This is a genomic window from Halorubrum sp. Atlit-28R (genome assembly GCF_003665955.1).
GTDB classification, from domain to species: Archaea; Halobacteriota; Halobacteria; order Halobacteriales; family Haloferacaceae; genus Halorubrum; species Halorubrum tropicale.
In genome coordinates this window covers 496270-549931 of record NZ_QPLS01000001.1, presented here as the reverse complement: position 1 = coordinate 549931, position 53662 = coordinate 496270, and the positions used below count along the sequence as shown (strand labels likewise).

Sequence of the window (53662 nt, the reverse complement as noted above, 5' to 3'; positions counted from 1 at the left end):
ACGCGGCCACCGACATCGACGTCGAGAAGTGGGGTTACTCGTCGGGGACGACGTGGATGGTGACGGCCTGACGGCCGGCCGCGCGGATCAGGGGTCGTACGAGACCAGCGACGCCGCGTCGTCGGCGACGGCGACTGCGGCGGCGTCGAAGGAGTCGGCGTACCGGACGACGAGCGTGAGCAGCCGCTCCGGCTCGGTCAGCGCGTAGCCGTCGGTCCGGTCGAGGAGGCCGGCGCGCTCCAAGTCGGCCGCCGCCGCGCTTATCGCCGGCCGCGAGACGCCGAGGGCGCTCGCGAGGTCGGCGCCCGTCGCGTCGGGGTCGCGCAACAGCGCGAGGATCATCCCCCGCGGCGTCTCGCGGCGGAGGTAGCCGAGCGCCCGCTTGTCCGTCTCGTCGAACCGGCCGGCGGGGAAGAACCGCCGGTAGTCGTCGTCTTTCACCGACTCTATCGCGCCAGCCTCCTCCAGCTTCCGGAGGTGGTACTGCGCCTCGCCGGTGCCGAGTCTGAGGTCGTCGCGGAGCTTCGAGAAGTGCGCGCCGGGGGTCGTCGGCACGTAGCCGCGGATCGCTTCCCGCGTCTCGTTCCCGTCGCCCCCCTCGTCGTCGGCGCTCGCGGTCCCGACGAACGGCGCGGCCGCTCCGACCGCGGCGAACCGTCGGAGCGTCTCGCGCTTCTGCCCGTCGAACCCCTCTGTCACAGTCCCAGTAGCCTACGCCGCGACAAAAGCACTTCGCTCGTGACAGGACCCCGGCGGAAAACGCGGTCTTCGGCGGCGGTTCGCGGCGATCTACTCCTCTTTCTCGACCTCGGCGGGCGCCTCCTCGTCGTCCATCTCCTGGATGACCTCGTCGGCGGACCGGATGTTCGCGCCGGCGTCGCCCGCCTTCACGGCCTCCGCCTCCTTCTCTAACTCCTCGACGTTCATCTCCGCGGACTCCTCGATCTGGCCGAGGATCTCGTCGATGTCGTCGAGCCCGAGCATCTTCCGGGTGTCGGCGTCGAACTCCTTGCCGTCGAGCCCCTCCATCTGCTGAACGTCGGAGCCGGAGAGGGCCTTGCCGTAGCGGCCGACGAGGCTGGTGAGCTCCTGCGGGAGGACGAACGTGGTGGACTCGCCTTTCCCGATCTCTTCGAGCGTCTCCATGCCGCGCTCGATGATGGCGCGCTCGCCCATCGACTCGGCCGAGCGGGCGCGGAGGACGGTCGAGATGGCGTCCCCCTGCGCCTCCAGGATCTGGCTCTGCTTCTCCCCCTGCGCGCGGATGATGTTCGACTGCTTGTCACCCTCCGCCTGCTCGACGGCGGAGCGGCGTTCCCCCTGCGCTTCGAGGATCATCGCGCGCCGGCGGCGCTCGGCGGAGGTCTGCTGCTCCATCGCCTGCTGGACGTCCTTCGAGGGGTTGACCTCGCGGACCTCGACGCTCTCGACGCGGATCCCCCACTCGTCGGTGGGCTCGTCGAGTTCCTTGCGGATCTTCGCGTTGATCTCCTGGCGCTTGTTCAGCGTGTCGTCGAGCTCCATGTCGCCGAGGACGGCCCGCAGGGTGGTCTGCGCGAGGTTCGAGACGGCCTTCTTGTAGTCGTCGACCTCGAGGAACGCCTTCTTGGCGTCCATCACCTTGATGTAGACGACCGCGTCGGCGGTCACGGGGGAGTTGTCCCGCGTGATCGCTTCCTGCCGCGGCACGTCCAGCGTCTGGGTGCGCATGTCGAACGGGTACGTCCGCGAGACGAACGGCGGGATGAGGTTGATACCGGGTTCGAGCAGCTTGCGGTACTCGCCGAAGACGGTGAGCGTCTTCTTCTCGTACGCGTCGACGATCTCGAACGACTGCCAGAGCGTGACGACGACGAGCAGCAGCGCCAGCAGACCGACGCCGACGAGCCCGAGACCGAGTCCGGCTTGGAGGGTGATCGGATCCATACCGCCACTTAGACCATCGAACGGTTAATAGTTCGCCCGCCGGCACCCCGATCGCAACGCCGTCCCCCGGTCCGCTCCCGGCGCCCTCGTCGATCCCCTCACTCGTCCGCCTCGAACTCCGCGGCGACATTTCGCAGGGCCGCGCGGAGCTGCCGCTCGTTGAACCGGCGGATCACGGGCGCGCCGACCCTCGTGAGCGCGTTCTCCGGCAGGCCGTACGTCGCGGCGTACGTCAGCTCCGTCCCGCCCTCGACGGGGACGAGCCGGAGGTCGATGGTGCCGGTGAGGCGCCCGCGGAGTTCGAAGCGATGACGCTCGGGCGGATCGTGGACGGTCTGGACGATCTCGCCGTCGATCCCGAGGCCCGCCATCCGATAGGTGTACGCCAGCCGCTTCCCGCCGTTCTCCAGCGGCTCGACGTCCCGCACGTCCGCGAGCCCGGGCGTGATCGCCGCGTGGTTCTCGGGGTCGTCGAGGAACGCGAACACCGCCCCCGGGTCGGCCGCGACGGTGACCGCGTCGCTCGCGGCGAACGGGTCGTCGCTCGCCACGGACGGGCCGCCGCCCGCGTCGCCCCCGTCGGTCATGCGCCGTCGCGATCGGCCGCCGACGCTCGGGTCATCCGTCTGACCGGGGGTCGACGTACGCCTCGACCAGCTTCCGCTCGGCCGCGCGGAGGTGCTGGTGGAACGTCTGTCGGGTGATCCCCATCCGATCGGCGATCTCGGAGCCGTCGACCGGGCGCGGCCACTCGAAGTAGCCGTTCAGCTCGGCGGTCTTCAGCGCGTCGCGCTGCCGGTCGGTGAGCCGCTCGTCGACCGCGGCGGCGAACTCGGCGACGGTGCGGTCGCGGCTCTCGCGCTCGACGCGCGACCGGAGCTCGACGCCCTCGTACTCGTCGCGGAACACGTCGAGGATCGACCGCACGTCGTGCTCTGGCGGCGCCTCGATCGTGAGGGTCGCCTCGTCGCCCGTGGCCGTCGCCTCGGTGACGACGCCGCCGTGAGCGGCCAGCTGGGTGAGCGGCGGCGAGTCGGTGACGGTGACGGCGAAGCTGACGCCGTCGTTCGTCTCCGAGACGGTCCGCATCGACTCGACGAGCGGGAGCGACGCGAGCTCGTCGAGGTCCAGGCCCTCGCCGTCGGCGCGGAAGTACAGCTCGCACTCGTCGTCTTCGAGCCGCGTCGTCCCGAGGTGTACTACCTCCCCGCCGACCGCGTCCGCGATCCGCGCGAGCGCCGCGGTCTCGTCGCGGATCCCGACCACGAGCTCCACCACCCGGTCGGTGGTGAGGATCTCCGTCGTCTCGATGGAGTGGAGCCCGTTCGCGATCATCTTCCCGACCGACTCACACACCCGCCGCTCCCGGCGGGCCAGGACGTCCGCCCCGTTGCCGTAGATCCCCAGCAGGCCGTACTGCCGGTCGCCGTACGTGAGCGGCACGACGAGGAGCCGGCGGCCGCCAGCGGACTTGGGTTCGAGCGGCCCGTCGGCGGCGTCGTCTATCGACCCGCTGTGGAGCTCCTCGGTCTCGATCGCCTCCTGTACCTCCGCCGGCGTCTCGGCGACGTCGTACGACGCGCCCGGCTCGACCGACACGCCGCTCGCCGCGCGGATCTCGAGCCGGCCGGTCGCCGACGAGACCTCGCCGATCCAGCCGCCGGCGTACCCCGGCTCGCCGGCGATGACCTCGCAGACGCGCTCGGAGATGACCCCCGAGTCGCGGTTCTCGACGAGAATGCGGCTGATGTCGCTGAGGAGGCCGTTCACCCGGCCGAGAACCCTGTCGAGCGAGCGCCGCTCGGTCGCCAGCTTCTCGGCGCGCTCCTCGGCGAGCCGCTCCGCCTCCTTCCGGTCGCTGATGTCGTTCTGGAAGCCGACGTAGTGGGCGAGGTCGCCGTCCTCGTCGTAGACGGGCGCGACGGTCAGCTCGTTCCAGAACGGGGTGCCGTCGCGTCGGTAGTTCCGGATCTCGACGGTCACCTCCTCCTCGTTGCCGATCGCCTCCGCGATCTCGTCGACGGTCTCCGGGTCCGTCCCCGGCCCCTGAAGGAACCGCGGGTTGCGACCGAGCGCCTCCTCGACCGGGTAGCCGGTGTGTTCCTCCCAGGCGTCGTTGACGTACACGAGCGGGTAGTCCGGGAGGTCCGGGTCGCTGATGCTGATCCCGATCGGCGCGTCCTCGACGGCCCGCGTCACCTCCGACGCGGTCGGTTCGTGGTCCGACACGTCCTGGCGGGTCTCCGAGGCGGAGACGCCGGAACAGACGGTCGACACGTCGGAGACGAGCCGGTCGATCGACGCCGACCCGTTCTTCTGGAGGAACCTGTCGACCCCGTTCTCGAAGGCGGCCTCCGGCACGCCCTCCTCGTCGGTCGCCGTGAACATCACGACGGGTACGCCGGCGTCGGACTCCTCGATCGCGGTCGCGAGGGCCACGCCGTCGTCGCCGGCCAGCGCGTACTCGCTGACGACGCAGTCGTACTCGCCCGTCGTCGCCTTCGCGACCGCGGACGCCGCGGTGTCCGTGCGCGTCACGTCGAACCCCGCGGCGCCGAGCGCAGTCTCGATTCGATCGCTCCCCTCCTCCGGGTGGACGAGGAGCGCCCGAGCATTCGCCATGAGCAGCAGTTCGCACCCGTACGGGTTAATGCTTACCTGTCTTCCGAGGACCTGAATCGCCGCCGGCTGCGCGGTCGGTGTCCCGAATCGATCGTACATTGGCGGTTTTGCGTCCGAAATAAATCTATTCGATCGCTTACTTGCGAATATTCCTTACATACGATTCAACTGCCGCCTGTCACCGTCGGTCCGCGACTGTCCAGTTAGGCCGTGGGTACTTTGTGGTCGCTGGGCGTGAGATCGACGTATGGTGTCGACCACCGCCGCAGAGTCCCGCGAACGAACTCACGGAGCATGAGCGTGCGCGTCCCCGTCAGAGAACCGCCCACGTCGGTCCCCGGAGACCGGATCGGGCTCCCCCGGGCCGTACTCGACGACCTCGGGATCGGCCGCGGCGACACGGTGACCGTCGCGGGCGCGCACCGCGTCGCCGCCCCGGTCGTCGCGGTCGACGACGGGACGCGGGCGGTGTTCCTCCCCGAGCGGCTCCGCCGGACGGGCGGGGTCGAGCCGGGCGACACCGCGACGGTGGCGGTCTCGGACCTCCCGGTCGCGTCGTCGGTCACGCTGCGGCTCCGCCAGTCGGTCGACGTGGAGCGGAGCGAGGACGCCATCCGCCGGCGGCTCGCCCGGCGCGTGGTCGCCGTCGGCGACGAGGTCGAGGTCACGCGCCTCGGCGGCGCCCTCACCCTCCGGTTCGACGTGCGGGACGTGGCGCCCGCCTCGCCGGCGGTCGTCGACGACGCGACCGAGATAACCGTCGCGGACGACGATGCGGACGCCGCGGTCGTCTCCGAACGCCCCGGGGAGACCGGCCCCGGCGACGGGTTCGTCGCGACGGCGACGTTCGAGCGCCTCCGCGACGCCGTCGCGACCCGGTTCGACGCGGCCGAGGCGTTCGCGTCCGCCGGGCATCCGACCCTCGGGCTGCTCCTCCACGGACCGCGCGGGTCGGGCAAGACGACGCTCGTCGAGGCCGTCGCGGCCGCGACCGACGCGTCGCTCGTCCGCACCTCCGCGGCCCGGCTCCGGGGCGAGCGCGCGAGCGACCAGTCGGACGGGCTCGACCGCGTCGTCGACGCCGTCTCCGCGGGGGAGCCGACCGTGGTCCTCCTCGACGATCTGGAGGCGCTCGGGGCCGACGACGGCGGGGGCTCCGCGCTCGCCGACCGCCTCCGGTCGACCGTCGACGAGCTCCGCGACGGGGACCGGACGGTCGTGATCGGCGCGACGACGGACCCGAGCGCCGTGCCGTCGGCGCTGCGCCGCGGCGGGCGGTTCGACCGCGAGATCGGGGTCGAGCCCCTGACGACCGCCGAGCGGCGCGACGCGCTCGAAGCGCTCTGCGAGGGCGCGCCCCTCGCGATGGACGTCGACTTCGAGGGCGTCGCCGCGCGGCTCAACGGCTACGTGTTCGCCGACCTGGCCGTCCTCGTGGACGCGGCCTTGGAGCGGGCGGTCCGCCGCGACGGTCGGACCGCGATCCGGCTGGCCGACTTCGAGGCCGCGCTCGACGACGTCGAGCCCACCGGGCTCCGCGAGGTCACCGTCGAGTTTCCCGCGGTCGGCTGGAACGAGGTCGGCGGCCTCGACGACGCCAAACGCGAGCTGGTGCGCGCGGTGTACTGGCCCCTGGAGTACGCCGACCGCTTCGCGGAGATGGGGATCGACCCGCCCTCAGGCGTGCTGCTGTACGGGCCGCCCGGCACCGGGAAGACGCTGCTCGCCCGGGCCGCGGCGAGCCTCAGCGACGCGAACTTCATCCCGGTGAACGGGCCCGAGCTGCTCGACAAGTACGTCGGCGCGAGCGAGCAGGCGGTCCGCGACCTCTTCGCCACGGCGCGCGAGAACGCGCCGGCGGTGATCTTCTTCGACGAGGTCGACGCCATCTCGCCGAAGCGCCGCGGCGACGACACCGGCGCCGGCGAGCGCGTGGTGTCGCAGCTGCTGACCGAGCTCGACGGGCTGGAGCCGCTCACCGACGTGGTGGTGATCGCGGCGACGAACCGCCCAGATAACATCGACGAGGCGCTGTTGCGCCCCGGTCGCATCGAGAAGGCGGTCGAGACGCCGCTCCCGGACCGCGAGGCGCGCCGCGAGATCCTCCGGATACACGCGCGAGAGATGCCGGTGGCGTCGGGCGTCGACCTCGACTCCCTCGCCGACCGCACGGCCGGGTACAGCGGCGGCGACCTCGCCGCCTTGGTCCGCGAGGCCGGGCTGCTCGCCATCGAGGACGCCATCGTCGACGACGGGCCGCCGGCCGACCCGACCGTCGGGCGCGACCACTTCGAGCGCGCGCTCCGCGAGACGTCGCCGTCGACGAGCGACGGGCGCGCGGACGCCGAGCGAGTGGGACGCGACTCGCCGGCGGAGTGAGGGGTCGGCGGGCACCGCCTTCGCCGGCCCCCGGACCTCGTCTTACTCCGGCTCCTCGTGGAGGTTCAGGACGAAGTAGACGACCCCGACCATGGCGAGCAGTTCCAGGGCGACCATCGTCCAGAACCGAACGTTCAGTCCGCCGCTCGGCTCCTGTAGCGTCGGGATCAGGAAGATTCCGACGAGCGCGATCACGGCGCACGCGGCCAGCCCGACCACGGATCGGGTATTCGTCACTGGCGGCTGTTCGGTGGGAGTGTCAGTCATGTCGAAAAATGAACGCTGGAAACGGTTGAACCGTGCTGTTCGGTCGCGTCGGGGCGACCTGCCGATCAGTCCGCGGCCTGCGCGTCGGCACCGGCCGACGGCTCGGGAGCCTCGGTGTCGCCGAGGATGGCGCGGCTGCGGAGCAGGACGAAGCCGAAGCCGACCTTCGCCGTCACGTCGAGCACCATGAACGCCAGGGTCTCGACGCCGAGACCGACGACGCCGGCGCCCTCGGTCCCGACGATCCACAGGATCGGGTATGCCGTCCAGAGGACGGCGACGAGGGCGGTCAGCGTGTTGAACGTCGACTGCACCTCTTCGGAGCGCTGCTTCGCCGCGCTACGCAGGCTCGTCAGGAGGTAGTACAGCACGAACAGGAACGCGATCGTGCTGAACAGCCACCAAGTGTAACGCGCGAGCGGCGTGTGCGAGAGCGCGCCGATGAGGCCGGTGACGATCATCAGCGCGTCGACGCCGATGAGCGTCCCGATGGTCACGCGGTCGACCTTCGCGAGCAGCGCGAGGTCGAGCAGCAGCAGCGGCGTCGTGAACAGCCAGTCCGCGTACCGGGCGTAGTAGATCTCGAGCGGCTCCGCCATCCCGGCGACCTCGACCGTCGTCAGCCCGATGCCGAAGAACATCGACAGGTACGCCGCCGATGCGATCCCCGGCACGAGGATCGTGATCGCGTAGTACTCACGGGCCTCCTTGTCCGTCACGCCCCAACCGCGGGCGATGAAGTAGAAGGTCCCGATGAGCATTAGTAGTGTGCCGATTCCCAACCAGAGTGTCTCGGGGCGACCGTCCCCGAGCAGGTCGTATCCCGCCTGTAGCGCTATCGGGTCCATACCCACATCTTGATACAGTATATACTCTATTGAGACCGATGCCAACCCAGTTAGGTATCGCGGGGCGCGGGCGGTGCGTCGCGGGAGCGGATCTGCCCCCGCCATCGTCCCCGAACCCTGACCGCATGGAGACGTTGTCGGCCCGAAAGTAATGACCCTGGGGCCCCACTGGTGTCGTATGGCAGACGAAGAGACCGAGGCGGAAGCGGAATCGACCACGGAAACCACCGCGGAGCGCGAGGCGGAGGCGACCGACGACGTCACCATCGACGTCGAGGCGATCGACGAGTACGAGCAGCGCATCGACGAGCTGTCCACCGCGGTCGAGGAGCGCGACGAGACCATCGAGGAGCTCCGGTCGGTCGTCGAAGAGCAGTCGGAGCAGATCGACAAGCTGGAGAACCAGTTCCTCGACCTGTCCGCGCGCGTGGCCGACGGCCGGAACCTCGGCGTCTGCCCCGAGTGTAACGGGCCGACCGAGAAGAAGGAGCGGCTGTTCCGCGCGGACACGATCGAGTGCACGCGCTGCGGCGAAGTGATCCACACGTACTGAAGCGCCGTTTCGGATCTCCGTCCCGCGCTGCGCCGCGTGACGGTATATAAAAGACCCAATAATGGCGACGAGGCCCTAACCCCGTAACGCCCCTACGTACGTCCATGTCGACGTCGACGGCGAGTCCGGTGCGGCGACTCATCGGTGAACCGGAACGGACGGCTATCGGTGCCTCTCGCGCGGCGTTGCTCCTGCTCGCGGTCGGGTTCGGAGCCCTGTCCGCGGTCGGCACCGACGTGTCGCTCCGGACGCAGATGATCGCGTACCTCGTCGGGATGGTCGCGCTGAACCTCCCGCACGGCGGGTACGAACACTTCTCGAACCTCCGACGGCGGGGGCTCCCGTTCGGCGCCCGGTACGTGGCGCTGTACCTCGGGTTCGTCGCCTCCTTCGTGGCGCTGTTCGTGTTCGCGCCCCTGCCCGCGCTCGCGCTCGCGTTCGGGACGGCCGTCGCGAAGGGCGGGCACGGCGACCTCCGCGTGATGGACGCGCTGGTCGGGACCGAGCACCTCCCGACCAAGCCGCAGCGGGCGCTCGCCGCCCTGATCCGCGGCGGCGCCGTGATGATCGTTCCCGCCGTCTTCTGGACTGAGACGTTCTACGGGTTCACCGGCATCATGCTGGGCGTCTTCGACGGCCAGTTGGCCGGACCGGCCGCCTCGAACCCGGAGACGGTCACCACGGCGCTGGGCGCGGTCTTCGGGCTCGGCGTGGTCACCCACCTCGGCGGCGGGCTGGTGACCAGCCTGCGCGCGACCGGCGGCGTGAGCCGCTCGTGGCTCCTCGACGCCGCGGAGACGCTGCTGCTCGTCGCGTACTTCGCCCTGGTGCCCGTGGTCGTCGCCATCGGGCTCTACTTCCCGCTGTGGTACTCGATGCGGCAGTCGGCGCGGAGCATGGTCGTCGAACGCGAGCAGCCGGACCGGACGGAGGGCGTCTCGCTCGTCGTCGCGTGGGGGGTCCTCGTCGTCGGCGCGCTGGTCACGGCGAGCGTCGCCACAGCCCTGTGGACCGTCGCCCCGAACCCGCTGGCCGGCGGCTCGCTCCTCTCCGGTGCCGTCGCCTTCTACACCATCTTCGTCTGCGTCATCGCGATGCCGCACGTCGTGGTCGGCGAGTGGCTCGACTTCGGGCGCGGCATCTGGTACGTGCCCTGAGCCCGGGCGCCGGTCCCTGTGCGCGGGCCGACCGTGCCCGCGGTCGACGAGATAACAAGCCCTAAAACCCGGCTCGTCGACCGATACGGTATGCCTCTGCGGTTCGCTCGGCGGCTGGGGCTCGCGGACGCGGTCACCGTGGCCAACGCCGCCGTCGGCTTCCTCGCCGTCGTCGCCGCGACGGTCGACGTCGCGCTCGCGGCCCGGCTCGTGCTCCTCGCGGCGGTCGCCGACGGGCTCGACGGGGTCGTCGCCCGTCACCGCGGGTCGACGCCCGCCGGCCCGTACCTCGACTCGCTGGCCGACGTCGCCTCCTTCGGCGTGGCGCCCGCCGCCCTCGTGGCCGCGGTCGTTCGCGACGGGCGGTCGTTCGCCGCCGACCCCGCCCTCGTCGCGGCCGGCGTCGGCGCGGGCGCGCTGTTCGTCGCAGCCGCGGTCGCCCGGCTCGGGCTCTACACAGTCGACGAGGACGGCGCCCGCGAGACGGTCGGCGTCCCGACGACGCTGGCGGCGACCGTGCTCGCGGCCGCCGTCATCGCCGGCTACACCGCCCCGCTCCTCCTCGTCGCGGCGACGGCGGCGTTCGCGCTGCTGATGGGGTCGACGGTGACGTACCCCGACCTCCACGCGCAGGACGCGCTCGTGATGGGCGTGGTCCAGGCCGCCGTGATCCTCACCCCCGCCGGTCACATGGCGACGGACGCGCTCCCGACGTGGATCGGCGAGGGGTTCGCGTTCGCGCTGCTGTTCCTCTCGGCCGGCTACCTCCTGCTCGGCCCGCGCTTCTACTGGGGCGACGGGATCCGCGCGCCGCCGGGGCTCCGGCGGTGAGTCCGGTAGGTCAGTGATCCGGTAGGTCGGTGAGTCCGGTACGGTCGGGCGTCGGACTCGCGTGCGAACGGACGGCGACGCGATAAAGCGGTGGCTCGGGCGTTCGCGGACGGTCGAAAATCGCAGTGAGAAGCGGTCGCCGGGGCCGCCGCGTCGGCCTTACAGGAGGTCGTCGAAGTCCTTGTACCGGGTGATGTCGACGCCGTCGTCGGTGACGACCGCGACGTTGATCCCGTTGCCGGAGGCGAGGTCGCGCTCGACGGCGGACTGGATCGCCTTCGCGGCGATGGTCTCCGCCTCGTCGATCGTGACCTCGTCGTCGTACTCCTGCTCTAAGACACCGAGCGCGTACTGCGACCCGGAGCCGGTGACGGTGTACTCCTCCTCGGTCGTGCCGCCGAGGGCGTCGATGGAGTAGATGTGCGCGCCCTCGTCGTCGACGCCGCCCAGGATCGGCTGGACGACGAAGAACGCCCCGGAGCGGAGGAGGTTACCGGTCAGCGTCGACAGCGCCTCCATCGACATGTCCTTGCCGCGACGGGCCTCGTAGAGGCTCGTCTCGGCGCGGAGCGTCGAGATGAGGTTCTGCGCCGCCGAGACCGAGCCCGCGATGGTCAGGGCGCCGCGCGGGTGGATCTCTTCGACCTTCTGGACGTCCTTCGAGGAGACCATGCCGCCGAGGGAGGCGCGCATGTCGGTCGCCATCACGACGCCGTCGTCCGCCTTGATGCCGACGGTCGTGGTCCCGGTCTTCATCTCGCCTTCGCCCTCCGCCTTCGCGGCGCGGCGGTCGCTGTGTTCGAACTCGCCGAGCTCCGGTCCGAAGACGGGCTGGTCACGGCCCAGGTCGGCGGCCGGCCCGTCGGAGAGGTCGCCAGTCGGTGTTCGCATTACACGCTCGTTGGCCCGGCGCGCTGATAAAGGCAACCCTTCGGGGGCCGCCGACCGGTTCCGACGGGCCTATCCGTCGCCGGGTCGGGACCGCCCGACGGCGGCCTAACGAGCGTCTCGGCGACGACGGCGACGCGGCGAGGGCCCGCGGGGCGCGACGGCGCCGTCGCTCGGCGTCGGGTCGACGTCGCAAAACGGGGGCTACGGCCGGCCGATCACTCCTCGGCGGCGGTCTCGCACGCCTCGGTTGTGGTCTCGACGAGCCGGCCGACGGGGACGTTGACGCCGAGGTGTCGGCGCGCGAAGACGGCCACCGGAAACAGCGAGATTCCGACGGCGACGGTCGCTTGGTGCAGCCCGAAGAGGGCCGCGGTTCGGATGCGGTCGAACATTGAACTTCTGCCCCAGCCCAACCGGGGGATGTATAAATATCTTCCGTGGCCGGCGCCGAGACGATCCGGACGCAGTCTCGCGTTTTTCGGTCGTAAATTAACGATTCTGAAATTTCTCCCGTTTCGCGCGGATCGTCGCGTATCCCAAGCCGGTCCGACCGAAGTTATTCTCGTAACTTATGCGAATCCACGCCGGCTCGTGCGCCTCGCATCGGCGCCCTTCGCGCGGGTCCGTCGCCGCCTCGCCGATCGCGTCGCCCCACCAGCCACGCCGCCCCGCGCCGGACCGAACGGAATTTAACGCCGTGCGCGCTTACCCGGTCGCGTGCAGAACGTCACGGACCGGATCCGGAACCCCTTCGGGATGCGCCCCGACTGCCCCTCGTTCGTCCCCGGCTACGGCGACGCCAACGCCGACTTCCACGTCGTCGGCGACCGCCCCGGCATCCACGGCGGGACCGCCGCCGCGGTCCCGTTCACCGGCGAGCCGTGGTCGCCCGCGTTCCTGTCGACGCTCCAGTCGGCCGGACTGATCGCCGGGCTCGCCGAGGGCGTCGCCCCCGACGGCGTCGCGACAGACGGCGACCCCACCGCGGTCGACCCCGTCTCGACCGACCGGACGTTCCTCTCGTACCTCCACATGTGCGAGAGCGACGGGCCGCCGGACGACGACGCCTACGACGACATGGAGCGGTTCTTCGACGCGGAGCTCCGCGCCATCGCGGCCCACGTGCTGCTCCCGGTCGGCGCGCGCGCGACCGAACACGTCCTTGAGACCTACACCGCCCGGGCCTGGAAGACCGAGGTCGACATGGACGCGCTCCACGGCGAGGAGCTGCTCGGCGCCGGGTGGCTCGTCGTCCCGGTCAAGGACCCGTCGGACTGGGCGGACGGCGACGCCGACCGGCTCGTCGACGCGCTCGGGGAGCTCCGCTCGACCGACTTCCGCCGCGAGAGCGACCTCGGACGGTTCATCGCCGGCAGCGACCCGTACCTCGTCCGCTGACGGAACGAGTGCCCGCCGGGCGTGCGCCCCCGTCGATCACCGGTCGCATGGTCGTGAACTTTCCCCGGCAAAGCGCGTCCCCGTCGGTTCGATTCGGCAGTAATCGCCTCCGTCCGCGGACGATCGTTTTCTACCCGCGTTCGGGAGTGTCATATTTGTCGCTACTGTCTGGATTTTATACTTGTCCCGTAGATCTGTTTCTAGACGCCCGATCGATCGGGCGTTGGCCGCAGGACTGGTACTCCCCGCGGCGACTTGGTCAGTTCCGGCCCTCACCGGCCGGTTTTTCGTCGGCGCACAGCGACTCGACGTACTTCCCGACGTGGTCGTCCAGCCGCCGCTTGAAGCCCGCTTGCCGCGCGAGCCGGTCGAGCTCGCGGGAGACGTACGTCCCGTACTGGACCGCCTTCTTGTCCGCGGCGTGGACCGACGCCGGGACGCGCTCGGCCGCGACCCGACGCAGCGCGACCTTCCGCTCCTCGCCGTCGACGAGCAGATCGTCGGGGAGCGCCAGCGCGGCGGCGACCACCCGGTCGTCGAGCAGCGGCGTCGCGGGCTCGACGCCGGCGGCCCGGAGCGCGAGAACGTCCCGCTCCAGCTGTGCGGGGAGCGTGCGGACGGTCTCGGTCCGCGCCCCGCGGACGGTGTCGGCCTCGACGCGGGGGTCCTCGGCGGGGTCGACGACCTTGCTGTAGCCGCCGAACAGCTCGTCGGCGCCCTGCCCGACCGCGAGCCGGTCGACCCCGTCCGCGGCGGCCGCCTCGGCGGTCAGGAACAGCGGGACCGCGATGGCGACGTCCATCGGGTTCCGGCGGCCGGTCGCGGCCGCGACCGCGCGGACGGCGCGCGTGAGGTCGTCGTGCGTGACCTCGACCACTCGCAGGTCGCGGCCCATGGCCGCCGCGGCGTCGCGCGCGGCGGCGACGTCGTGGCTCCCCTCGAAGCCGGCCACGTAGCAGGAGGCCTCGGGCACGGCGGCCGCGACGAGCCCGGAGTCGACGCCGCCGGAGAAGGCGACCGCGAGGTCGCCGCCGCTCTCGGCGCCGTCCGCGGATCGAGCGGCATCGAGGTCGTCGAGCGCCGCGCTCACCGCGTCGTCGACCGCCGCCAGCGCGGCGTCGCGGTCCGCGGTCGGATCCGCGTCGGGCAGCCGCCAGACGCGCTCCGTCCCGGCCGCCGAGGCGACGCTCCCGGCCGGAACCGGCTCGGGATCGTCGAGGTCGGCCCGGTCGAACGCCCACGCGCCGGGCTCCGTCGGCCGGCGGTCGGACTCAGGATCGAGCGCCGCGGCCTCGGCGAACAGCGGCTGCCGACCGAGGGCGTCGCGGACCAGAACCGGCCCCTCGCGGTCCGGCGGGTCGGCCAGCAGGCCGGCGAAGCCGCGCCCGCCCGGGAGGGGGTCGGCGTCGCGGAGCGCGGCCCGGACGCGGTCCGGGTCGGTGCCGCGGAGGTCGGAGGCGGGTGAGCCCGGCATCGCGGTCACCGGAGGGCGTCGAGCGCGCGGAGCGCGCGGCGCTTCGCGCCCCCGCCGAACTGGCGGAGCGAGACGCGCCACGGGGTGCGCTTCCCGACGACGCTGGTCCGGCCGTCGGCGATGCCGTCGAGGATCGCCGCGGCTGAGCGCTCGTCGGCGCCGACCTCGGTCACCGCCTGCCCCACCATCTCGGAGATGTGCGCGTCGCTCCCGGCGGTCATCGGCAGGCCGTGGCGGACGGCGAACTTCTCGGCCTGGCGGTTCGAGCGCCCGGTGAACAGCCGGGAGTTGTACACTTCGAGGGCGTCGGCGCTCGCCAGCTGCTCGTCGCTGATGTGCGCGGCGACGCCGTGGCGGGACTTCTGGAAGGGGTGGGGGACGACCGCGATCCCGCCCTGGTCGCGGATCCGGTCGAGCGTCTCGTCGAAGGGGAGGCCGCTCTCGACGCGCTCCTCGATGCCGAACGCGAGGACGTGGCCGACCGCCGAGGTCACCTCCATGCCGACGATGCCGACGAGCCCGTAGTCGGGGGCCTTCTTGGCCGCCTCGATGCTGGCGTCGATCTCGTCGTGGTCGGTGACGGCGAGCGCGTCGAGCCCGACCGCGGCCGCCTGCTCCAAGAGGAGGTCGACCGGGTCGCGCCCGTCGTACGACAGCGCGGAGTGCGCGTGGAGCTCGACCGATAGCACACCTGACGGTTCGAGCGTGGTCATAAAAAGCGCCCCGGTCCGGGCCCGGTTCCCGCGGATTCGCGGCGGCTGAACCCCGTTCTAACGATCTGCTATATAAAAAACACAACCGCGGTGGCGCGTGCCTGCGAGCGGCCGCTCGCAGGCACGCGCGAGGGAGTCGGCCGACCGAAGGGAGGCCGACGAGGCTGGGGAGGTGTGAGGCTGCGGTTGCGGTGCTGTAGGTGGACTCGAAGGGGCAGTCACCGGCGACGAAGTCGCCGGTTGCCCGTGGCGCTACGCGCCACGCTGCCGCGCGGGCGAAGACGCGCGACGTAAGGACCGCAGGCGCGAACGGAGTGAGCGCCGAGGACCACAGCGAGCGCATCGAGTCCTCGCGGCTGGGGCTTCGGAGATGTTCGTCGGCGCTCCGCAGTCGACTAACTATAGGCGAGCGGCTGAGAGATCAAAAGGGTTCGCCGCAGATTCGGAAGCAGCGATGTACGGGCGACTTGCCGGAGCGATGGCCTCGAAAAAATACGTCCTCGCTACCGATTAGAACGCGCTCTCGCCCACCGTCTTCCGGTAGGTCGCCCGGCCGCTGTGAGTCGCGTCGTCCCACGACTCCACGTCGACGATCACGCGGGTGTTCACCGCGTCCGGCGGCGCGCCCTCGATACGGAGCGTCGAGTCGCCGATACGGGCGACGTGGTCGCCGTCCTCGCCGGGGCCGCCCCCCTCGCCGGTCACCATCACTTCGAGAACGTCGCCGGCCGCGTAGTCCGGCGTCGGGCCGCGGGCCGACCAGCCCGCGAGGAACTTGTCGAAGACGCTCATGCGCGGGACACCTCCTCGGAGACGCGGTCGGGGATGTACTCCCGCCCGAAGCCGGTGATCGCGGCGAGGACGAATATCGCCACGAGGAACCAGCCGTGGAAGACGTACGGGACGACCTCGATGGGGTTGACGACCATCTCGGGGCCGTACTCGGCGCCGAGGCCGTCGGGCCCGACCATCACCTGGTAGCCCACTAGCACGCCGCCCGCCCACGGGAAGATGTAGCCGAGCGCGGAGGTGTTGGCGTCGAGGATGTTCGCGCGGCGGTAGCCGTTGATGTTGAACTTCTCGCCGATCCGCGCGATATACGGGGCGATCGCGATCTCGGCCGCGGTGTTGATCGTGATCATCCCGTTGATGGTCGCGGTGCCGAGGACCATCGTCAGCTCCGCGCGGCGGACCGTCGTCGCGACGGAATTCAACAATAACTCCAGGATCGCCTCGAAGCCGCCGCCGCGGATCATGATCTGCGCCATCGACACGATCAAAAGCGTCAACACGATGAGCGGGAAGAAGCCGGTCGCGCCCGTGTAGAGGCTTCCGCTAACGCCCGTGGTCTCGCCGACCGCGACGAACGGGAGCGAGGTGAACGTCCCGGCCTCGCTCACGGTGAACACGAGGATGTCGCTCACCGACGAGAGCCCGAACACGAGGTTGGACGCGACGGCGACGACGATCCCCCACGAGATCGCCTCGACGATGTGGCGGCCCGCGACCGCCGTGACGATCACGACGCCCATCGAGCCCAGGTGGACCAACCCCGCCGCGGCCGCGTCGAGTTCGGCCGCGCCCTCGAGGGTCGCGCCCGGCAGCACCGAACCCATGATCAGGTAGGCGACGAACGCCGGCACCGCAGCGAGGATCGCGTACTTGAACCGCGAGGCGACGACACCGCCGATGTCGGCGTCCTGCGTCACCGCGCTCACGATCGTCGTGTCGCTGACGGGCGCGAGGTTGTCGCCGAAGACGGCGCCCGAGAGGATGGCGGCGAACAGCAGCACCGGGTTCGCGCCGAGGAGCACGCCGGCCGGGAAGAACAGGGTCACGAACGCGATGGTCGCGCCGTACCCCGTCCCGATCCCGGTCGCGAGCAGCCCGCAGAGGACGAACGCGGCCGCCGGGAACGTCGCTCCGCTGACGTTCAACGCCTCGGCGGCGAAGATGAGTCCGTTGACGAATCCGCCGGCTTGGAGCGTGTCGGCGAACATCCCGGCCCACAGCCACGCGACGATCGCCGTGGCGGCGACGCGCTGGGTCATCCCCTCGAATATGGTGTCCGCGTACGTCTTCCAGCTCCCGCGAACGAAGAACATCCCGAGGATCGTCCCGATCAGCGCACCGATCACCAGTCCATCCGAGCCGCCGACTCTGAGAACACCGCTCTGGAAGATGGCCCAGAGGATGAAGAAGGCGAGCGGGATCGTGCTCGCCCACTTGCCTCCGCGGAACTCGATCCGCGGGCCGTCGCCGTCCTGGTCGCCGACGCCGAACTCGCTACCGTCGGGCGGGTCCCCGCCGTCGGTCGCCGGCGGAGCCCCGTCGCTGGTCTCGGTCATCTGTCGGTCACATCGCCCCGAACACCGACGACTCACCTAAATCCTCCTTTCGGCGGAGAACTCGCGCGGAACAGAATCCCGAGCGGCGCGGACCGAGGGCGGCCGGGAGCGCGACCCCGCTCGCCGCTTCGCTCCGCGAGAACGCTCCGCCCCACAAGAACACGCTTAAGAACCCCGACGGCGACCCCTCACACGGGAACAGCACAGCTGCAGATCCGACTCGCCGGGGCCCTTTCGCCCGCGGCTTGGGAATGTAGCAGTGCGCCGACGCCTCCGGCGTCGCGGTCGGGCGGCCCGCTCGCGCGGGCCGTCCGGTCGGATCGCTCGGTCCGCGAGCGATCCGTAGCCGCGCCGCGCGGAGTCGCGGTCACGTTGCGGTTGTGCCGTTCCAACCAGACAGACAATGGCACGAATGCACACGCGCCGTCGCGGTTCGTCCGGTTCGGACAAGCCGGCGACGGACGAGACCCCGGAGTGGAGCGACGTCGACGCCGAGGACATCGAGTCCCGCGTCGTCGAACTGGCGGAGCAGGGCCACGACCCCAGCGTCATCGGCCTCAAGCTGCGCGACGAGGGCGTCAAGGGCGTCCCGATCCCGGACGTGAAGCTGGCGACCGGGAAGAAGGTCACCGAGATCCTCGAGGAGCACGACGCCGACGCCGACCTCCCGGAGGACCTCCGTAACCTCATGCGGCAGGCGATCCGCCTGCGCGAGCACATGGAGGAGAACGGGCAGGACCACCAGAACAAGCGCGCGCTCCAGAACACGGAGTCGAAGATCCGCCGCCTCGCGAACTACTACCGCGGCGACGAGCTCGACGAGGAGTTCACGTACACCTACGAGAACGCCGTCGAGCTCTTAGCGGAGTAACGCGGCGAGACGCGGCGACGACACCCCACGAGACCCACCCATGACCGAAGCGACGTCCGCCACGCCCGCCCCCGACGCGCTCGCCGGCGTCCTCGCAGACGCGCCGTTCGTCCGGCTCGTCGCGACCGACGGCGGCGACGCGCTGGCAGCCGCGGGGCTGCTCGCGCGAGCGCTCCGAGCGACGGGCACGCCGTTCCAGGCGCGGGTGGCCGCCGACCCGGTCCCAGCCGACCCCGACGACGGCGTCGCGGTGACCGTCGGCGTCGACCGCGGGCCGCACGCGATCCCCGGCACGGGGCGCCCGGCCAGCACGGCGGCCTTCGCGGTCGCGCGCGCGCTCGGCGGCGACCCCGACCCCGTGGTCGCGCTCGCCGGCGTCGTCGCGGCCGGGTCGATCCCCGGCGCCGACGGCTCGGGCGACGCGCTCGACGCCGCGGAGCGGGCCGGCCGCGTCGAGCGGCGTCCCGGCGTCGCGCTCCCGGTCTCGGGCGGCGCGACGGGCGACCAGGAGGCGAGCGCCGCACCCTCGCGGGCAGAGGCCCTCGCGGCCTCGACGCTCGCGGCGACGCGGTACTCCGGCGACCCCGAGGCGGCGCGCGACGCGCTCGCCCCGCTGGGGCTGCCGGCCGACCCCGACGCGGACGACCGCCGCCGGCTCGCCTCGCTGGTCGCGGTCGACGCCGTCGACGACGACGCGAGCGAGCGCGCCGCCTCGGCGGTCGAGCGCGCGCTCCGCCCGTACGCGACGGACGGTCCGTTCGAAACGGTCGGCGGCTACGCCGACGTGCTCGACGCGCTCGCCCGGGAGGCGCCCGGGACGGGCGTCGCGCTCGCGCTCGCGAGCGACCCGGACGACTCGCTCCGAAAGAGCGCGCTCGACGCGTGGCGCCGCCACGGCCTGGCGGCCCACCGCGCGCTCGACGCCGCGACGGTCGGCCGGTACGACGGCTGCGTCGTCGCCCGCGTCGACGCCTCGGAGGCGGTCCTCCCGACGGTCGCCCGGCTCGTTCGGGACTTCCGGTCGCCGGAGCCCGTCGCGGTCGCGCTCGACGAGGGCGCGGGCCGCCTGGCCGTGGCCGCCACCGGCGGTGGCCACGCGTCGGGCGACGCGGCCGGCGAGCCGACCGACGTCGGCGACGCCTGCCGGACCGCCGCCGGCGAGGTCGGCGGCGACGGCTGGGGCACCCCCGAACGCGGCGGCGTCTCGGTCGCAACGGACGCGAACGACGCCGTCGACGCCGACGTCACGGCGGCGCTGGCCGCGCTCCGGGAGGCGATCTGAGATGGCGGGCGACGCCTCGCCGCGCGCCGACGCGGCACGGAGCGCGACGGTCCGGACCGAGCACGCCGACGCCGCGACGGTCGCGGCCGCGCTCGCCCCGGACGAGACCGACTCGATGCGCACGCGCGTTGACGGCGACGTCGTCGCCTGCGCGGTCGAGCGGCCGACCACCGGCGGGCTCCAGTCGACGCTGGACGACCACCTCGTGAACCTGCGGGTCGCCGACCGCGTGATCGAACGCGCACGCGACCACGCCGCCGCGACTCCCGACGCCGCGAACGTCGACGCCGCGGACGCAGACGCCGCGCACGACGACTCCCTCGACTCCGCAGACGAACCGCAGACGACCGACACCGACACACAACCCGACACATGAGCGAACGATCCGTATCCAAGAGCAGAGAACAGAAGCGCTGGTACACCGTGCTGGCGCCCGAACAGTTCGACCGGCAGGAGCTCGGCGAGACCCTCGCCGAGGAGCCCCAGCAGGTCGTCGGCCGCACGATCACGACGACGCTCGACGAGCTAACGGGCGACTCCAACGCGAACAACACGAAGCTGACCTTCAAGATCACCGACGTGGGCAGCGACTCGGCGTACACCGAGTTCATCAAGTACGAGCTGACGCGCGACTACCTGCGCTCGCTCGTCCGCCGGGGCGCCTCGAAGGTCGAGGCGTCGATCACGGTGCTGACGACGGACGACTACCGCATCCGCGTCCAGCCCGTCGCGCTGACGACGAAGAAGGCGGACCGCTCCCAGGAGAAGGCGATCCGCCGCGTGATGATCGACAAGGTCCACGCCGCCGCCGAGGAGCGCACCTTCGAGGCGTTCGTCGACGCCATCGTCGACGGGAACCTCTCGTCGGCCATCTACGGCGACGCCAAGGAGATCTACCCGCTCCGCCGCGTCGAGGTCCAGAAGCTGACCCTCGAAGCGCGCCCGAGCGAGGTCGCCGCCGAGGAGGAGGCGTCCGTGGACGTCGACGCCGACGAAGTGGCGGTCGACGCCGACGAGTAACCCTTCGGCCGACCGACGCCGACTTCTCCGTTTATCGCCCGCCCAGCGGCCGCGCCGCCCGTTCCGTCGGCGGTTCCCGACTCGTGCGCGCCCGCTTCTCGCCGCCCGGCGCACCGTGCGCGACCGTTCCGCCCCGCGTCGGAGCGGTCCTCACTCCGCGTCGGGGGCGGTCGCCATGCGAAGCCGAGCCGGCTCGAAGCCGACCGCCTCGTAGAATTCGCGGGCGTCGCGGTTCTCGGCGTCCACGTCGAGCGTGACGTGTTCGCAGCCGCGCTCGGCGGCCGCCGTCCGGACGCGGTCGAGCAGCCGGCGCCCGAGCCCCTCGCCGCGGCGCGGCGGCCGGACGTACAGCTCGGTCACGTGGAGGCGGTCGCCGGCGGCGAACACCGGCGCCGAGGACTCGACCTCGGCCGCGGCGTACCCGACGAGACGGCCGTCGGCGACCGCGCGGTCGGCGGCCGCCGCTTCCGCGTCGGTGTCCCCCGACTCGTCGTCCTCGGCGCCCGACTCGTCGTCCACGGCGACCCACGTACAGACGGCCTCGTCATCGAGCCGGTCCCGGCGGTGCCCGACGCCCGCCGCGACGAGGTCCACGTCGTCGGCGAGCGCGTTCCGGTCGGCGAGGGCCGCCATCTCCCGGGCGAAGGGGAGCCACAGCCCCGTCACGAGCGGGCGGACGTCGGACGCGCGGAGCCGCCGGACCGTCGCGGTCACGGCCCGGACACCTCGCGCGTCAGCTGTCGGCGGTGCGGCTCGAAGCCGACCTTCTCGTAGAACGCGGCCGCCCGCGCGTTGCCGGCGTCGACGTCGAGCCGGAGCTCGCCGCAGTCCTGCTCGCGCGCGTCTACCCCTGCTCGCTCCATCAACCGCTCCGCCAACCCGGTCCCGCGGTAGGACTCGTCCACGTAGATGTCGCCGACCACGAGCCGGTCCGGCCGGTCGAACACCTCTGGACACTCGTCGGCGCTCGTCGAGACGAACGCCACGAGGTCTCGGTCGGGATCGGGAACGCCGACCGGAGCGGGCTCCTCGGGGTCGAGCGCCTCGGGATCGAGCGCCCCGGAACCGACGTCGCCCGGAGCGACTTCCGGATCGACCGCGACCACCCACAGGCGACGGTCGGCGTTCTCGCGGAGCAGGCGGAGCCGGAACGCGGCCTCGGCGGCGATCAGCTCCTCGTCGGGGCGGTCGGCGAGCGCGTGCCCGTCCGCCGCGGCCGCGAGGTCGCGGTGGTAGGGGAGCCACAGCTCCGCCGCGTACCGCTCCGCGGCGGCCGCCGTGGCCGGCAGGCGTCGAATCTCCATACGGCGGCCACCGGAGCCGGCGGCATACGCTTTCGGGTCGCGTGCGATCCGTCCGCATCCGCCGATATTCGGGAGACGAAAGCTTGAAACGCCGCTCGCCCGACCTCTCGGACATGGAACTGCGGGTCATCGAGAAGACCGACACGGAACTCCACATCGAGATCGCGGGCGAGGACCACACGTTCATGAACGTCCTGAAGGGCGCCCTGCTGGAGTCGGACGACGTCGCGGCCGCGACCTACGACATGAACCCCGAGCAGTCCGGGGGGCAGACCGAGCCCGTCCTCACGGTCAAGGCCGAGGAGGGCGACCCGCTCGACGTGCTCGCGGACGCCGCCGGCTCGATCACCGAGCGCACCGACGCGCTGCGCGACGCGGTCCGCGCGGCCTGAACGCGGTCCGACAGCGTCTCCCGCCGACTCCTTTCCCCGCCCTCTGTCTCTCCGTTCTCCCACGCCACGAGGGGCATACCTAAGTGGTGACTCCAGAAACGGGGGTGTATGCCGCCGAGCGTACTCATGCTGGGGTGGGGGTTCCCGCCGAACATCACCGGCGGGCTCGACGTCCACGTGGGGGAACTGTTCACCGGGCTCCGCGACGACCTCGGGGTCGAGGTCACCCTGGTGTTGCCCGCGGAGTTCGCCCCCGACGACGAGCCGGGACTCGAACCCGTCGAGACCGGCGAGGGCGACGTCGCGGCGCGCGTCGGTGAGCTCTCCGACCGCTTCGCCGAGCTCGCGCCCGACCACGACGTGGTCCACACGCACGACTGGTTCGGGTACGGTCCCGGCCGCGCCGCCGCCCGCGCGTCCGACGCCACCTGGGTCTCCTCGTTCCACTCGCTGGCGAGCGACCGCAACATCGACCCGCCGAGCCGCGAGGTCGAGACCGAGCGCCGCCTCGCGAACGCCGCCGACACGAACATCGCGGTCAGCGAGATCGTCCGCTCGGACATCCGGGAGCTGTACGACGCCGACTCGCGGGTCGTGTACAACGGCTTCTCGACGCCGACGTTCTCCGGGAAGGACGTGCGCGAGGACCTCGGCATCGACGGCGAGATGCTGTTCTTCGTCGGGCGCCACACCGACCAGAAGGGGATCTCCCACCTCCTGTACGCGGTCAAGAAGCTGCGCGGCCGCGACGCGACGCTCGTCGTCGGCGGATCCGGCCACCAGACCGACCAGCTCAAGCGGTTCGCGGAGCTGCTCGGTATCGAGGACCGCGTCGAGTTCGTCGGCTACGTCCCCGAGGCGGAGCTCGGCGACTACTACGCCGCCTCGGACGCGTTCGTCTCGCCGTCGTACGCGGAGCCGTTCGGGATCACGATCACGGAGGCGCTGGAGGCCGGGACGCAGGTCGTCGCGACCCCGTCCGGCGTCGCGGAGGTGCTCCCCGACGGCTGCCTCGTCGAGGTCGCGACGGACTCGGAGTCGATCGTCCACGGGCTCATCGAGGCGCTCGACCGCGAGGAGCCGCCGGAGTACGAGCGCCGCGAGTGGCTGGACGTGGCCGAGGACACGCTCGCCGTGTACGAGGACGTCGCCTGAACCCCCGGTCTAGTCCCCACCCGTCCGCCGCCCGCGGCGGGCTCAGCTCTCGTCGCCCCGATACACGTCGAACTCCGTCACCGGCTGCGGGTGCGTGACCCGGAAGCCGTTCGCGGTCTCCATCACGCCGCGCGTGCTGCCGGTCGTCCCGCCGTACGGGCTCTCCTCGCCGCCGGCGCCGGCGCCCTGATACGGCGAGGTGTACGGCGACCCGCCGACCGGGTCGTCGAACCCCTCGGGCGGGAGGTAGATCCGCTCGCCGTTCGCCGACCGCACGACGACGGCGACGTCCCTCGTGCCCGTCACGTCGATGACGGTGCGGTCGTCGGTTATCCGCGCGTCGACGTCGATCTCGTCCATGCCCCACGATGCGGACGGGGACGGTTTAGCCCTACCGGCCGTCGCGGGCGCCGCGCTCCCGCCCGCGGCCGGCTCGAACGGTGGTGAATCCTTTTGTGCGGCCGCGCCGAACCTCGCTTCGATGGACGTCAACAGCCATGCCGAGGAGCTCGCCTCCGACCTCGGCGTCGACAAAGAGGAGGTCAAAGCCGACCTACAGAACCTACTGGAGTACAGCGTCCCCATCGACGAGGCGAAACAGAGCGTCCGCCGGAAGCACGGCGGGGGCGGCGGCGGGTCGTCGCCGACCCCGGACGCCGTCGACGTGGGCGAGATCACCACCGAGAACGACGGCGTGACGGTCACCGTCCGCGTGCTGACGCAGGGGACGCGCACCATCCGATACCAGGGCGACGACCTCACGATCCGGGAGGGGGAGGTCGCCGACGAGACCGGCGTCATCTCCTACACCGCGTGGCAGGACTTCGGCTTCGAGCCGGGCGACTCGCTGACGATCGGCAACGCCGGCGTCCGCGAGTGGGAGGGGGCGCCGGAGCTCAACCTCAACGACTCGACGACGGTCGCCATCGCCGACGAGCCCGTCGAGGTCGACCGAGAGGTCGGCGGCGACCGGAGCCTCGTCGACATCGCGGCCGGCGACCGCGGCCGCAACGTCGAGGTCCGGGTGCTGGAGGTCGACGAGAAGACAATCTCCGGCCGCGACGGCGAGACGGAGATCCTGGAGGGCGTCGTCGGCGACGAGACGGCGAAGCTCCCCTTCACCGACTGGCAGCCCCGATCCGAGATCGCGGTCGGCGCGGACCTCCGGATCGAGGACGTGTACGTCCGGGAGTTCCGCGGCGTCCCCTCGATCAACCTCACGGAGTTCTCGACGGTCACCCCGCTCCCCGACCCGGTCGAGGTCGCCGAGGACGCCCCCCGCCTCTCGGTCGCCGACGCGGTCGGCTCCGGCGGGATGTTCGACGTCGAGGTCGTCGGGAACGTCTTGGAGGTCCGGGACGGCTCCGGACTCATCGAACGCTGTCCGGAGTGCGGCCGCGTCGTCCAGAACGGCCAGTGCCGCAGCCATGGCGACGTGGACGGCGAGGACGACCTGCGCGTGAAGGCCATCCTCGACGACGGCACGGACACCGTCACCGTCGTCCTCGACGACGAGCTCACCGCGGAGGTGTACGGCGGCGGGCTCGACGACGCCCTCGCCGCCGCGAAGGACGCGATGGACAAGCAGGTCGTCGCCGACGACATCGCCGACGCGCTCGTGGGGCGCGCCTACCGCGTCCGCGGGAACCTCTCGGTCGACGACTACGGCGCCACCCTCGACGCGACCGAGTTCGCGCTCGCCGCCGACGACCCCGCCGAGCACGCCCGCGCCGCGCTCGCGGAGGTGGGCGAATGAGCGACGACGGGCCCGGCACGCGCGAGGTCGCCTACCGGGTGTTCGCCGCCGAGTTCGACGACGCCTCGCTGTCGTACTCCGAGAGCGACGAGGAGCGCGCCCCGAACTACGTCGTCACCCCGACCGGCGCGCGGGTGAACCGTCTGTTCACCGCCGGCGTGCTCACCGAGGTCGAGCGCGTCAACGACGAGACGCGGCGCGGCCGCGTCGTCGACCCCTCCGGCGCGTTCGTCACCTACGCGGGCCAGTACCAGCCGGAGGCGCAGACCTTCTTAGAGCGCGCCGACCCGCCGGCGTTCGTCGCGCTCACGGGCAAGGCGCGCACCTTCGAGCCCGAGGACTCCGACCGCGTGTTCACCTCCGTCCGCCCGGAGAGCCTCAACGAGGTCGACGCCGACACCCGCGACCGCTGGGTCGTCTCCGCCGCGGAGGCGACGCTCGACCGCCTCGCGGTGTTCGCGCGGGCGCTCGACTCCGACCTCCGGGGCGACGACCTCCGCGCGGCGCTGGAGGCGGGCGGCGCCCCCGCCCCCCTGGCCGCGGGGATCCCGAAGGCGCTCGACCACTACGGCACCACCGCGGCCTACGCCGAGGCGGTCCGCCGCCTCGCGGTCGACGCCCTGGAGATGATCGCGGGCGACCGCGACGAGGTCCGCGCCCTCGACCTCGCCCCCGACGAGGGCGGCGAGACCGCGCTCGGTCCCCTCCCGGAGACCGACGTGACGGTCGTCGAGCCGGCGGCGACGACCGAGGCCGACCGAACCCCGAGCGAGGCCGGCGCCTCCGAGGCGGAACCGTCTCCCGCCGCGAGCGACGCCGATCCGGCCGCGGAGTCGGACTCGGCCGCTGAGTCGGACTCGGCCGCCGACTCCGGGGCAACCGTCGACGACGACTCGTCGTCCCCCGAGACCGACTCGTCGCTCGGCGACTCGACCGAGGCGTCGACCGACGACGCCGGGTCACAGACGGACGACACGGCCGAACCGGCGTCCGCTTCGACCGCCGAACCCGAATCGCTCGGCGACACTGGCGACTCAACCGAGGCGGCAGCCGACGACGGCGGGCTCGGCGACTTCGACGCCGGCGGCGACGCGGACGCGACGTTCGACGACGGGAGCGAGGCGGACGCGACCGCGGACATCGACCCGGACGCCGACGCCGACGACATGTACCAGCTCGACGACGAAGAGCGCGAGGAGATCGAGTCCGAGTTCGGCACCGACTTCTCGACCGGCACCGAGGTCGACGACCCGGGCGAGGCCGACATCGACGTGCCGGACCCCGAGGACCTCGCCGAGGAGCCGGTCGACGACCTCGCGGCGGCCGCGGACGAGGCGTCCGGCGCCGCGACCGAGGAGAGCGAGCCGGCCGACCCGGCGACCGAGGCCGCCGAACCGACCGAAGACGACGAGTCCGACGCGACCGAGGCCGCCGAGGACGTCGACCTCGAAGCCGCCGCGGTCGCGGCGATGGGCGACCTCGACGACGGCGACGGCGCGCCCCGCGAGGCGGTCGTCGAGCGCGTCGCCGACGACCACGGTGTCGATCCCGGCGCGGTCGAGGACGCCATCCAGGACGCGCTGATGAGCGGGCAGTGTTACGAGCCCGGCGACGGGCTGCTCAAGCCGATCTGATGGCGCGGGTGGAGCCGGTCGTCGGCGAGCCGGCCGCCGTGGCCGACCTCGACGGTGAGCGCGCGGTGCTCGTCGCCGACGTTCACGCCGGCATCGAGGTCGGCCTGCGCTACGAGCGCGGCGTCGAACTGGACTCCCGCACCGGCGAGCGCCGCGAGCGCCTCTGCGACCTGATCGCCGAGACCGACGCCGACCGGCTCGTGGTCCTCGGCGACCTCGCGCACCGAATCGGCGCGCCGGACGGCGACGAGCGCGAGGAACTGGAGACGCTGGTCCGCGCCGTCACGGACCGCGTCCCGATGACGCTCGTCGAGGGGAACCACGACGCGGGCGTCGCGGAGGCGTTCGCCGACGACCTCGACGTGATAGGTCCCGAGGGCGGGCTGATCGGCGACTCCCCGGGAGCCGTCGGCGTCTGTCACGGCCACACCTGGCCGGACCCGGGGCTCCTCGACGCCGACGTCGTGTGTACCGGCCACGAACACCCGCAGGTGCGGCTGGAGGACGCGGTCGGCGGCTCGCGCGTCGAGCGCGCGTGGCTCCGCGGGGAGCTCGATGCCGCGGCGTTCACCGAGTCGGGCGACGAGAGTGACCGCGCGGCCGACGCACCCGAACTCGTCGTCTTCCCCGCGTTCAACGAACGCTCGGGCGGGACGTGGGTGAACGTCGAGGGCCAGTCGTTCCTCGCGCCGTACCTCCCCGCGGCGCTGCCCGCCGCCGACGCCTACCTGCTCGACGGGACGCGGCTCGGCGACTACCGACGGGTCTGAGCGCCGCGAGCCAACGTCCGCGTCGCGACGGACGAGACCGTTTTTACCCGCGGCGACGAACCGGCTCCATGGTCACCAACCGGTCGCCGACCGCGATCGACGAGGCCGGGTGGCACTGGCTCCGCGTGAAGCACGTGACCGGGTTCCCGCGACAGGCCCGCGACGCCTACTTCCCGACCCACGACGTGACGCGCCCGGCGGCGACGACCGAGGCGGACCTACCGGAGATCGACCGATCGCGGGCGGACGCGCTCCCGGTCGCCCCCGAGACAGTCCGCGACGCCGACCGCCTCGCGCTGGAGACGACGTACCTGAGCGGGAAGTGGCTCGTCGAGCGCTCCGCGGCGGCGGTCGACGACCTCTGGGAGGGCGTGGTCGAGGACGTCGCGGCCGGGCGGTTCTGGGACGCGAAGGTCACGACCCGCGCCGGCCGCGAGGCCTTCGGCGAGACGGCCCACGCGGTGCTGGTGTTCACGCCGAACTACTTCGACCGGGCGGACGTCGACCGGGTGCGGCGTCGGCTCAGGGAGGTCCACGGCGTGACCGAGGAGATCAGGTACCGCCCCGACGTCTACACGCTCGACGGGGTTCACGAGGACCGGCTCGGTGCGCTCACCGATTCCGCCGCGTCGCGGTTCCGGGCCTGAGGCCCCCGGCCGCGGGGCGCTCTCGAACTACTCGACGGGGCGGAACCGGAACCCGTCCCAGTCCTGGCTCTCCGGCTCGCGGATGCCGGCGCCCGGCTCGCGCAGTTCGCCGGCGTGGACGGGCTCGACGCGGTCGCCGATGGCGACGTCGAACTGCCCGCCGTCTCCGTCGTCGCCCGCTTCCGAGTCGCCCCGCTCGGCCACCTGTCCGAGCGCGCGGACCGGCGGCCCGTCGTAGTCGTCGCCCATCTCGAACTCGACGATGGCGAGGGTGTTCGGCTCGCGGACCCCCGGCGGCGTCGCGGTCGAGGTCGTCCACGTGACGACCCGGCCCTCGTACTCGCGGAGGTCGACCGTTCCGACGCGCTCGGCGCCGTCCGGGCTCACGGTGTGGGGCGGGTAGGTGACCGTCCCGTCCGCGTACTCCGCCGCCTCGAAGGTCGGTTCCTCGCCGGGCGCTGCCCCGTCCTCGCCGTCGGTCGTCTCGTTGTCGCTCATTGGCTTCCCTCCAGGATAGTGGTGGTCACGCAGTTCCCGAACCCGCCGACGTTGCAGGCGAGGCCCGTGTCGGCCTCGACCTGTCGCGGGCCGGCGTCGCCCGTCACCTGCTTGAATATCTCGTACACCTGCGCGACGCCGCTCGCCCCGAGCGGATGGCCCTTCGACTTGAGGCCGCCCGAGGTGTTGATCGGCAGGTCGCCGTCGCGGTCGGTGACGCCCTCCTCGACCGCCTTCCACCCCTCGCCCTTCTCGAAGAAGCCGAGGTCCTCGCTCTGGAGGAACTCCAGGATGGTGAACATGTCGTGGAGCTCCGCCACGTCGACGTCGTCCGGACCGATGCCGGCCATCTCGTAGGCGACGTCTGAGGAGTCGACGACCCCGCCCATCGTCGTCGGGTCCGCGCGCTCGTGGACGACGTGGGTGTCGGTCGCGCCGCCGATCCCGCTGATCACGGCGTAGCTCCCGTCGGGCGCGTACTCCTCGGCGACGGACTCGGGGCAGAACACGAGCGCCGCCGAGCCGTCCGTGATCGGACAGAAGTCGTACAGCCGGAGGGGGTCGGCGACGACCGGCGAGTCGAGGACGGTGTCGAGGTCGACCTCCTTCCGAAACTGCGCGTGCGGGTTGTCGACCCCGTTCCTGTGATTCTTCACCGCGACCTTCCCGAGGCTCTCGCGTGGCGCGTCGTACTCGTCGAGGTAGAGCCGCGCGGTGAGCCCCGCGAACGAGGGGAGCGTCACGCCGTGTTTGTACTCGACCGGGTGGGTGAGCGACGCGATCACGTCGGTCGCCTCCGCGGTCGTCCGATGGGTCATCTTCTCGCCGCCGACCAGCATGGTGAGGTCGCTCGCGCCGGACGCGACCGACTGCCACGCGGCGTACACGCCCGCCCCGCCCGACGAGGAGGTCTGGTCGATCCGCGCGGTATAGGCCGGCTGGGCCGCCAGATCGTGGGCCAGCGCGTTCGGGACGCCGGTCTGCCCCTCGAACTCGCCGCTGGCCATGTTCGAGACGTACAGGTGATCGAGGTCGTCGCCGTCGACGCCGGCGTCGTCGAGCGCGGCCGCGCCCGCCTCCGCCAGCAGCTCCCGCACCCAGGCGTCGCGCTGCCCGAACGGGGTCATCGACGCGCCGACGATCGCTACGCGTTCCATACCGCCGGGTCCGTCGCAGTCGCCTAAAACGTACCTCTCTGCGGTCGCCGGGATCGCCCCCGGCCCGACTCAGTCGGCGGCGGTCGGGGCGTCGTCGCCGACCGCGGCGGCCGCCTCGCGCTCCGCGGCCGCCGCGGACACCACGTCAGTGAACGCCTGCCGCCGCGCGTAGAAGAAGTAGACGTACGGCACCTTCGCCAGCACGTCGAGGAAGGCGTACGTCAGCGCGGCGCCGACCGCGCCGGTGAAGCCGATCCCCGCGGGTCCCATCACCCAGACGAACGGGTACGCGAGCCACAGCAGCCCGACGTGGTTCTTCAGCAGGCTGAACAGCCCGCGCTGCATCGGGTCGTCCGGAACCGTCCGCGGGAATATCAGGTACAGATACGCGAACAGCGTGACATGGAAGCCGGCCGAGACGGCGAACAGCGCCCACTTGACCGTCCCGCTGGACACGACGGCGCCCGCACCGAAGGCGATCATGAGCGCGTCGGCGATCATCACGCCGGCGATGGCGCGCCGCGACGCGCCGGCGACGTAGCCGATGAACCCGACCAGAAGCGGCGTGGTGACGATCCAGTCGACGTAGCGGAGCCCGACGAGCTCGTTCCCGTTGACCGTCACGGTCCCGATGCCGAGCGCCATCCCGACGTAGGCGAGCCCCGCGAAGCCGGGGATGACCGCCAGCGCGGCGAGCCGGTTGCGGTCCGCCGAGTCGGTCAGCTTCGTGTACAGCACCGCGGTGATCCCGACGCCGACGAGGAAGCCGAGCGCCGCGAGCCAGTACGCGGCGGTGACGGCGGCCGTCATCGCGCACCCCCGTCGGTCGTCGCCCGCGAGCGGGGCGTCCCGGGCTCGGCGCCCGGACCGCCGGCGTCGGCGCCGTCGGCCTCGACGGTGAACGCCGCGACCCGCTCCTGGAGCGTGGTGACGGCGTCGGTCTGGAACTCGCGCAGCGAGTCGGACACGTCCTCGACGACGGACTGCCCGGCCCGGATCTCTTCGGCCGCCTCCTCGGCGGTCTCGGCCGTCTCAATGCTGAGCTCCGTGATCTCGTCGACCGAGCCGGCGGTGTCCTGCACCGTGTCGGCCTGGTCGGAGGTCGTCCGCCGGATCTCGCCCAGCGAGGCGCTGATCTCGTCGACGGAGTCGGCGATCGTCTCGATGTCGGAGAGCGTCGACTCGACCGTGTCCGTCCCGGTCTGGACGCGCTCCTGCGTCGACCGGATCGACACGGTCACCTCCTCGGTCTGGTCTGCGATGTCGTCTATCATCTCGTCGATCTCGTTCGCGCGCGACTGTGTCTCCTCCGCGAGCCCCTTCACCTCCTCGGCGACGACGCTGAAACCGTCGCCGGAGCCGTCCGCCCGGGCCGCCTCGATGGAGGCGTTCAACGCGAGCATGTTGGTCTGTTCGGCGATCTCGCCGATGATGTCGACGATCTCGGTGATCTCGTCCATCCCCTCTTGGAGCCGCTCGACGCGGTCGACGGCCTGCTCGGCCTCCGCCTCGACCTCGGCCATCTCGTCGAGCGCGGTCTGGGAGGAGCTGCGGGCGTCGTCGCTGGTCCGTGCGACCGCCTCGCTGCGGTCCGAGAGGTCGTCGACGGTCGCGGCGATCTCCTCGGCGGACGCGCTGACGTTCTCGATGTCGGCGGCGATCGATTCGAGCTCCGCGCGCTGGTCGCTCGCCTGCCCCCGGATCGTCGACGCGCTGCCCGTCGCCTCGGCGACGCGCTGTTCGACCTCGCTGCTCATCTCGGCCATCTCCCCGGCGTCGGCCTCGATCCGGTCCGCCATCTCGCGGACCGTCTCGACCGTCCCTTGGAGGTCGTCCATCATCCGGTTGAACGACTCCCCGACGGTGGCGAGGCTCTCGTCGGTCTCGTCGACCTCGACCCGCCGCGTGAGGTCGCCGGTGGCCGCCTCCTCCATCACCTCGGCGTACCGATCGGCGGTCCGTCGGTACCGGTCCGCCATCTCGGTGGCCTCAGCCCGGGCCTCCTCGAGCTCGTCCTGGGTGCGCTCCATCTCCGCCAGTCGGTCCTTCAGGGAGACGCGCATATCCTCGATAGAGCCCGCGAGCCGCCCGAACTCGTCCGTCCGCGTCGACCGTACTTCCTGATCGATGTCCCCCTGCGCGACGCGGCGGGTCTGTGCCCCGATCTCGGTGACGCTCGCGACCGTCTCGGCGGCGTTGATCGACCCGAGCGTCAACAGCCCTGCGACCGCCGCGACGACCGTCGCGTTGGCGTCGTTCGTGACGACGCCTACGGCCACGATGAACGCGCCGGTCGCGACGTATCCCGCGCCCAACTTCGCCCCGTAACTGTTTCTCAACGCTGCAATCGGCATGTATCCGAAGATAGGGAACCTCCGTGTTAAACGGCCTCCCGAGAATATCAGACGCAATATTCGGAGGGCGCGCGGACGCTCCGCCGACACCCGCGCCGGTTCCCTACTCTGCGCGCCGCCCGCCGTGGCCCGGGTAGTCGCGCTCGAAGCGCGACCCGATCTCCTCGCGGTCGAGCCGGATCACGACCGGGCGCCCGTGCGGGCAGGCGTAGGGGTTCTCGCAGGCGTCGAGCCGGTCGAGGAGGTCGACGACGCGCCCCTCGGTGAGCGAGGTGTTCCCCGTCACCGAGGGGTAACAGGCGAGGTCGGCGAGCAGCTCGTCGACCGCGTCGGCGACCGGCTCGTCGCCCGCGGCCGCGTCGTCGACCAGCGCGGACAGCGCGTCCCGCAGGAGGTCGGGGTCGAGCGCGGCGTCGAAGACGGCCGGGACGGCCGTGACGGCGACCTCGCGGTCGCCCGCGCGCTCGGCCCGGAACCCGATCCCCGCGAGGTCGTCGACGAACTCCTCGAACAGCGCCGCCTCGCGCGCCGTCAGCTCGATGCGGACCGGCTCCGCGAGCGCCTGCGCGTCCGCGCCGTCCGCGAACGTCGCCTTCAGCCGCTCGTAGTTCACCCGCTCGTCGGCCGCGTGCTGGTCGATCAGCACGAGCCCGTCCGGCGCCTCGGCGACGACGTACGTCTCGTGGAGCTGTCCCAGCACCCGCAGCGAGGGCAGCGAGTCGAACTCGCGCTCGCGCTCGGCCCCCTCGCCGCCGAGGGTCCGCTGCCGCGTCGCGGGGCGCGCCCGCGACGACTCTTCCGCGGGGGTTCGGTCCTCCTCACCGGCCGCCGCCGCGCCGCGGTCGGGTCTGTCGCCGACCGAGCGGGCGCCGGTCGGCGACCCGCCGTCCGGCGAATCGGGGCCCCGGTCGGCCGCGTCGGTCAGCGTCTCCGCGGCGTCACCGGTCGCCCCCGCGACCTCGTCGGTCTCCGTCGTCGACTCGTCGTCGCGGTCCGCGGGGTCCGACTGCCAGTCCCGCGGGGACGGGCGCGCGTCGCCGCCCGCGTCGGTGCGCCCGGGATCCGCCTGTTCGCCGGCCGATCCGTCCGTCGACGCGCCCTCGCCGCCCAGCCCGTCGACCGACCACGCCGCGTCGTCCGCAGGGTCCAGCTCTGTCGGCGCCGACGAGTCGTCGCGAGCGTCCTCCGAGCCGCCTCCGGCCTCCGCCGGGTCGCTCGACGCCGCGGACTCGGCCGCGGGCTCGCGCCCCTCGCGCGCGGCGCGCTCGTGGTCGGTGTCCGCGCCGCCGACGGCCTCGACGTCGGGCGTCTCCGGGGCGACCGCGGTCTCGTCGGGCGCCGACTGCCCGCGGGGCGCAGTCGAGCGGATCAGCCCGTGGTCGAGGAGGGCGTCCTCGACGGCCGTCTCGACCGCCGAGCGGACCGCCGGCTCCTCGTCGAACCGGACCTCCAGTTTTCGGGGGTGAACGTTCACGTCCACGTCGCCGGCCGGGACCTCGACGAAGAGGACCGCGAACGGGTAGCGGTCGGGCGCCAGCTGGCCGCCGTAGGCGTCGAGGGTCGCCTCCCGGAGCGCGCTCGCGGTGACGTACCGCCCGTTGACGTACGTCGAGAGGTAGTCGCGCGTCGAGCGCGCCGTCTCGGGGTGCGAGACGAGTCCCGTCACGCGCTCGACCGGGGCGTCGTCGGCGTCGGCCGTACCGCCCGCTTCTCCCGCCTCGGGCGTCCAGTCCACGTCGATCATCGACTCGGCGACCTCGCGGCCGTAGACCGCGAGGACGGCCGACCGGAGGTCGCCGTTCCCCTCGGTCGCGAACGTCTCCCGCCCGTCGTGTTCTAAGGAGACCGCCACGTCGGGGTTCGCGAGCGCGTAGCTCGTCACGACCGTGTTCACGTGGTCGAACTCCGTCGCCGTCCGCTTAAGGAACTTCTCGCGGGCGGGCGTGTTGAAGAAGAGGTCGTCGACCTCGACGGTCGTGCCCGCGGGGCAGCCGGCCGGCCGGACCTCGCCCACGTCGCCGCCCTCGACGGTGATCTCAGCGCCCGCCTCGGCGTCCGGAGGCCGCGAGCGGACGGTGAGTCGGGAGACGGCACTGACGGTGTACAGCGCCTCGCCCCGGAAGCCGAGCGTGCCGACGCCGCGGTCGAGGTCCTCGATATCGCCGATCTTCGAGGTGGCGTGCTCCGCGACGGCCGCCTCCAGCTGGTCTTCGGGAATCCCCACGCCGTCGTCGCGGACGCGGATCCCCTCCGTCCCGCCGGACTCGACCGACACCGCCACGCGGCTCGCGCCCGCGTCGAGGCTGTTCTCGACCAGCTCCTTCACGACGCTCGCGGGCCGCTCGACGACCTCGCCGGCCGCGATCCGCTGGACGGTCCGCTCGTCCAACCGCTCGATGTCTGGCGGCTCCATGCGTACGGACCGTCCGACGAGCGCGCACTTCAAGCCGTTGTCGGCGGCGACGCGAGACGGAGGACTCGCCGCGACGCGGCTCGATCTATATACAAACCCGCGGTGGCGCGCGCCTCCGAGCGGTCGGCAGGCGGTCAAGGAGCGCACCGAGCGCATCGAGTCGTCGCGGCCGGGGTTCGGCGGTGTTCTGCCGAAACGGTGGGTTCATACCGAGCAGCGGAGCTAACAGCGTCCGTCTCCGATTCGGCGAGAAAGTACGAACGATCGGTTCACACGCCGCCGCGATCGCCGAACATCGACCGTCCCTAAGCGACCGCGGCCGCGATCTCCTCCTCGGTCAGGAACACGTCCTCGCCGGTCTCGGGGTCGAACAGGTGGAGGTCCGCCTCGTCGAAGGTGACGCCGACCTCGTCGCCGGCCTCGGGCTGAACGTCCGCGGGCGACCGCGCGAGGAAGTCCTCGCTCACGTCGAGGTGGACGTAGTTGTCGGAGCCGATGGGCTCGACGACCTCGACGGTCGCCGTGAGGGTCTCCTCGCCCGTCGGCCGCTCGACGACCCCGATGTTCTCGGGGCGGACGCCGAGGGTGTACGGGCCGCTCTCGAGGTCGTGGCCCGCGACGTAGTCGCGGCTGAGCGGGAACGCGAGCCCGGACGCCTCGTCCCGGATCGTCGCCGTCGTCCCGTCGGTTTCCACGTCAACGTCGAGGAAGTTCATCGACGGCGAGCCGATGAAGCCGGCGACGAACTCGTTGACCGGGTTCTGGTACACCTCGGTCGGCTCGCCGACCTGCTGGAGCTTCCCGTCGTTCAGGATGGCGAGGCGGTCGCCCATCGTCATCGCCTCCTCCTGGTCGTGGGTGACGTACATCGCGGTGACGCCGAACTCCTTCTGGAGCTTCTGGATCTCCGCGCGCATCTCCGTGCGGAGCTTCGCGTCGAGGTTCGAGAGCGGCTCGTCGAAGAGGAACACCTCCGGCTCGCGGGCGATGGCGCGGCCGAGCGCGACGCGCTGCTTCTGGCCGCCGGAGAGCTCGTCGGGCTTGTCGTCGAGCAGGTCCTCGATGCCCATCATCTCGGCCATCTCGCGGACGCGCTCGTGGCGCTCCTCCGTCGTCATATCGGTGCTCATCTTGAGCCCGAACGCCATGTTCTCGCGGACCGTCTTGTGGGGGTACAGCGCGTAGTTCTGGAACACCATCGCGACCGGGCGCTCCTTCGCGTGGATGTCGGTGACGTCCTCGTCGTCGAAGCTGACGGTGCCGGAGGTCGGCTCTTCGAGCCCCGCGACCATCCGGAGCGTGGTCGTCTTCCCGCACCCCGACGGCCCGACGACGGTCACGAACTCGCCGTCGTCGATCTCTAGGTCCAGGTCGTCGACGGCGACGATGGTTCCTCGGTCGAACTCCTTCCGGAGCGTGTCGAGCGTGACGCGTGCCATTTCCCTGAAGACCGGTCCGCTTGCATATGAGTTCTTTGCTGTTTCCCTGATATATGGTGAACAATCTCTTCTCAAATATCCGCATTTCCTCCTCCGGATCGGTCGTTCCGGCAGAATCGGGCGGAGAGAGCCCTCACGAGCGGAAACGGCGCTCCCGACTCGGTCGAGTCGATCGTCGAACGACTCGGTCGACGCGGATCGATCCCGATCGATCGGAACGTACCCCAAACACTAAATGTATGAAAATATAATTCATCATTTGTTCTGGACGCATGAACGAGAAACGTAGAACGCTGCTCAAGGCGATGGGGGGAACGACTGCGCTCGCGGGGCTCGCGGGCTGTATCAGCACCGGCGGCGACGGCGGTGACGGCGGCGACGGGTCCGACGGATCGGACGGGTCGGACGGATCCGACGGGTCGGACGGATCCGACGGCGGAAACACCGGGTCCGCGCGGCTGTGGACGGACCTCTCCGACGCCGAGGACGAGGCGATGACCGACTACATCGACCAGTACGAGTCGGAGACGGGCAACACCATCAACAAGGAGGCGCCCGGCGGCGAGCTCGACCAGCAGCTCGAAACCGCGATCCCGGCCGGTGACGGTCCCGACTCGTGGGTCTGGGCGCACGACTGGGTCGGCCGTTTCGCGGTCCGCGAGGACCCGCCGTTCCTCTACGACGCGAGCGACGACGTCGACGTCTCGCTCGACAGCTACACGCAGGCGGCGCGCGAGGCGGCGCAGTTCAACGACGGGCTCTACGGGCTCCCGTTCGCCTCCGAGACCGTTACGCTGTTCTACAACAAGGACATGGTCGACGAGCCGCCGGAGACCCTAGAGGAGATGGTCTCGATCATGGACGAGCACCACGATCCCGAGAACGGCCAGTACGGCCTCTCGTACCCCGTGACGGACCCGTACTTCGCCAGCGGGTTCATCCAGGCGTACGGCGGGAACATCTTCGACGAGCAGAACCTCGAGGTCGGCGTCGACAGCGACGCGTGTAAGCGCGGGATGGACGCCCTCGAGACGGTGTCGCAGTACGTCCCGGCCGACCCCGGCTACGAGTCGCAGATCGTGGCGTTCGCGGACGGCCTCGCGCCGTTCGCGATCAACGGCCCGTGGGAGCTCGGGAACCTCCAGGAGTCGATCGAGAACCTCGGCGTCACGACGCTGCCGACCGTCGACGGGAACCACCCGCGCACGTACTCGGGCATCCAGCTGTTCTACTTCTCGTCGATGCTGGCCGACGCCGACCAGTCCACGGTCGACGCGGCGACCGGCCTCGCCGAGTGGTACACCACCAACGAGGAGATCATCCAGACCAACGCCGCGGAACAGGGGTACATCCCCGTCCTGGCCGACGTCGTTGGCAACGGCGACCTCTCCTCGGAGGTCCAGGCGTTCGCCAAGCAGGTCGACCACGGCGTCCCGATCCCGACGCACCCGGACATGGACAGCGTCTGGACGCCCGTGACGGAGGCGTTGGAGCGCGTCTTCAACGACGAACAGGACAGCGACGCCGCGCTCGACCAAGCAGCCTCCGAGATCCGGGAGGCGCTGTAGGCCCCGCTCGGAGCGATGGCCTCTTCGCAACCCGGAACCGGCGTGAGCGCAGTGGCGCGCCTGCGGTCGGCGCTGCCGTTCTCCAGTCGCGACTGGGGGCTGCTCCTCGTCGCGCCCGGCGTGCTGCTCTTCTCGAGTTTCATGCTGTACCCCATCTTCTACCTCTTCTACATCTCGCTCACCGACGCGACGTTCGCCGGGTCGGTGATCGGCGGCGGCGCCGAGCTGATCGGGCTAGCGAACTACGTCCAGCTGATCGGCGACTCGCAGTTCTGGACGTCGATGACGACGACGTGGCTGTTCGTCGCTGTCTCGCTCGTGATCAAGGTGATCCTCGCGGTCGGGATCGCGCTCCTCTTGAACCACGTCCGGGTCGCGGGCAAGCGCTACATGCGCGCGGCGGTGATCGTCCCGCTGGGGTTCCCCGGCATCTTCACGATCACCGTCTGGCGCGGGATGTTCAGCGACGCGCGCTTCGGCGTGTTCAACACCATCCTGGGCCGGTACAACGACGTGATGTCGTCGCTGTCGGCCCCGCAGGCCCTGCTGTTCGACGTGCCCGTCGGGTTCCTCAGCGGTCGCTGGGAGGCGTTCTTCGCGTACGTCACCACCGAGGTGTGGCTGGCGTACCCGTTCATGGTGATCATCATCGTGAGCGCCCTTCAGGACGTGCCGAAGTCGCTCCACGAGGCCGCGATGGTCGACGGCGCGGGAGCGCTCCAGCGGTTCCGGACCGTGACGCTGCCCGCCATCAAGGGGCCGGTCCTGTTCGCGTCGATCCTCACGGCCGCGACGTCGTTCCAGCAGTTCCTGATCCCGTGGGTGTTCAACCAGGGCGGGCCGTCGAGACAGAACGAGCTGATCATCGTGTACGGCTACCGCGAGGCGATCACGTTCAACCAGTTCGGCCTGTCGGCCGCGATCCTGATCGTCGGGATCGGGTTCGTCGGGCTGTTCATGTACGTCGCCGTGCGCTACGGCGGCCTCGCAGAGGGGGTGGGTGACGAATGAACCCCCTCGAGTCCGCGGCCGCGCTGGTCGCCGGCGCGGTCGGGCTGGTCCGCTCGAAGCTGATCGGCCTCGCGACCGCGCCGAAGCGGTTCGTCGTGGTGATCCAGCGGGCGGTATACGACGTCCGCACGGGGAAACGCAGCGCCTGGGACGTGGCCAAGAGCGTCCTGATGACGCTGTTCGGCCTCGCGATGGTGCTCGTGCTGCTGTTCCCGCTGTTCTGGATCACGACCGCGTCGCTCGCGGAGGGGTCGCGGTTGTTCAACACGAGCGGCATCTTCCCGGACCCGTCGACGTACAACCTCGGCGCGTACCGGTGGGTGATCTTCGAGTCCGACTTCTTCTTCGTCGACGGCGACTGGGGGTACCCCCAGCTGGTCCTCGGCGGCGGGGACGGGCTCGTGAGCTTCCGGTGGGCCGGCACGGAGACCGGTCCCGGGGCCGTGTTCAACAGCCTCTACATCGTCAGCGTGACGCTCGCGGCCGGCTTCGGGATGATCGTCCCGGCGGCGTACGCGTTCTCGCGCCGCAAGTTCGTCGGCCGCAAGCGCATCCTCTACGGCTACGTCCTCTTCACGCAGATCGGCGCCGGCCTGTCTATCGCGACGCTCGTGGCGCTGTACTCGCTGTTCAGCACCTACGGGCTCACGAACAACCTGTTCGTCCTCGGGCTCTTCTACGCCGCGTCGGCGATCCCGTTCAACACGTGGCTGCTGAAGACGTACATGGACAACATTCCCGTCTCCTACGAGGAGGCGGCGATGGTCGACGGCGCGAGCTTCCTCGACACGATCCGGGAAGTGATCCTCCCGCTGACGAAGCCGGGGCTCGCCGTCGTCCTGATCTTCGTCTGGCTGGCCGGCTGGAACGAGTTCATCATCGCGCAGACGCTGCTGCGCCCCGAGAACTACCCGCTCTCGGTGGAGCTGTACAACATCGCGACCGAGGGCCGGTTCTCGACGCCGTGGACGCGGTTCGCGGCGTTCGCGAACCTGTTCGCGCTCCCGGTGGCGATCGTCTACTTCGCCGCCCAGCGCTCCGTCGAGGACGGCCTCTCGTTCGGCGGGATGGAAGGGTAGCGGACCCGACCGTCCCGTCTCGATTTCTTCGATTTCTTCGGCGACGCGGCCGACTCAGTCGTCCGCGGCCGGCGTCGGCGCCTCGCCGCCGAGCCGCTCGCGGTCGTGCGACGCCTCGAAGTCGAGGTCGGGCCCGCGAGCGACGATGCCCGAGGGGGTCACGTCGGGGTGCGTGGTGTAGTAGTGCTCCTTGATGTGGGCCATGTCCACCGTCTCGGCGACGCCCGGCGTCTGGTAGAGGTCGCGCAGGTACGGCCAGAGGTTGTCGTACTGGTGGACGAACTTCCGGTTGCACATGAAGTGGGTGTGGTACACCTGATCGAAGCGGACCAGGGTGGTGAACAGACAGATGTCCGCCTCCGTCAGGGAGTCGCCCACGAGGTACCGCTGGTCGGCGAGCCGCTCGTCGTAGCGGTTGAGCGCCTCGAAGAGGTCGTCGATGGCCTCGTCGTACGCCTCCTGCGAGGTGGCGAACCCGGCGCGGTAGACGCCGTTGTTGATCGGCTCGTAGATGTCCGTGATCGCCTCGTCGACGTCCGCGACGGCCGCGTCGTCGTCGGCGTCGGGGAGCAGCGAGGCGCCGTTGCCGAGGTCTGCGAACGCGGTCGAGAGCATCCGCAGGATCTCGCGCGATTCGTTGTTGACGATGGTCTCCTCCTCTTTGTCCCACAGCACGGGGACGGTCACCCGGCAGGTGGCGTCGGGGTCGGCCTCGACGTACAGTTCGCGGAGGTAGTCGCTGCCGCGGAGGTGGTCTCGCGTACAGCCGTCCTTCTCCGGGCTGAACTGCCACCCGTCCTCGCCGCGCCACGGGTCGACGACGGAGACGCTGATCGCGTCTTCGAGGCCCAGGAGGGAGCGGGCGAGCAGGGTCCGGTGCGCCCACGGGCAGGCGTACGAGACGTACAGGTGGTACCGGCCGGCCGCCGGCTGGAAGCGCTCGTCCGGCTCCGCGTCGACGTGTTCCGGAACGTCGCTGCCGGCGATCCAGTTCCGGAAAGTGGTCTCGCCGCGCTGGAACGCGCCCTCCTCGTCGGTCGCCTCGTAGGTGTCCGTGCGCCACTCGCCGTTCACGAGCTGATTCATGTTCGGAAGGTGGGGTTCGACGCGTATAACGTGGGCGGGGACACGCGTGTCACCGGCCGAACGCACGGCAAGGGGCTGAGCTTCGATCCGGATTCGCGTCACCGTGGGGCTACGGGTCGAGAGGCCACACCTTCAAAGCTCCGGCCGCTCGGCTGTACGCAGTTGAGGACAGATCGGCGGAGAACACCGCCGAAGCCCCAGTCGCGAGGGCTCGATGGGCTCGCTGCGGTCCTCGTCGCCCGCACCGCGCGCTCCTGCGGTCCTTGCGTCGCCCGTCTTCACCCTCGCGACTGCCCCTTTGAGTCCCACCCCACCCGCACCGCACAGCAGCCTCATACTTCCCCAGCCTCGCCGTTCGTTCCGGGCTCCCTGCTGTCGCCCGTCACTCACGGCATCCCTCGCGCGTGCTGTCTCGCGGCCCCCGCTTCGCTCCGGCCGCTCGCAGGCACGCGCCACCGCAGTAGTGTATACGCAATCGTCGTCCCGGTGGCTTTTCGTCGTCGCTCGCGTGTCACGGGGTATGACCGAAGCAGACGAGCCCGCCCCGTCGGTTGCGGTCGTCGGCGGCGGCGCGGTCGGCGTCACCGCCGCGCACGACCTCGCGGCTCGCGGCGCCGACGTGACGCTGTTCGAGCGCGGCGAGCTCGCGGCCGGGAGCTCCGGGCGCGCGGCCGGGCTCCTCTACGACGCCTACGCCGAGGACGTCGACGCCGCGGTCGGCGCCCGCGCGCTGGAACGGTTCCGCGCGTTCGACCGCTCGCTGCCCGGCTTCTCCTTCGCCGCGTGCCCGTACGTCATCGCGGTCTGCGAGGGCGACCCGGACGCCGACGCCGTCCCGGCGATGGTCGACCGCATGCGCGAGCACGGCCGCGAGGTGTCGCTCGTCGACCCCGACGCGCTCGGCGAGCGATTCCCGTCGCTCCGGACCGACGACCTCGCAGTCGCGGCGGTCGCGGCGGGCGCGGGGTGGACGGACCCCCCGAGCTACGTCCGCGCGCTCGGCGAGCGGGCCGCTCGCGAGGGCGTCGCGATCGAGACGGATACCCCGGTCGCGGTCGGTTCCCGGACCGACGCGGGACGCGAGATACGGGTCCGCGACGACGCGGGCGGCGGGAGCCCGGCGGCCGAGCGGCGCGCGTTCGACGCGGTCGTCGTCGCGGCCGGGGCGCACACGCGCTCGCTGCTCGCCGACGCTGGCGTCTCGGTCCCGGTCGTCCCCTACCGCGTTCAGGCGCTCGTGGCCCGGGACGCCTACGACGGTCCGATGGTCTACGACGCCACCGCGGACGCGTACTTCCGCCCGCATCCGGACGGGCTGCTCGCGGGCGACGGCACCGAACCGGTCCCGGCCGACCCGGACGACTACCGCCGCGAGGCGGACGACTGGTTCCGCGAGGACGTCGTGGCCGTCCTCGACGAGCGGCTCGCCCGCGGCGACGCCCCCGGTCGCTCGGCGCGGACCGGCCGCGACCTCGACGACGCGCGCGCTTGGGCCGGGCTCTGTACCGCGACGCCCGACGGCGACCCGCTCGTCGGTCCGGTCGACGCGGGCGCTGAGGCGGGCCCGACCCTGTTCGTCGCCGCCGGCTGGCAGGGACACGGGTTCATGCGCGCGCCGGCGATCGGCGAGACGGTCGCCGAGGGCGTGCTCGCGTCGCTCGCGGGCGTCGCGGTCGACGTGCCGGACTCGCCGTGGATCGGCGCGTTCGACCCCGAGCGGTTCGACGGCGACGAGTCCTTCGAGGTCACGGAGGGGATGTCGCTGTCGAACCGGACGGACGGGGAGTAGCCCGGCCGAGCGGGGCCGGGACAGGCGGAGTCAGTCGCTCTCTTCGACGACGTCGATGTCCCTCGACCCGCCGCGTTTGGGTATCTCGACGTGGAGCGTCCCGTTCCGCGTGAGCGTCGCGTTCGCGCCCTCGGGCGTCACGTCGGCGTCGCGCGGGAGGTCGACACGCCCGGACAGCGAGACGCCGCGGCCCGGGAACACGAGGTCGTAGCCGTCGTAGAAGTCGCGGAAGCGTTCGAGGTTCACCTCGACGGTGCGGTCGAGGAAGGTGACGTCGACGTCCTCGCCGCGGACGCCGGGGGCGTCGAAAACGACGAGGTAGGCGTCGTCGCTCTCGAGGAGGTCGGTGGAGAGCGGGCGCCGCTCCTGGACGCGCCCCAATCCGCGACCGACGCGTTCGAGGGCGCTCCTGAGCGCGGACCGACCGGTTTCGACGAGTCGCCCCACGGCTTACACCTCGATTTCCACGAGGTCGTTCCCGCCGCAGTACGGACACGAGAGGTCCCCGACGGCGTGGTCCTCCGGCACGTCGTACGTGTAGTGGTTCTCGAACATGTCGAGCTCGCAGTCGTCGCTCTCGCACTTGACCTCCATCGTCGATGGCATATACGCGCCAGTTGTGTCGGCGAGGGCTTAAACGGCGTGGCGGCGGCGTCCCGTGGACGCGAGACGTGCGGCGCGGGACTCAGACTCCGGCGCCGCGCATGCGCTCCGGAACGACGGTCCGCTCGGCGAGCAACGCGACGAGGACCCCGAGCGTGGTTCCCGCCCAGACGCCCGGGCCGTACGGGAAAAGCGCCGGAGCGAACGCGAGCGACACGCCCAGCCAGACGGACGCGGTGAGGATTCCCACGCCCGCGGCGACGTACGTCAGCGTCTCGCGGCGCTCCTCCGGGACTCGGGCGCGGGCTAGCCACGCGACCGGCCCGAAGACGAGGGCGGTTCCGACCGCCCACGCGGCCGCGGCGCCCCACGGACGCGGCTCGGCGGCGTAGAACTGTCCGGTGGCGAGGAGGATGACACCGCCGAACGCGACGTATCGCGCGACGCGCAGTCTGGCCGAGACCGTCTCAGAGGGGATACCGCATCGTTCCGTCCAATCTGACATAAACAATTCCCCGCGCCGCGCGCCCCGCCCCAGCGTTCCGCACGCTTTTCCCCTCTCGGCCGACTACGGGAGGTAACATGACCGATTCGCCGGCGTCGGCCCGGGGGTCGCTCCCGGCCGACCCGAACGACCTCGCCGTCACCATCGTCGACGGGTACGTCGACGAGCCGGCCCACTTCGGCGTCCCGCCGTACCTCTCGACGTACCCGCGGTACACGGCCGGCGCGCTCGTCGACGCGGGCGTCCCGGAGTCGCAGATCACGTATCACACCATCGACGAACTCCGCGAGGACCGCTCGAAGCACGCCGACGTGGCGGACGCGGACCTGATGGTGTACGTCGGCGGGATGACGGTGCCCGGCAAGTACGTCGGCGGCACCCCCGCGGAGCCGGACGAGGTCCGCGAACTCGGCTGGACAGCGGACGGCGTGACGCTCCTGGGGGGTCCCGTGCGGTTCGGGGTCGGCGAGGAGAACGCGGGCGCACAGGAGACGCGGCGCGACGACCTCGACTACGACTTCGTCGCGATGGGCGACGTCGAGGCCGCGGCCCACGACCTCGTCCGCGAGGGGTTAGAGGGATACGGAAACCGGATGCGGACGAACGAGGAGGTCGACCGCTGGGCGCGTCGGGGGGCGTTCGTCGTCGAACAACATCCGAACCACCCAGACTACCTCATCTGCGAGATGGAGACCTCCCGGGGCTGCGCGTACCGCTGTTCCTTCTGTACGGAGCCGCTGTACGGCGACCCGGCGTTCCGCGCGGCGCGGTCGGTCGTCGACGAGGTCGACGCGCTCTCGGACCGCGGGGTCAGGCACTTCCGGCTCGGGCGGCAGGCCGACATCCTCGCGTTCGGCGGCGACGGCGAGGCGCCGAACCCCGACGCGCTCCGCGAGCTGTACGGCGGGATCCGCGAGGTCGCGCCCGACCTCCGCACGCTCCACCTCGACAACATGAACCCGGTGACGATCACCGACTACCCCGAGGCGTCCCGCGAGGCGATCCGCGTCATCGCCGAGCACAACACGCCCGGCGACACGGCCGCGTTCGGGCTCGAATCGGCCGACCCGGTCGTCCAGGAGGAGAACAACCTGCTCGTCACCGCCGAGGAGTGTCTGGAGGCCGTCCGGGTCGTCAACGAGGAGGGCGGCTGGCGCCCCGGCGACGACCCGGCGACGACGCCGGGCGACGCCTCCCGCGTAACCGGTCCCTCCACCGGTCCGGACGCGTCGCCGCGGCTGCCGAAGCTGCTCCCCGGGATCAACCTCGTTCACGGGCTGACCGGCGAGCGGCCGGAGACCTACGAGCACAACAAGCGCTTCCTCCAGACCGTCTACGACGAGGGGCTGATGCTCCGCCGGATCAACATCCGGCAGGTGATGGCGTTCGCCGGCACGGAGATGGCCGAGACGGGCGCCGAGGTCGCACAGGAGCACAAAGACCAGTTCCAGGCGTACAAGCGGGAGGTGCGCGAGACCATCGACAACCCGATGCTCGACCGCGTGGTCCCGCCGGGGACCGTCCTCCCGGACGTCCACCTGGAGTACCACCAAGACGGCAAGACGTTCGGGCGCCAGCTCGGCACCTACGCGCTGCTGGTCGCGGTCCCCGGCGAGCGCGAGTTAGGCACCAGCATCGACGTGGCGATCACCGACCACGGCTACCGCTCCGTGACGGGCGTCCCGTACCCGCTCGACGTGAACGCGGCGTCGATGGACGAGCTGACGGCGATCCCCGGGATCAACCGGAGCACGGCCGGCGACGTCGTGGTCGGTCGCCCGTACGACTCCGTAGACGCCGTCGACGCGGTCGCCCCGGGGACCGTCGACCTCGCCGCCTACGCGGTCGCGGGCGACACCGACGTGCCGATCCCGGGCCGCGACCGACGCGGATCCGGCCCCGGCCCGGCCGCGCGGTCGTCGCTCGGCCGCGGGGACTGAGCGATGGCGCCAGACGACCCCGGCGACGCGGAGCGGTCCCGCGACCCCGCGGTCACCCGTGTCGAGGTCCCGGTCGACACGCGCGCCCCCGGCGGGACCACCAACGCGTACCTCCTCGACGGGCTCCTCGTGGACCCGGCCGCCCGGACCGACGCCCTCGACGCCGCGGTCGCGGCGCGCGGCTCGGGCGATCGCGGCGTCGAGGCGATCGCGGTCACACACGCCCACCCGGACCACGTCGGCGCGGTCGCCGACTACGCCGCCGCGACGGGCGCGACCGTCGTCGCCCGGGAGGGACACGCGGACCGGTTCGCCGCGGCGACCGGGACCGAGCCTGACGAGACGGTCGCGCCGGGCGAGCGTGTCGCGGACACCGCCGTCCGCGCCGTCGACACGCCGGGGCACGCGCCGGACCACCTCGCGTTCGCGGCCGGCGACCCGGACGCCCCCGGGCGCGCGGTGCTGTGCTGCGGCGACCTCGCCGTCGCCGAGGGGAGCGTCGCGGTCGTCGCGCCCGAGGGCGACCTGTCCGCGTACCTCGCGAGCCTCGAACGGGTCCGCGACGCCGGCTACGGCCGCTTGCTCCCCGGGCACGGGCCGCCGATCGGCGATCCCCAGGCGACCTGTCAGCGGCTGATCGACCACCGGCTGGCGCGCGAGCGCGACGTGACCGCGGCCATCGACCGCGGCGCCGCCGACCTCGACGCGGTCGTCGACGGCGCCTACGAGAAGGACCTCTCCGGCGTGCGGGACCTCGCGCTGGCGACGGTCGCCGCGCACGTCGAGAAGCTGGTCGCGGAGGGGCGGGTCGACGGGGCGTGGCGCGCGCGGCTGGCGGACCGCGGCTTCGACTGACGGGGCCGCTCGGCGCCGTCGGCCCCGCCTACGGCTCGGCCTCGAGTTCGCCGACGACCTCGGACAGCGGCGTCTCCGTCACGTCGACGAAGCGGCCGCCCGCGGCGACGATGCCGCCGTCGGTCTCGGCGTCGTCGCCGACGTGGACGAGCCCGGTGGTGGCAGTCCCGAGCGCCTCGGCCGCGGCCTCGAACGCGGAGGGATGCGGTTTCCGCCAGCCGCAGCCGACGCTCGTCGTGACCGCGTCGAACTCGCCGCGGAGCCCCGCGCGGATCAGCGTCCGCGGGACGAGCTCGGGGACCGCGCAGTTCGAGAGGAGGCCGACCGGGCCGCGCTCGGCGGCGCCCCTGACCGCGTTGAGCGCGTCGTCGCGCCGGGTCACGTCGGGGTCGAACGCCGCGATCACGGCGTGCCTGGCGACGTTCTGGGACGCGTCGACGCCGCGCGAGTCGAGCGCGCGGGCGACGTGGGCGGGGAGGGGGACCTCCGCGCCGGCCGGCGCCTCGACGTGCTGTTCGCCGTACGCGACGTGCCAGTCGTCGGGGACCGTCACGTCGCGGGACTCCAGTTCGCGTGCGACCGCTTCCGCCGGGTCTGACGGGTACTCGACGTCGACGAGGGTCCCGAAGAGGTCGAAGGTGACTGCCACGATATCACCGTTAGGGCCAAACCCGGATTGAACCTGTCGGTCGGGGAGACCGGGCCTAGAACGCCGACCCGAAGTGGAGCGTGACCAGCCGGTAGAGACCGGTCACCCACGCGCACAGCCACAGCAGCATGAACCCCGCGACGCCGGCCCTGAGGCGTTTCCGCCAGTGGCCCATGTCCTCGTGGAGCTCGTCGATGTCCACGCTGGGGTCCTCGTAGGCGTCCGCGTTCCGCTTCGCCTGGAAGATCCGCACGATGCCGGTGAGCGCGAACGCCAGCAGGGCGTACGCCTGAACGCCGAAGAACGCGTGGAGGATCGCCATCCCGCTCACCTGGTCGAGGACGCGCGGGATCATCCAGGTGACGATGGGGACCGTCGTGAGCACCAGCCCGACGAGGATGTACCGGAGGTGCCGCATCAGCACGTTCCACGACACCGTTTCCGCGTCGATCATGATCCAGGCACCGTACAGGAGGAACGGGAGGCTCGTCGTCACGGACACCCCGGCGAGCGCCGCGATGACCGACTCGTCGACCATGTCGACGGGTACGTGCTCCGGCGCGTAAAGCCCCGCGATCCGCGTCCGGCGACGCGGTCGCCGACTCGCGACGCCCCGGCGGCCGGGCGCGGACGAAAACAGTTAGCGTCAGGAGCACGTACCGTCGGGGTGATGGAGGACACCTCGACGCGGTCGGAGTCGGAGTCGCCGCCGGAGGAGCCGGTCGATCCGGCCCCCGACGGCCCGGACGACCCCGGGCCGACGGGCGAGGACGGAGGGCGCTCGGCGGCCGACGAGGAGACTCGGGACGACGAGACCGATATCGAGGCCCTCCGCGAGCGGGTCGAGTCGGAGTACGACTTCGACGACTTCGGCCCGTCCGACATGGCCCGGATGAGCGCGGAGGAGTGGGACGCCGCGTTCGACCCCGACACGTGGATCACCGGCGACCGGCTCTTAGACCGCGTCGACGCCGAGCTGAAGTCCCGGATCGCGACCCGGGACGTGTTCGGCGTCTTGGAGCGCGTCCGCGAGGACGGCGAGGAACGCATCCTCGTCTACTCCGACGAGGGATACGCGATCATCCGCCCCACGGGCGAGGTCCGCGGCGAGGGGACGGTGCTCCGGGACATCGAGCCGGTCGTCGCGCTCGCGGCGATGGACTCGTACGAGGTGCCCGAGCCGCCGGAGGACTGGTCGCTCCCGCACCCGGACAGCGTCCCCGAGGGCTCCGGCGAGTTCGGGAACCTCGTGGTACAGGCCGTCGCCGCGATCCAAGTGCTCGCCGGCGCCGCGCTCCTCGTCGCGAGCGCCGTGGCCGACCTCGGGACCATCGTCGCTCCGGTGATGGGGATCGTCTTCCTGCTGGTGGGCGTGTTCCTGTTCGCGATGGTGGCGAACGCGCGGCTCTCCGACCGGTTCCGTTCGGAGGAGTACCGGGAGCGGCTCCGGGCGCTCCGCGAGGCGAAGGAGCGGCCCGAATTCGTGCCCGTCGAGGACGGCGTCGTGACCGACGGCGACGCCGCCGCGACCGACCGCGACCGAGACGAGTAATTACGCCGATTTCGACGGTCTCAGCCCCTCCAACCTCCTCCACGTCGGCGGTTTCAGTCGGAGGGTTTAAGCGGTGCCCGTCCTGAGTGAAACCGTATGAAAAGGCGGGACTTCGTGCGGACGGCCGGCGGCGCGACCGCCGCCGTCGCGGCCTCCGCCGGGGCGACCGGAACGGCGGCTGCACAGGAGGTACAGCCCGATTGGCCCAGCGGGGCGGCCAGCGGAAACGTCGGGTCGTACACCGACGCCCGCGGCCAGGACTCGGTGACCATCTCGGTCGGCGCCGGGAGCAACGGCCTCGCGTTCGACCCGACCCTCGTCTGGGTCGACGAGGGGACGACGATCACCTGGGAGTGGACGGGCGCGGGCGGCGACCACAACGTCCAGACCGTCGAGGACGGCGGCCCGGCCAGCCTCGACAGCGGAGACCCCGTCGGCGAGGAGGGGTACACCTACGAGTACGAGACGTCGAGCGAGGACGCCGGCATCACCCACTACCACTGCGTCCCCCACACCGCGGTCGGCATGCACGGCGGCATCGCAGTCGGCGAGGACGTCGCCACCGTCGAGACCGGCGGGGCGAACACCGGGTGGCCCGAGGACATCGCCAAGGTCGGCGTCCCCCTCCACGCCCACTGGGTCGGCATCTCGGCGATACTCGGAATCGGAATGACGTTCGTGTTCACGTTCTACATGCTCAAGTACGGCGAGTCGGCCCACACCGGCCACGGGGGTGCGAGATGAGCTCCGGAAACTCCTCGTACGGGGACATCCACCGGTACGAGCCGGCCCGCGAGAGCACCGCCGCCGCGATCGCGATCGTCCTCCTCACGGTCATCGAGGTCGTCTTCGTCTCGCTTTTCACCTACGGGCTGATGTCCGCGTGGGCGTCGACGGAGGCGGGGAACATGTACGTCGGCGCGCTCCTGGCCTTCATCTTTATTGATCTCGCGTTCATCCTCCTCCTGTACCGGAAAGAGTTCCTTCCGGACGTGATGATCGTGAAGAAGCGCCGCCGCAAGTGGGAGGACCTGTACGTCCGCGAAGAGGACAAAGACGGCAAGGGCATCGACACCGGCGGGCTGACGGAGACGCTGAAACGCGCGGTGTACCCGTACTACAAGAAGTGATCTGACAATGAGTCTGAAAAAACAAGACGACATGGACCACAACGCGTGGCTCAAGAGCCAGGACCTCACCGCCATCGAGACGGCGTTCCTGACGACGCTCATCTGGCTGGACAAGCGGCTCCGCATCGTCGACTACCTCGAACTGCTGGAGACGATGTACTACCGCGCGAACCTCCAGATGCCGAAGAGCCACACCGAACAGTACGACCTCGACAACAAGTTCTGGTACTGGTACCCGCTGTACTCGCTCGGGTCCCTCTCCATCATCGCGTACCTGCTCGCGGCGGTGTCCGGCGCCATGCTCGGGTTCTACTACGCGCCGTCGACCGCGGGGGCGGCGGCGCAGGGCGACCCGACCGCCGCGTACGACTCGATGGTGATGATCATGCAGGACGTCCAGTTCGGCTTCATGCTCCGGTCGATCCACCGCTGGGCGGCGCAGTTCATGGTGGCGGCGGTGTTCCTCCACATGCTGCGCGTCTACTTCACCGGCGCGTACAAGGAGCCGCGCGAGGTCAACTGGATCCTCGGCGTCGTGCTCATCGCCCTGACGCTGCTGTTCGGGTTCTCCGGGTACGTCCTCCCGTGGAAGCAGCTGTCCTTCTGGGCGGCGCAGATCGGCGTCGAACTGGCGCTCGCGACCCCCATCGTGGGCGAGTGGGCGGCCCAGCTGCTGTTCGGCGGGTTCACCCTCGGACAGGCGACGCTCGTGAGAATGTACATCCTGCACGTGTTCGTGCTGCCGTTCGTGGTCACCGCGCTCATCGCGATCCACGTCGGCATCGTCTGGGTGCAGGGCATCGCGGAGCCGCACTAATCCAATGACCGACGACACCACCCCAATGACGGACGGAGGCACCGACGACGAGGCGCGGACCGACGGCGGGCCGCCGGCGACGGTCCCGCCGGACGACGAGACGCCGACCTGGTCCGAGCGGAAGGAGCGCAGCCAGGGGCTCGCCCAGCTCACCTACCAGTACTTCGAGCGCTCCCGGCGCGAGGACGAGGACCTGCGCACGGAGTCGACGTACGTCGAGCGCGACGTGCTCGGCTTCCCGACGTGGCCCCACGAGACGATCCGTAACCTCGCTATCACCTCGTTCTTCCTCGGGATCATCCTGCTCGTGGCCTCGATCCTCCCCTCGCACTTCGGGGACCCGGCGAACCCCGGGTCGACGCCGGCGATCATCCTGCCCGACTGGTACCTCTACTGGTCGTTCGGCCTGCTGAAGCTCAGCCCGATCAACCCCGAGCTCGCCGTGCTGGGCGGGAACATCATCATGTCCAACGAGCTGTACGGGCTCGTGGCCCACGGCGCCATCTTCGGCGTCATCACGCTCGTCCCCTTCCTCAACAAGGGGAACGCGCGCCGCCCCGTCGAGGAGCCCGGTTGGGCCGCGCTCGGCGTGACCGGGGTCATCCTGGCGTTCACGCTCGCGGTGCTGGCCATCCAGAACTTCTTCTCGGTCCCGCTCGAGCTGCTGTTCTCGCTCGTGTTCATGTTGCCGATAGCGGGCGGCGTTATCACCTACGCGGTGCTGAAGACGATGCGCGAGGGGTACATGTACGACCTCAACCGCCGGTACTACATGCTGCGCCCGCCGAAGTAAGCGACCGAGACCCGCCCGCCGCGACTCCGTGACCGACGCGCGGTCGCGGTCACCGTTCCCCTTCCCGTGTCACACATGTCATCCTCAACAGACGGCGACGCCTCGCAGGCGTTCGACGAGACCGGCGACCCGATCGCGGCCGACGACGACGCCGACCCGCGCAACGAGCCGACCGGCCCGCGGGACGGACCGAGCGGCCGAGAGGTCGTCGTCCCGTTCCGGCTGTACAAGGCCGTCACCGTCTTCTCGACGCTCGCCGCGGTCGTCACGTACTTCATCGGGTTCACGCTCATCGACGCCGCGACGCTCCAGATCAGCTTCGTCCGGACGACCATCGTCTACCTGCTCGACAACGCCGGGATCCTCCCGCCGGAGGACGTGCTCGTCGCGATCATGGCCATCACCGGCGTGGGCTTCATCGTCCTCGGGACCGCCGTGTACGTGCTCGGGACCCGGTTCCGCGGACAAGGGATGGGAAAGTCTCAAGACGACTCCAGCGAAACGTGAGATAATGGCAGACGAGTTCATGAAGGGCTTCGCCCTGTTCACGATCGGCGGTCTCGGGTGGATCACCTTCGGCGGCTGGTACCGGACGCCGTCGTACTACCAGATCTCGCAGCTCGTGAACCCGGCAGAGGGCGTGAACACGGCGTACGGCGAGATCGGCCTGCTCGCCGGCGACGTGCTGTTCTGGCTCATGATCCTCGGCGCGCTGACGTTTTGGGTCCTCATTCCCGCCAGCCGCCAGCTCCGCGACGCCCTCAACGACGGCGAGGACGACGCGGCCGCGAACTGAACCGGACACCGCTCGTCTCCGTTTCTCCCCTCGTTTCCCTCCCCCGCGAGCGACGCGACGGCGCCCGCCGACGAACCGAGAGCTTTTCACCGCCGCTCGCCCCAGCCTCGCGCATGAGTGAGCCGACGCGCGGCCTCGCGGTTCTCGGCGACGGCGACCCGGCGGCGGCGATCCGATCGGCGGCGACCGCCGCGGGCGCCCGCCTCGTCGACCGCCCAGCGGCGGACGCGGTCGTCGCGGTCGGGGACGCCGCGCTTCGGGAGGCGATGCGCGCGGCGGCGAGCGACGCGCGGCCGGCGCCGATCCTCCCGGTCGGCGGCGGCCGTCACGCGGTCGACCTCGACCGTGCGACCGAGCGGGTCGCGGCCGCGGTCGACGGGCTCGACGACGCTTCGGACGCGGTCGAGGGGTTCTCCCGCGTCGGGCACCCGCTCTTGGCGGTCGACGCCGGCGACGGCGAGCGACGGGTCGCGGTCGCGGACGTCGCGTTCGTCACGGCAGCGCCGGCCCGGATCTCCGAGTTCGAGATCGCGCTCGACGACGGGGAGTCGGCGTCGGTGCGCGCGGACGGCGCCGTGGTCGCGACGCCGTTCGGCAGCGACGGGTACGCGGCGGCGGCCGGCGGGCCGGTGGTGTCGCCGGGCGGCGGCCTCGCGGTCGTCCCGGTCTCGCCGTTCACCACGCGACCCGACACCTGGGTCGTGAGCGGCGGCGTCAGGGTCACGGTCGAGCGCGAGGAGGAGCCGGTCGCGCTGGTCGTCGACGGGACGCGGCGCGGGACCGTCGAGCCGCACCGCGCGGTGGCTGTCGAGGTCGCGGCGCGGGTCGATCTCCTCGCGCCGACGGCGGAGTGAGCGGTGGCCCGTCCCGCGTCCGCGGCGGCGACACCCGCCCCGCGGGCGGCGCGCCGATCGGAAACACTCTAATACGTCGTGAACGGAAATGGTGGATATGGACCCACTGCAGTTCCTCGTACCCCTCGGCTGGCTGTCGGCCGTCGGGCCGGCGCTGCCGTACGCGATATTCGTGATGACAGTCGCGAACCTCGCGACCCGGCACCTCGCGCACAGGCGGCACGTCGAACAGGGTCAGGACGCCGACAGCGTGGAGGCGTACACGCCCCACGTCTTCACGAACGTCGGGCTCGTCCTCCTGACGTTCCTGTACATCCTCACCGCGCCCGTTCGGGGGACGATCCTGATCGTGCTCGTGCTCGCGATGTTCATCGCCGACCTCTTCGAGCTGGAGGCCCGGAACGTCGAGGCCCGCAACGACATGGAGATCGAGGCGCCGAAGAGCTCGATCGCCGCCTCGCTCGTCGTGCTGATCTGGTCGTCGTACTACGCGCTGTTCTTCCTCGTCGAGGGGATCTGGAACCAGTTCGTCGTCG

The 53662-nt window shown here is 71.3% G+C and carries 58 protein-coding genes (2 of these 58 running past the window's edge); 31 read left to right on the top strand and 27 right to left on the bottom strand.

The features are described 5' to 3' along the window. A protein-coding gene (locus DVK06_RS02885; RefSeq protein ID WP_053771671.1) for a hypothetical protein crosses the window boundary here: on the top strand, positions 1-71 show its end. 184 nt of this gene lie to the left of the window's left edge; only the last 71 of its 255 coding nucleotides appear in the window; its start codon lies beyond the left edge, outside the window; its stop codon occupies positions 69-71. A 16-nt stretch (positions 72-87) separates the two neighbouring features. On the opposite strand, the gene DVK06_RS02880 is transcribed toward DVK06_RS02885, so the two are convergent. The 4 genes from DVK06_RS02880 to DVK06_RS02865 form a co-directional block, all read right to left on the bottom strand. Then, positions 88-699 (bottom strand): MarR family transcriptional regulator, encoded by a 612-nt coding sequence (locus tag DVK06_RS02880; protein ID WP_121599201.1) that lies wholly within the window; start codon positions 697-699, stop codon positions 88-90. A 90-nt stretch (positions 700-789) separates the two neighbouring features. After that, on the bottom strand, positions 790-1926 hold the full coding sequence (locus DVK06_RS02875) for an SPFH domain-containing protein (protein WP_053771669.1): 1137 nt from the start codon (positions 1924-1926) through the stop codon (positions 790-792). 98 nt (positions 1927-2024) lie between these two features. Continuing rightward, complete coding sequence (locus DVK06_RS02870; protein ID WP_121599200.1) at positions 2025-2513, bottom strand: SRPBCC family protein; 489 nt, start codon at positions 2511-2513, stop codon at positions 2025-2027. A 31-nt stretch (positions 2514-2544) separates the two neighbouring features. Beyond that, entirely contained in the window at positions 2545-4548 is a 2004-nt protein-coding gene (locus DVK06_RS02865) for a bacterio-opsin activator domain-containing protein (protein ID WP_121599199.1), read from the bottom strand. A gap of 294 nt (positions 4549-4842) precedes the next feature. Here DVK06_RS02865 and DVK06_RS02860 point away from each other — a divergent pair, with 294 nt between their 5' ends. Then, a complete protein-coding gene (locus tag DVK06_RS02860; RefSeq protein WP_053771666.1) occupies positions 4843-6927 on the top strand; it encodes an AAA family ATPase in 2085 nt (694 codons plus the stop codon). A gap of 42 nt (positions 6928-6969) precedes the next feature. Here the strand turns inward: DVK06_RS02860 and DVK06_RS02855 are convergent, their stop codons facing one another. Together DVK06_RS02855 and DVK06_RS02850 are read right to left on the bottom strand one after the other, a co-directional pair. Next, positions 6970-7194: a hypothetical protein gene (locus DVK06_RS02855; protein ID WP_053771665.1), complete on the bottom strand. Its 225-nt coding sequence runs from the start codon at positions 7192-7194 to the stop codon at positions 6970-6972. Between the two features lie 65 nt (positions 7195-7259). After that, positions 7260-8042, bottom strand: a complete 783-nt coding sequence (locus tag DVK06_RS02850; protein WP_077152273.1) for a bacteriorhodopsin — start codon at positions 8040-8042, stop codon at positions 7260-7262. 178 nt (positions 8043-8220) lie between these two features. Here DVK06_RS02850 and DVK06_RS02845 point away from each other — a divergent pair, with 178 nt between their 5' ends. The 3 genes from DVK06_RS02845 to DVK06_RS02835 all read left to right on the top strand — a co-directional run bounded on the left by DVK06_RS02845 (position 8221) and on the right by DVK06_RS02835 (position 10583). Then, positions 8221-8595 carry a SlyX family protein gene (locus DVK06_RS02845; RefSeq protein ID WP_053771663.1) on the top strand — a complete coding sequence of 125 codons (375 nt, stop codon included), beginning with the start codon at positions 8221-8223 and terminating at the stop codon, positions 8593-8595. A gap of 104 nt (positions 8596-8699) precedes the next feature. After that, complete coding sequence (locus DVK06_RS02840) at positions 8700-9752, top strand: Brp/Blh family beta-carotene 15,15'-dioxygenase (RefSeq protein WP_121599198.1); 1053 nt, start codon at positions 8700-8702, stop codon at positions 9750-9752. Between the two features lie 90 nt (positions 9753-9842). Continuing rightward, positions 9843-10583, top strand: a complete 741-nt coding sequence (locus DVK06_RS02835; protein WP_121599197.1) for a protein sorting system archaetidylserine synthase — start codon at positions 9843-9845, stop codon at positions 10581-10583. Positions 10584-10742: 159 nt separating this feature from the next. On the opposite strand, the gene psmB is transcribed toward DVK06_RS02835, so the two are convergent. Both psmB and DVK06_RS18870 read right to left on the bottom strand, forming a co-directional pair. Next, positions 10743-11474, bottom strand: a complete 732-nt coding sequence (psmB, locus tag DVK06_RS02830) for an archaeal proteasome endopeptidase complex subunit beta (RefSeq protein WP_121599196.1) — start codon at positions 11472-11474, stop codon at positions 10743-10745. A gap of 215 nt (positions 11475-11689) precedes the next feature. Beyond that, positions 11690-11866: a hypothetical protein gene (locus tag DVK06_RS18870; protein ID WP_167551900.1), complete on the bottom strand. Its 177-nt coding sequence runs from the start codon at positions 11864-11866 to the stop codon at positions 11690-11692. 325 nt (positions 11867-12191) lie between these two features. On the opposite strand from DVK06_RS18870, the gene DVK06_RS02825 reads away from it, so the two are divergent. Continuing rightward, a complete protein-coding gene (locus DVK06_RS02825) occupies positions 12192-12872 on the top strand; it encodes a uracil-DNA glycosylase family protein (protein WP_121599195.1) in 681 nt (226 codons plus the stop codon). A gap of 259 nt (positions 12873-13131) precedes the next feature. Here the strand turns inward: DVK06_RS02825 and DVK06_RS02820 are convergent, their stop codons facing one another. The 4 genes from DVK06_RS02820 to DVK06_RS02805 form a co-directional block, all read right to left on the bottom strand. Beyond that, positions 13132-14346: an asparagine synthase C-terminal domain-containing protein gene (locus DVK06_RS02820; protein ID WP_121599308.1), complete on the bottom strand. Its 1215-nt coding sequence runs from the start codon at positions 14344-14346 to the stop codon at positions 13132-13134. A gap of 5 nt (positions 14347-14351) precedes the next feature. Then, entirely contained in the window at positions 14352-15035 is a 684-nt protein-coding gene (locus DVK06_RS02815) for a PHP domain-containing protein (protein ID WP_121599194.1), read from the bottom strand. Between the two features lie 534 nt (positions 15036-15569). Continuing rightward, positions 15570-15851, bottom strand: coding sequence for a hypothetical protein (locus DVK06_RS02810; RefSeq protein ID WP_121599193.1), 282 nt, complete (start codon positions 15849-15851; stop codon positions 15570-15572). After that, entirely contained in the window at positions 15848-17407 is a 1560-nt protein-coding gene (locus DVK06_RS02805; RefSeq protein WP_053771656.1) for a Na+/H+ antiporter NhaC family protein, read from the bottom strand. The genes DVK06_RS02810 and DVK06_RS02805 overlap by 4 nt, the downstream gene beginning before the upstream one ends. A gap of 403 nt (positions 17408-17810) precedes the next feature. On the opposite strand from DVK06_RS02805, the gene DVK06_RS02800 reads away from it, so the two are divergent. Genes DVK06_RS02800 through DVK06_RS02785 form a run of 4 tightly spaced genes read left to right on the top strand, consistent with a single transcriptional unit; the run spans position 17811 to position 20580 of the window. Then, the gene (locus DVK06_RS02800) at positions 17811-18278 is read left to right on the top strand and encodes a 30S ribosomal protein S15 (RefSeq protein WP_053771655.1); all 468 of its coding nucleotides are present in this window, start codon (positions 17811-17813) and stop codon (positions 18276-18278) included. Between the two features lie 40 nt (positions 18279-18318). Continuing rightward, complete coding sequence (locus DVK06_RS02795) at positions 18319-19560, top strand: exonuclease RecJ (RefSeq protein WP_121599192.1); 1242 nt, start codon at positions 18319-18321, stop codon at positions 19558-19560. A gap of 1 nt (position 19561) precedes the next feature. Continuing rightward, positions 19562-19936 carry a KEOPS complex subunit Pcc1 gene (locus DVK06_RS02790; RefSeq protein ID WP_121599191.1) on the top strand — a complete coding sequence of 125 codons (375 nt, stop codon included), beginning with the start codon at positions 19562-19564 and terminating at the stop codon, positions 19934-19936. Further along, on the top strand, positions 19933-20580 hold the full coding sequence (locus DVK06_RS02785; RefSeq protein ID WP_121561797.1) for a 30S ribosomal protein S3ae: 648 nt from the start codon (positions 19933-19935) through the stop codon (positions 20578-20580). Before DVK06_RS02790 ends, DVK06_RS02785 begins: the two co-directional genes overlap by 4 nt. A gap of 150 nt (positions 20581-20730) precedes the next feature. On the opposite strand, the gene DVK06_RS02780 is transcribed toward DVK06_RS02785, so the two are convergent. Both DVK06_RS02780 and DVK06_RS02775 read right to left on the bottom strand, forming a co-directional pair. After that, positions 20731-21294 (bottom strand): GNAT family N-acetyltransferase, encoded by a 564-nt coding sequence (locus DVK06_RS02780; RefSeq protein WP_121599190.1) that lies wholly within the window; start codon positions 21292-21294, stop codon positions 20731-20733. Then, entirely contained in the window at positions 21291-21884 is a 594-nt protein-coding gene (locus tag DVK06_RS02775; protein ID WP_121599189.1) for an N-acetyltransferase, read from the bottom strand. The genes DVK06_RS02780 and DVK06_RS02775 overlap by 4 nt, the downstream gene beginning before the upstream one ends. 113 nt (positions 21885-21997) lie before the next feature. On the opposite strand from DVK06_RS02775, the gene DVK06_RS02770 reads away from it, so the two are divergent. Together DVK06_RS02770 and DVK06_RS02765 are read left to right on the top strand one after the other, a co-directional pair. After that, positions 21998-22276: a DNA-directed RNA polymerase subunit L gene (locus tag DVK06_RS02770; RefSeq protein WP_004596453.1), complete on the top strand. Its 279-nt coding sequence runs from the start codon at positions 21998-22000 to the stop codon at positions 22274-22276. Between the two features lie 126 nt (positions 22277-22402). Next, a complete protein-coding gene (locus DVK06_RS02765; protein ID WP_053771961.1) occupies positions 22403-23431 on the top strand; it encodes a glycosyltransferase family 4 protein in 1029 nt (342 codons plus the stop codon). Positions 23432-23473: 42 nt separating this feature from the next. Here the strand turns inward: DVK06_RS02765 and DVK06_RS02760 are convergent, their stop codons facing one another. Continuing rightward, positions 23474-23791, bottom strand: coding sequence for a hypothetical protein (locus DVK06_RS02760; RefSeq protein WP_121599188.1), 318 nt, complete (start codon positions 23789-23791; stop codon positions 23474-23476). Between the two features lie 121 nt (positions 23792-23912). On the opposite strand from DVK06_RS02760, the gene DVK06_RS02755 reads away from it, so the two are divergent. The 4 genes from DVK06_RS02755 to DVK06_RS02740 all read left to right on the top strand — a co-directional run bounded on the left by DVK06_RS02755 (position 23913) and on the right by DVK06_RS02740 (position 28238). Beyond that, the gene (locus DVK06_RS02755) at positions 23913-25187 is read left to right on the top strand and encodes a Single-stranded DNA binding protein (protein ID WP_053771648.1); all 1275 of its coding nucleotides are present in this window, start codon (positions 23913-23915) and stop codon (positions 25185-25187) included. Continuing rightward, positions 25184-26821 carry a hypothetical protein gene (locus DVK06_RS02750; protein WP_121599187.1) on the top strand — a complete coding sequence of 546 codons (1638 nt, stop codon included), beginning with the start codon at positions 25184-25186 and terminating at the stop codon, positions 26819-26821. Before DVK06_RS02755 ends, DVK06_RS02750 begins: the two co-directional genes overlap by 4 nt. Then, the gene (locus tag DVK06_RS02745) at positions 26821-27591 is read left to right on the top strand and encodes a metallophosphoesterase (RefSeq protein ID WP_121599186.1); all 771 of its coding nucleotides are present in this window, start codon (positions 26821-26823) and stop codon (positions 27589-27591) included. The genes DVK06_RS02750 and DVK06_RS02745 overlap by 1 nt, the downstream gene beginning before the upstream one ends. Positions 27592-27659: 68 nt before the next feature. Then, entirely contained in the window at positions 27660-28238 is a 579-nt protein-coding gene (locus tag DVK06_RS02740) for a putative phosphothreonine lyase domain-containg protein (RefSeq protein WP_121599185.1), read from the top strand. Positions 28239-28265: 27 nt separating this feature from the next. On the opposite strand, the gene DVK06_RS02735 is transcribed toward DVK06_RS02740, so the two are convergent. From DVK06_RS02735 to DVK06_RS02710, 6 genes are all read right to left on the bottom strand, one after another. Further along, positions 28266-28736 carry a hypothetical protein gene (locus DVK06_RS02735; RefSeq protein WP_121599184.1) on the bottom strand — a complete coding sequence of 157 codons (471 nt, stop codon included), beginning with the start codon at positions 28734-28736 and terminating at the stop codon, positions 28266-28268. Next, the gene (locus DVK06_RS02730; RefSeq protein ID WP_121599183.1) at positions 28733-29893 is read right to left on the bottom strand and encodes a thiolase family protein; all 1161 of its coding nucleotides are present in this window, start codon (positions 29891-29893) and stop codon (positions 28733-28735) included. The genes DVK06_RS02735 and DVK06_RS02730 overlap by 4 nt, the downstream gene beginning before the upstream one ends. Positions 29894-29962: 69 nt before the next feature. Beyond that, positions 29963-30703: a bacteriorhodopsin gene (locus DVK06_RS02725; RefSeq protein ID WP_121599182.1), complete on the bottom strand. Its 741-nt coding sequence runs from the start codon at positions 30701-30703 to the stop codon at positions 29963-29965. Next, complete coding sequence (locus tag DVK06_RS02720) at positions 30700-32247, bottom strand: methyl-accepting chemotaxis protein (protein ID WP_233561596.1); 1548 nt, start codon at positions 32245-32247, stop codon at positions 30700-30702. Before DVK06_RS02720 ends, DVK06_RS02725 begins: the two co-directional genes overlap by 4 nt. Before the next feature lie 103 nt (positions 32248-32350). After that, positions 32351-34660, bottom strand: coding sequence for a DNA mismatch repair endonuclease MutL (gene mutL, locus DVK06_RS02715; protein ID WP_121599181.1), 2310 nt, complete (start codon positions 34658-34660; stop codon positions 32351-32353). A gap of 305 nt (positions 34661-34965) precedes the next feature. Then, positions 34966-36099, bottom strand: coding sequence for an ABC transporter ATP-binding protein (locus DVK06_RS02710; protein WP_121599180.1), 1134 nt, complete (start codon positions 36097-36099; stop codon positions 34966-34968). 272 nt (positions 36100-36371) lie between these two features. On the opposite strand from DVK06_RS02710, the gene DVK06_RS02705 reads away from it, so the two are divergent. From DVK06_RS02705 to DVK06_RS02695, 3 genes are read left to right on the top strand one after another with little or no spacing between them, the layout of a single operon-like run. After that, on the top strand, positions 36372-37667 hold the full coding sequence (locus DVK06_RS02705) for an extracellular solute-binding protein (protein WP_233561594.1): 1296 nt from the start codon (positions 36372-36374) through the stop codon (positions 37665-37667). Positions 37668-37682: 15 nt separating this feature from the next. After that, on the top strand, positions 37683-38678 hold the full coding sequence (locus DVK06_RS02700) for a carbohydrate ABC transporter permease (RefSeq protein ID WP_121599179.1): 996 nt from the start codon (positions 37683-37685) through the stop codon (positions 38676-38678). Further along, on the top strand, positions 38675-39757 hold the full coding sequence (locus DVK06_RS02695; RefSeq protein ID WP_121599178.1) for a sugar ABC transporter permease: 1083 nt from the start codon (positions 38675-38677) through the stop codon (positions 39755-39757). The genes DVK06_RS02700 and DVK06_RS02695 overlap by 4 nt, the downstream gene beginning before the upstream one ends. A 54-nt stretch (positions 39758-39811) precedes the next feature. Here the strand turns inward: DVK06_RS02695 and DVK06_RS02690 are convergent, their stop codons facing one another. Then, the gene (locus DVK06_RS02690; RefSeq protein ID WP_121599177.1) at positions 39812-40843 is read right to left on the bottom strand and encodes a glutathione S-transferase family protein; all 1032 of its coding nucleotides are present in this window, start codon (positions 40841-40843) and stop codon (positions 39812-39814) included. A 520-nt stretch (positions 40844-41363) separates the two neighbouring features. Here DVK06_RS02690 and DVK06_RS02685 point away from each other — a divergent pair. Then, positions 41364-42632 (top strand): FAD-binding oxidoreductase, encoded by a 1269-nt coding sequence (locus DVK06_RS02685; RefSeq protein ID WP_121599176.1) that lies wholly within the window; start codon positions 41364-41366, stop codon positions 42630-42632. Between the two features lie 30 nt (positions 42633-42662). Here DVK06_RS02685 and DVK06_RS02680 read toward each other — a convergent pair whose 3' ends face one another. From DVK06_RS02680 to DVK06_RS02675, 3 genes are all read right to left on the bottom strand, one after another. After that, positions 42663-43079: an Hsp20/alpha crystallin family protein gene (locus DVK06_RS02680; RefSeq protein WP_121599175.1), complete on the bottom strand. Its 417-nt coding sequence runs from the start codon at positions 43077-43079 to the stop codon at positions 42663-42665. Positions 43080-43082: 3 nt separating this feature from the next. Further along, the gene (locus DVK06_RS18865) at positions 43083-43238 is read right to left on the bottom strand and encodes a hypothetical protein (protein ID WP_199236331.1); all 156 of its coding nucleotides are present in this window, start codon (positions 43236-43238) and stop codon (positions 43083-43085) included. A gap of 79 nt (positions 43239-43317) precedes the next feature. Further along, entirely contained in the window at positions 43318-43713 is a 396-nt protein-coding gene (locus DVK06_RS02675) for a hypothetical protein (RefSeq protein ID WP_121599305.1), read from the bottom strand. 104 nt (positions 43714-43817) lie between these two features. Between DVK06_RS02675 and DVK06_RS02670 the strand changes: the two genes are divergently transcribed. Beyond that, positions 43818-45680 carry a radical SAM protein gene (locus tag DVK06_RS02670; RefSeq protein ID WP_121599174.1) on the top strand — a complete coding sequence of 621 codons (1863 nt, stop codon included), beginning with the start codon at positions 43818-43820 and terminating at the stop codon, positions 45678-45680. A gap of 3 nt (positions 45681-45683) precedes the next feature. Then, entirely contained in the window at positions 45684-46535 is an 852-nt protein-coding gene (locus DVK06_RS02665) for an MBL fold metallo-hydrolase (protein WP_121599173.1), read from the top strand. A gap of 28 nt (positions 46536-46563) precedes the next feature. Here the strand turns inward: DVK06_RS02665 and DVK06_RS02660 are convergent, their stop codons facing one another. Next, positions 46564-47184 (bottom strand): HAD family hydrolase, encoded by a 621-nt coding sequence (locus DVK06_RS02660; protein WP_121599172.1) that lies wholly within the window; start codon positions 47182-47184, stop codon positions 46564-46566. 55 nt (positions 47185-47239) lie between these two features. Next, positions 47240-47722, bottom strand: coding sequence for a hypothetical protein (locus tag DVK06_RS02655; RefSeq protein ID WP_053771629.1), 483 nt, complete (start codon positions 47720-47722; stop codon positions 47240-47242). Between the two features lie 132 nt (positions 47723-47854). On the opposite strand from DVK06_RS02655, the gene DVK06_RS02650 reads away from it, so the two are divergent. The 9 genes from DVK06_RS02650 to DVK06_RS02610 form a co-directional block, all read left to right on the top strand. Further along, complete coding sequence (locus tag DVK06_RS02650; protein WP_053771628.1) at positions 47855-48736, top strand: hypothetical protein; 882 nt, start codon at positions 47855-47857, stop codon at positions 48734-48736. Between the two features lie 96 nt (positions 48737-48832). Beyond that, a complete protein-coding gene (locus tag DVK06_RS02645) occupies positions 48833-49480 on the top strand; it encodes a halocyanin domain-containing protein (protein WP_053771627.1) in 648 nt (215 codons plus the stop codon). After that, on the top strand, positions 49477-49866 hold the full coding sequence (locus DVK06_RS02640) for a hypothetical protein (protein WP_053771626.1): 390 nt from the start codon (positions 49477-49479) through the stop codon (positions 49864-49866). The genes DVK06_RS02645 and DVK06_RS02640 overlap by 4 nt, the downstream gene beginning before the upstream one ends. A 7-nt stretch (positions 49867-49873) precedes the next feature. Next, positions 49874-50683 carry a cytochrome bc complex cytochrome b subunit gene (locus tag DVK06_RS02635; protein WP_053771625.1) on the top strand — a complete coding sequence of 270 codons (810 nt, stop codon included), beginning with the start codon at positions 49874-49876 and terminating at the stop codon, positions 50681-50683. Between the two features lie 4 nt (positions 50684-50687). Further along, positions 50688-51476, top strand: coding sequence for a cytochrome b (locus DVK06_RS02630; protein ID WP_053771624.1), 789 nt, complete (start codon positions 50688-50690; stop codon positions 51474-51476). A 75-nt stretch (positions 51477-51551) separates the two neighbouring features. Next, on the top strand, positions 51552-51983 hold the full coding sequence (locus DVK06_RS02625; RefSeq protein WP_053771623.1) for a hypothetical protein: 432 nt from the start codon (positions 51552-51554) through the stop codon (positions 51981-51983). A gap of 4 nt (positions 51984-51987) precedes the next feature. Then, positions 51988-52272 (top strand): hypothetical protein, encoded by a 285-nt coding sequence (locus DVK06_RS02620; protein ID WP_053771622.1) that lies wholly within the window; start codon positions 51988-51990, stop codon positions 52270-52272. Between the two features lie 113 nt (positions 52273-52385). Then, positions 52386-53126: an NAD(+)/NADH kinase gene (locus tag DVK06_RS02615; RefSeq protein WP_053771621.1), complete on the top strand. Its 741-nt coding sequence runs from the start codon at positions 52386-52388 to the stop codon at positions 53124-53126. A gap of 97 nt (positions 53127-53223) precedes the next feature. Then, positions 53224-53662, top strand: the 5' portion of a protein-coding gene (locus tag DVK06_RS02610; protein WP_053771620.1) for a hypothetical protein. Its footprint extends 5 nt past the window's final position; only the first 439 of its 444 coding nucleotides appear in the window; it begins with the start codon at positions 53224-53226; its stop codon lies off the right edge, out of view.

Bases quoted from the DNA above. Each gene is read 5' to 3' on its own strand.
- DVK06_RS02875 (WP_053771669.1), bottom strand. From the start codon at position 1,926: ATGGATCCGATCACCCTCCAAGCCGGACTCGGTCTCGGGCTCGTCGGC.
- DVK06_RS02870 (WP_121599200.1), bottom strand. From the start codon at position 2,513: ATGACCGACGGGGGCGACGCGGGCGGCGGCCCGTCCGTGGCGAGCGAC.
- DVK06_RS02865 (WP_121599199.1), bottom strand. From the start codon at position 4,548: ATGGCGAATGCTCGGGCGCTCCTCGTCCACCCGGAGGAGGGGAGCGAT.
- DVK06_RS02860 (WP_053771666.1), top strand. From the start codon at position 4,843: ATGAGCGTGCGCGTCCCCGTCAGAGAACCGCCCACGTCGGTCCCCGGA.
- DVK06_RS02855 (WP_053771665.1), bottom strand. From the start codon at position 7,194: ATGACTGACACTCCCACCGAACAGCCGCCAGTGACGAATACCCGATCC.
- DVK06_RS02850 (WP_077152273.1), bottom strand. From the start codon at position 8,042: ATGGACCCGATAGCGCTACAGGCGGGATACGACCTGCTCGGGGACGGT.
- DVK06_RS02845 (WP_053771663.1), top strand. From the start codon at position 8,221: ATGGCAGACGAAGAGACCGAGGCGGAAGCGGAATCGACCACGGAAACC.
- DVK06_RS02840 (WP_121599198.1), top strand. From the start codon at position 8,700: ATGTCGACGTCGACGGCGAGTCCGGTGCGGCGACTCATCGGTGAACCG.
- DVK06_RS02835 (WP_121599197.1), top strand. From the start codon at position 9,843: ATGCCTCTGCGGTTCGCTCGGCGGCTGGGGCTCGCGGACGCGGTCACC.
- psmB (WP_121599196.1), bottom strand. From the start codon at position 11,474: ATGCGAACACCGACTGGCGACCTCTCCGACGGGCCGGCCGCCGACCTG.
- DVK06_RS18870 (WP_167551900.1), bottom strand. From the start codon at position 11,866: ATGTTCGACCGCATCCGAACCGCGGCCCTCTTCGGGCTGCACCAAGCG.
- DVK06_RS02820 (WP_121599308.1), bottom strand. From the start codon at position 14,346: ATGCCGGGCTCACCCGCCTCCGACCTCCGCGGCACCGACCCGGACCGC.
- DVK06_RS02810 (WP_121599193.1), bottom strand. From the start codon at position 15,851: ATGAGCGTCTTCGACAAGTTCCTCGCGGGCTGGTCGGCCCGCGGCCCG.
- DVK06_RS02805 (WP_053771656.1), bottom strand. From the start codon at position 17,407: ATGACCGAGACCAGCGACGGGGCTCCGCCGGCGACCGACGGCGGGGAC.
- DVK06_RS02800 (WP_053771655.1), top strand. From the start codon at position 17,811: ATGGCACGAATGCACACGCGCCGTCGCGGTTCGTCCGGTTCGGACAAG.
- DVK06_RS02795 (WP_121599192.1), top strand. From the start codon at position 18,319: ATGACCGAAGCGACGTCCGCCACGCCCGCCCCCGACGCGCTCGCCGGC.
- DVK06_RS02790 (WP_121599191.1), top strand. From the start codon at position 19,562: ATGGCGGGCGACGCCTCGCCGCGCGCCGACGCGGCACGGAGCGCGACG.
- DVK06_RS02785 (WP_121561797.1), top strand. From the start codon at position 19,933: ATGAGCGAACGATCCGTATCCAAGAGCAGAGAACAGAAGCGCTGGTAC.
- DVK06_RS02775 (WP_121599189.1), bottom strand. From the start codon at position 21,884: ATGGAGATTCGACGCCTGCCGGCCACGGCGGCCGCCGCGGAGCGGTAC.
- DVK06_RS02770 (WP_004596453.1), top strand. From the start codon at position 21,998: ATGGAACTGCGGGTCATCGAGAAGACCGACACGGAACTCCACATCGAG.
- DVK06_RS02765 (WP_053771961.1), top strand. From the start codon at position 22,403: ATGCTGGGGTGGGGGTTCCCGCCGAACATCACCGGCGGGCTCGACGTC.
- DVK06_RS02760 (WP_121599188.1), bottom strand. From the start codon at position 23,791: ATGGACGAGATCGACGTCGACGCGCGGATAACCGACGACCGCACCGTC.
- DVK06_RS02755 (WP_053771648.1), top strand. From the start codon at position 23,913: ATGGACGTCAACAGCCATGCCGAGGAGCTCGCCTCCGACCTCGGCGTC.
- DVK06_RS02750 (WP_121599187.1), top strand. From the start codon at position 25,184: ATGAGCGACGACGGGCCCGGCACGCGCGAGGTCGCCTACCGGGTGTTC.
- DVK06_RS02745 (WP_121599186.1), top strand. From the start codon at position 26,821: ATGGCGCGGGTGGAGCCGGTCGTCGGCGAGCCGGCCGCCGTGGCCGAC.
- DVK06_RS02740 (WP_121599185.1), top strand. From the start codon at position 27,660: ATGGTCACCAACCGGTCGCCGACCGCGATCGACGAGGCCGGGTGGCAC.
- DVK06_RS02735 (WP_121599184.1), bottom strand. From the start codon at position 28,736: ATGAGCGACAACGAGACGACCGACGGCGAGGACGGGGCAGCGCCCGGC.
- DVK06_RS02730 (WP_121599183.1), bottom strand. From the start codon at position 29,893: ATGGAACGCGTAGCGATCGTCGGCGCGTCGATGACCCCGTTCGGGCAG.
- DVK06_RS02725 (WP_121599182.1), bottom strand. From the start codon at position 30,703: ATGACGGCCGCCGTCACCGCCGCGTACTGGCTCGCGGCGCTCGGCTTC.
- DVK06_RS02720 (WP_233561596.1), bottom strand. From the start codon at position 32,247: ATGCCGATTGCAGCGTTGAGAAACAGTTACGGGGCGAAGTTGGGCGCG.
- mutL (WP_121599181.1), bottom strand. From the start codon at position 34,660: ATGGAGCCGCCAGACATCGAGCGGTTGGACGAGCGGACCGTCCAGCGG.
- DVK06_RS02710 (WP_121599180.1), bottom strand. From the start codon at position 36,099: ATGGCACGCGTCACGCTCGACACGCTCCGGAAGGAGTTCGACCGAGGA.
- DVK06_RS02705 (WP_233561594.1), top strand. From the start codon at position 36,372: ATGAACGAGAAACGTAGAACGCTGCTCAAGGCGATGGGGGGAACGACT.
- DVK06_RS02700 (WP_121599179.1), top strand. From the start codon at position 37,683: ATGGCCTCTTCGCAACCCGGAACCGGCGTGAGCGCAGTGGCGCGCCTG.
- DVK06_RS02695 (WP_121599178.1), top strand. From the start codon at position 38,675: ATGAACCCCCTCGAGTCCGCGGCCGCGCTGGTCGCCGGCGCGGTCGGG.
- DVK06_RS02690 (WP_121599177.1), bottom strand. From the start codon at position 40,843: ATGAATCAGCTCGTGAACGGCGAGTGGCGCACGGACACCTACGAGGCG.
- DVK06_RS02685 (WP_121599176.1), top strand. From the start codon at position 41,364: ATGACCGAAGCAGACGAGCCCGCCCCGTCGGTTGCGGTCGTCGGCGGC.
- DVK06_RS18865 (WP_199236331.1), bottom strand. From the start codon at position 43,238: ATGCCATCGACGATGGAGGTCAAGTGCGAGAGCGACGACTGCGAGCTC.
- DVK06_RS02670 (WP_121599174.1), top strand. From the start codon at position 43,818: ATGACCGATTCGCCGGCGTCGGCCCGGGGGTCGCTCCCGGCCGACCCG.
- DVK06_RS02665 (WP_121599173.1), top strand. From the start codon at position 45,684: ATGGCGCCAGACGACCCCGGCGACGCGGAGCGGTCCCGCGACCCCGCG.
- DVK06_RS02655 (WP_053771629.1), bottom strand. From the start codon at position 47,722: ATGGTCGACGAGTCGGTCATCGCGGCGCTCGCCGGGGTGTCCGTGACG.
- DVK06_RS02650 (WP_053771628.1), top strand. From the start codon at position 47,855: ATGGAGGACACCTCGACGCGGTCGGAGTCGGAGTCGCCGCCGGAGGAG.
- DVK06_RS02645 (WP_053771627.1), top strand. From the start codon at position 48,833: ATGAAAAGGCGGGACTTCGTGCGGACGGCCGGCGGCGCGACCGCCGCC.
- DVK06_RS02640 (WP_053771626.1), top strand. From the start codon at position 49,477: ATGAGCTCCGGAAACTCCTCGTACGGGGACATCCACCGGTACGAGCCG.
- DVK06_RS02635 (WP_053771625.1), top strand. From the start codon at position 49,874: ATGAGTCTGAAAAAACAAGACGACATGGACCACAACGCGTGGCTCAAG.
- DVK06_RS02630 (WP_053771624.1), top strand. From the start codon at position 50,688: ATGACCGACGACACCACCCCAATGACGGACGGAGGCACCGACGACGAG.
- DVK06_RS02625 (WP_053771623.1), top strand. From the start codon at position 51,552: ATGTCATCCTCAACAGACGGCGACGCCTCGCAGGCGTTCGACGAGACC.
- DVK06_RS02620 (WP_053771622.1), top strand. From the start codon at position 51,988: ATGGCAGACGAGTTCATGAAGGGCTTCGCCCTGTTCACGATCGGCGGT.
- DVK06_RS02615 (WP_053771621.1), top strand. From the start codon at position 52,386: ATGAGTGAGCCGACGCGCGGCCTCGCGGTTCTCGGCGACGGCGACCCG.